The sequence below is a fragment of the Streptomyces sp. NPDC047315 genome (assembly GCF_040643215.1).
GTDB lineage: Bacteria > Actinomycetota > Actinomycetes > Streptomycetales > Streptomycetaceae > Streptomyces.
The window spans coordinates 1-50,542 of sequence record NZ_JBEYTZ010000001.1; the positions used below are offsets into that span (position 1 = coordinate 1).

The following is a 50,542-nucleotide window of genomic DNA, read 5'->3' on the forward strand; positions in this document are numbered from 1 at the left end:
CATATCTGGCGTTGACTTTTGGCACGCTGTTGAGTTCTCAAGGAACGGACGCTTCCTTCGAGTCCCTTCCAGGACCCTCCGGGCTTTTCCCTTCGGTCTTGCGTTTCCGACTCTATCAGATCCTTTCGGGCCTGATTCCCGGTCGAAACTCGGGGTTTTTGTCTTCCCGGCCTCTCGGCCCTTCCGACGAGTGAGACTTTAGCGGATTCCCGGCCCCGACGCTAATCGGGCTGCGTTCTCTCGAACGCGGATTCCTCATTCCACAAAAGCGCACCGAAAAGCAGGCGACAGAGACCATCGCTCGTTCGTAGTGTGTCTTGCGGAATGGTCGTCCGGGGACCAACCTGGGTCGGCGCTCACGTCGGACAACTCGGAGAACCTTACGGAGCCGCCCGGTGGGCTGTCAAATCCGGGTCGTGGTCCGCTAGAGTCACCTCCCATGACAACGCGTACGTGCTTCCTTCAGTGGTGGGCCGCCTGACGGCGGCCGGCACAGACGCGTACACAACGGCCGCCGCCTCGGCGGCCGTTCTCGTTTCTCCCCCTCAGGGAGTGGAACCCGCCGGGTGCGGGGGCTCCACCGGGAGAAGAGGGAGAACGAGATGCCGAGGATCTTCAGCGGGGTCAAGCCCACGGGGCATCTGACGCTGGGCAACTACCTCGGGGCGATGCGCCGCTGGGTGGAGGTCGACCAGCACAGGGCGGACGCGCTGTTCAGCGTCGTGGACCTGCACGCGCTGACGATGGAGCACGACCCGGCCCGCGTGCGGCGGCTCAGCCTTCAGGCGGCGTCGCTGCTGCTGGCCGTGGGGCTGCAACCGGAGCGGTGCACGGTCTACGTCCAGAGCCACGTGGGTGAGCACACCCGGCTGTCGTACCTGCTGGAGTGCACGGCCACGGACGGCGAGCTGCGGCGGATGATCCAGTACAAGGAGAAGGGCGCGCAGGCGCGGGCGGCCGGGCAGAGCGTACGGCTGTCGCTGCTCACGTACCCCGTACTGATGGCGGCGGACATCCTGGCCTACGGGACGGACGAGGTGCCGGTCGGGGAGGACCAGACGCAGCACGTGGAGCTGACGCGGGACCTGGCGGTGCGGTTCAACCAGCGGTACGGGCACACCTTCACCGTGCCGAAGGCGACGCATCCGGGGGTTGCGGCGCGTGTGATGGACCTCCAGGACCCGACGTCGAAGATGGGGAAGTCCCATGAGTCGGGGGCGGGGATCGTCTATCTGCTGGACGACCCGGACCAGGTGCGGCGGAAGGTGATGCGGGCCCGGACGGACAGCGGGACGGAGGTCGCGTACGACCGGGAGGGCAGCCCGGGGGTGGCGAACCTGCTGGAGGTGCTGGCCGCCTGCACCGGTGGGGAGCCCGGGGAGCTGGCCGGGGCGTACGCGTCGTACGGAGCGCTGAAGCGGGACGTGGCCGACGCGGTGGTGGAGGTGCTGCGGCCGGTGCGGGAGCGGCACGCCGAGCTGGCGGCGGACGGTGCGTACGTCGACGAGGTGCTGCGCAAGGGGGCCGATCGGGCGCGGGAGCTGGCGCGGCCGAGGGTGGACGCCGCGTACGCCGCGATCGGTCTGCTGCCCGGGTAGGGGTGGGCCCCTGTGCGGTCTTCCCGTCCCGGGAGGGCCGCACGGGGGCACGCGGGGCGGTCAGCCGTTGCCGGAGGCGAGTTCGCGGCTGCGGTCGCGGGCGGCTTCGAGCGCGGCGATCAGGGCGGCGCGCACGCCGTGGTTCTCCAGTTCGCGGATGGCGCTGATGGTGGTGCCGGCCGGGGAGGTGACGGCTTCGCGGAGCTTGACGGGGTGTTCGCCGCTGTCGCGGAGCATCACGGCGGCGCCGATGGCGGCCTGCACGATGAGGTCGTGGGCCTGGGCGCGGGGCAGGCCGAGGAGGATGCCGGCGTCCGTCATGGCTTCGACGAGGAAGTAGAAGTACGCCGGACCGGAGCCGGAGAGGGCGGTGGCGGCGTCCTGCTGGGACTCGGGGACGCGGAGCGTCTTGCCGACGCTGCCGAAGATCTCTTCGGCGTGGGCGACGTGGGCGGCGGTGGCGTGGTTGCCGGCGGAGATGACGGACATGCCCTCGTCAACGAGGACGGGCGTGTTCGGCATGACGCGGACGACGGGGGTGCCGGCGGTGAGGCGTTCCTCGATGAAGCCGGTGGGGATGCCGGCCGCGGCGCTGATGACGAGGCGGTCGGCGGGCAGGTGCGGGGCTAGTTCGTCGAGGAGCTTGCCCATGTCCTGGGGCTTGACGGCCACGATGAGGGTGTCGGCGCGCTTGGCGGCTTCGGCGTTGGTGACCGGCTCGACGCCGTAGCGGGTGCGGAGCTCTTCGGCGCGGTCGCCGCGGCGGGTGGTGACCAGGAGGTCCGCGGGGCGCCAGCCGGCGCGGATCATGCCGCTGAGCAGGGCTTCGCCGATCTTGCCCGTGCCGAGCACTGCGACTGTCTGGGTCATGGCTCTGTTCACCTCGCCGCTGGGGGTGCTGGGAGTTGCTGCGGTCATCCTCCCATCGGTGGGGATCAGGCCGTGCGGCGGCGGAGGGTGGCGGCGCCGAGGGCGAGCACGAGCACCGCGCAGCCGGCGACGACCGCGGTGTCGCGGACGAAGTCGCCGGTGACGGCGGTGTGGCGCTGGACCTCCGCCATGGCGTCGACGGCGTACGACATCGGGAGTGCGTTGGAGACGGCTTCGAGCACGGGGTGCATCGCGGGGCGCGGTGCGAACAGGCCGCAGAGCAGGAGCTGGGGGAAGATCACCGCCGGCATGAACTGGACGGCCTGGAACTCCGAGGCGGCGAAGGCGGAGACGAAGAGTCCGAGTGCGGTGCCGAGGAGGGCGTCGAGGAGCGCGACGACCAGCAGCAGCCAGGGCGGGCCGACGACGTCGAGGCCGAGGACGAAGAGGGCGAGTCCGGTGGCGAGGAGTGACTGGAGGACGGCGACGAGTCCGAAGGCGAGGGCGTAGCCGGCGATGAGGTCGCCCTTGGCGAGGGGGAGTGCGAGGAGTCGTTCGAGGGTTCCCGATGTGCGTTCGCGCAGGGTGGCGACGGACGTCACCAAGAACATGGTGATCAGGGGGAAGACGCCGAGCAGGGACGCGCCGACGGAGTCGAAGGTCTCGGGGCTGCCGTCGAAGACGTACGCCAGGAGCAGGAGCATCGCGCAGGGGACGAGCAGCATCAGGGCGACGGACCGGCGGTCGTGGCGGAGTTGGCGCAGGACGCGGGCGGCGGTGGCGAGGGTGCGGGCGCGGCTCATCGGGCCGTCTCCTCTTGTTGGTGCTCGGGTTGTTGGTGCTCGGGCGAGGTGGTGTCGGTGGCGTTGGCGGCGTCGACGAGGTGGAGGAAGGCGGATTCGACGGAGTCGGTGCCGGTGCGGTGGCGCAGGTCGGCGGGGGTGTCCTCGGCGAGGATCGCGCCGTCGCGCATGAGGAGGAGGCGGTGGCAGCGCTCTGCTTCGTCCATGACGTGGGAGGAGACGAGGAGCGTGGTGCCGTGTTCGTCGACGAGGCGGTGGAAGAGGTCCCACAGGTCACGGCGGAGGACGGGGTCGAGTCCGACGGTGGGTTCGTCGAGTACGAGGAGTTCGGGGGTGCCGAGGAGGGCGACGGCCAGGGAGACGCGTCCTTTCTGTCCGCCGGAGAGGCGGCCGGCGAGGGAGTCGGCGTGCGCGGTGAGGGCGACGTCGGCGATGGCGCGGGTGACGTGTGCGCGGCGTTCGGCGCGGCGGTGTCGGCCGGGGTGGAGGACGGCGGCGAAGTACTCCAGGTTCTGGCGGACGGTGAGGTCTTCGTAGACGGAGGGCGCTTGGGTGACGTACCCGATGCGGGAGCGCAGTGCGGGGGCGCCGGCGGGGCGGCCGAGTATCCGCAGTTCGCCGCTGACCCGGGCCTGGGTGCCGACGACGGTGCGCATGAGGGTGGTCTTGCCGCAGCCGGAGGGGCCGAGGAGGCCGGTGATGCGGCCGGTGGGGACGGTGAAGTCGAGGGAGCGCAGGACGGTGCGGGGGCGGCGATCGCCGCGGGTTCCGCGGGTGACGGTGAGGTCGCGGGCGAGGAGGGCGATGTGGGTCGGTGCGGGTGGGGATGCGGGTGCGGTGGTGCTGCGCGGTGCGTGCGGCGGGGCGCTCCGGGACGCCCCGGACCCCCCGAAGAAATTCATCATGTGATGAATAATCCTCGCGGGGGTGCGGGGCGTCAAGGCCGGGCGGTCTGCGGGCCGCCGGGGCCGCCTGCGGGCGCGGTCCCGGCGGCCCGCCCTCGGGCGCGGTAGCGCCGTGGCGCCGTGGCACTTGTGCGGTCATGCCCCCTGCGGCCTGGCGGTGGGCTTGTCGCGCAGTTCCCCGCACCCCTGCCCCAGAGGGCGTGGGGATCACCAGCGCCCGCTAAACACCTCCACCCCCAGCCCGCAGACAAACGAAAGGGGAAGCGAATCAGGGGCGCGGGGAACTGCGCGAGCAACCCACCGCCGGGCCGCAGGGGGCATGACTCCCGAAGGGAAACGACGATGGGGTTCGGGAGTTGAGGCCCCCCAGGCCCTCCGGGGGCCAGGGGGTGGACTGCGCGGGCAATCCACCACCGGGACGCGCAGGGGAGGCGTGGCTATGTCCGGGGCCTAGGTCGTGTCTGACAAATAGCGTCGTCCGCCCCTGAGGGCGGGGGCCGCGGCATCCGGTGCGTGCAATCGCAAGGCGGAGGGTCTTCCTCGTACTGGACGTACCAGGAAGATCCCGACAACGCAGCGAGTGTGCGTGCCGGGTGCCGCGACCCAGACGGGATTCGTCAGACACGGCCTAGCCCAGAAGGCGGGCTGCCAGGGCGGGGCGGCGGCGGGCCAGGTGGAGGGTGTGGACCGTGGAGCGGACGATCTGCTCCTTGACGCCCGCGGCGACCCGGCCCGTCAGGATCCGGTCGCGCGGCGAGTCGTCGGGACGTACGGACTGCACCAGCGCGTCCCGGCGCCCCAGACTGACGCACTGGAGCAGATAGCGGAACTTCAGCGGCTGCGGCTCACGACCGCGCTGCTCGGCGATGATCACCGAGGCCGCGTGGTTACCGGTGGGCAGCGCAGTGGCGCAGCCCATCCGCAGGGCGCCGGCGCGCGGCGAGTGCGCGGCGGCGGTGTCCCCCACCGCCAGGATCTCCGGGTGGGAGACGGAGCGCAGGGCGGCGTCCACGGCGACCCGGCCCGAAGCGGGCGCGATCTCCAGGCCCGCGGTGGCGGCCAGGGCGACGTTGGGGACCATCGAGCCGGCCCAGACGACGGCGTCGGCGTCGACGGCGTCCGCGTCGGGGACGGCGGCGCCCTCCTCGATGCGGACGCCGCGTGCCGTCAGCGTCTTGCGGACGTGCGCACGGCCCCGGTCGCAGTGGCCGGCGGCGATGTTGCCCGCGGTCAACAGGCGCACCGACCAGTCGGGGTAGGTCTCGGCCAGCTCGGCGGCCATTTCGATGCCGGTGAGGCCGCCGCCGACCACGGCGAGCGAACCGGGTGCGCGCCGCATCCGCCGGCGCAGCGCATCGGCGGTCTCGGCCGTGTGGACACGCCCGTCGGACTCGGCGCCGGTGCGGCTGCCGAGCGCGTACACCAGCCGGTCGTACGGGAGCGTCCCGCCGCCGTCGGTGGTGACCGTGCGGGCGGCCGGGTCGATCGCGGTGGCGCGCCGGGCCACGTGGCGTACGCCGGTGCCGCGCAGGAGCTGCGCCAGGGGGTGGCTGACGTCCGCGCGGGCCGCGGCCAGCTCGTGCAGCCGGACGCGTTCGGTGAAGCGGTCGCTGGGGTCGACGAGGGTCACCCGGGCGTGCGGGGCGAGGCGGAGGGCGGCGAGCAGCCCGGCGTACCCCGCGCCCACGACGATGACCCGGAGCGCGTTCTCGTCGTCGGCGGTGGTCTTGCGTGTGGTCGTCATGCCCGGGAGACGACGCGGGCCGGGAAAGTGTGACGGCCGGCCCGCGCCTGAGGCGTACGGGCCTCAGGGGCCCAGGGCCTCGAAGTCGAGGTGGCCGAGCTTGTCCGGGTTCAGTACGACGTCGATGCGGACGATGCGGCCGTCGTGGACGGTGAAGCCGTACACCGCCTCCCAGCCCTCCTCCGGGTCGCCGAGCACGAGCCCGGGCGAGCCGTTCACGTCGTACGGGGCGAGCCAGGTACGGCCGGGGACGAAGGAGCGCATCAGACGGTCGATGAAACGGGCGACCTCGGTACGGCCCACGATCGGGACCCGGGCCGCGAACACCTTCCCGCCGCCGTCCGAGCGCCACACGACCTCCGGGTCGAGGAGCTCCAGCAGCCCGTCCAGGTCGCCGCCGGTGACCGCGGTGAGGAACGCGTCGACCGTACGGCGGTGCTCGACGTGGTCGACCGTGTGGCGGGGCGCCTCGTCCCGCACCCGGCGGCGGGCGCGGGAGGCGAGTTGGCGCACGGACCCCGACGTGCGTCCGACGACGTCCGCGATCTCCTGGAAGGGCACTGCGAAGACGTCGTGCAGGATGAACGCGGTGCGCTCGGCCGGGGTAAGCCGCTCCAGGACGGTCAGCAGGGCGATGCCCACGGACTCGTCGAGCGTGACCCGGTCCTCGGGGCCGCAGTCGGTGACCACGGGCTCCGGCAGCCAGGGCCCGACGTACGACTCGCGCCGGGCGCGGGCGGAGGTGAGCTGGTCGTAGCAGATGCGGCTGACCACGGTCGTCAGATACGCGCCGGGGTCGTCGACCTCGTCGTCCGGCAGCCGCTGCCAGCGCAGCCAGGCGTCCTGGACGGCGTCGTCCGCGTCGGCCACGGAGCCGGTGATCCGGTACGCGATGCCCCACAGGCGGCTGCGCTGCTGTTCGAAGAGGATCAGCTCGGCCATGGTCGTTCCTCCGTGCACGGTGTCCGGTGGTCGGCGGCCGGTGCTCCGACCGCCGTCGTCACCGAGTGGACGAACCGGTGGCGGCGATTGTGACAGTCAGCTCGATCGCGTACTCCTCGCGGACCAGCCCGTCCGGGAAGACCTTCAGCAGCGCGGCCCGCTCCTGCGCGAGGACGTCCTCCGCCGCCGCGCCGAGGGTGAGGAGGAGGGAGTGGCTGGCGAGGTTGTCGAGGTGGGTCGCGAGCGGCACGGCGCGGGACCAGCGGACCGTGCGCTCCATCGGGCGCAACGGCGCGGGGAGGTCGCGGGCGGGGCCCGGGGCGCCGTGGCTCCAGGCCGGCATGGCGCGGCGCAGCCGCTCGTGCTGGGCCGCGACCCAGGGGGCGGTGGTGTCGGCGACGTTCCACCACAGGGCGAGCGCACCGCCGGGGCGCAGCACGCGCAGCGCCTCGGGGACGGAGCGGCGGGGGTCCGTCCAGTGCCACGCCTGGGCGTACGTGATGAGGTCGGCGCAGCCGTCGACGAGCGGGAGGGCGTCGCCCACGGCGCGCACCAGCGGGACGTCGGGGAGCGTGCGGCGGAATTCGTACGCCATGCCGGCGCCGGGCTCCACGGCGGTGACGCGGGCGCCGCGCTCGTGCAGCAGTCTGCTCGCTATGCCGGTGCCCGCGCCGACGTCGACGACGTGCGAGCCGCGCAGGGGGCGGCCGGTCAGCTCCTCGACCACGTCGAAGAGGGCGGGCGGGTAGCCGGGGCGGGCGGCGGCGTACCGGGCGGCGACGGTGTCGAAGGAGCGGGCGCGGTCGTACTGGGTGTGGACGGGCGTGGAGGCGTGGTTGCTCATGGTGGGGATCCTGGCCGCGGGAGGGGCGTTTCACGCCTGGGGCGGGTGATCGGGGCCCGAGCCGACGGGCCGCCTTGCGAAGCCTTTGGCGCGGCGGTTGGCGCTGCGCGCGGCTTGCGCTGCGGTTGGCTCGGCTTGCGCTCCGGCTAGCGCCGCTCGCGTGCGGCTAGGTCGTGTCCGCGGAGTCCCGCGAGGCCCGTGCGGCAGTGCCGGGCCTTGGCGGGCGCGTTGGCGCCGTGGTGCGCGTGCGGTCATGGCGTCTGCGACCCGCGCTCCCCCGGGAAACGGCGGCTACGTCCAAAGGCCCAGGAACGCGCGCGGGACCTCGCGGACACGACCTCGGGTCCGTCTTACGGATCAGGCTGGATCAGGGGGGCAATGCGGTGGAGGTACCTCCGTGCCCGCAGGGCGCAGGGGGCCATGGGCGACCGACGACAACGCGGAGTGGGGGCACCTCCCGGGCAGAAGGCCCAGGGGGAACGGCGCCAGGGACACATCCGTAAGGCAGGCCCTAGCGCTGCTTGCGCTTCGGCTTGCGCTGGCTTCCGCGGTCGCCGGCGCGGGCCGCGGGGTTGCCCGTGCGGGAGCGGCGGCGCTTGTCGTATTGGACGCGGGCCGTCTCGTACTCCTCACGGTGCAGCTTCTCCCCCGGCGCCTCCTTCAGCGTGCGGAAGAACCACGCGAGGAGGACGCCGATGAAGCCGATGGTGTTCAGGGAGCGCAGGGCGTCCGGGGTCGCGGCGCCCGTCGGGCGGCGGGTGAAGCCCTCCCAGGTCTTGCGGAAGGCGATCGCGCTGCACACCGCGAACATCACGACGACCAGGGCGTTCAGGAAGCCGCCGACCTCGGCGATCGCCAGGCCCTCGTAGCCCAGGCGCAGCGCGAAGGCGCCGACGACCGCCGCGGCGAGCGCGCCGGCGGCGACGCCCGCGCGACGCAGGCCGTAGCCCTGGTCGTGGTCGACCCAGGTCGTGCCGAAGAAGCGGATGGGTTCGGGCTGCGGGCCGGCGGCCGTGCCGCCGTCGCCGCCTACTCCCGCTCCCGTGCCCATGCTCGCGCTGGTGCCGTCGCCCGTCTGCTGCTGCTCGCTCACGGTCTCGATTATCCCCACAGGCGGGGCGGGCCCGGTCGGAGGTGGCGCGTCGTGGGCGTCAGCAGCGGATGGCCACGTAGCCGTCGCTGCCGGTCCGTACGTAGGCGTCCGAGACGAACTCGCCGTTGCCGATGTTGTCCCAGATCCGGGAGGTGCCGTACGGGCCCTTCACGGCCTGCCCCGGCTTCTGGCAGAAGATCCGCACGCTGGCGCCCACCGGCAGGGTGCGGACGTGGTCGTACTGGGTGCCGGGGCCCGAGCGGACCTTCAGCGCGACGCCCGGGGCGACCGGGTAGCGCTTCGCGGCGGCGGCGACGGCGTCGGCCGTCAGGGTCTGCGGACCGGTGGATTCGTCGGCTTCGGGCCGCACTTCGTCAAATGCCATGGAAATCCCCCCGTTGGTGGAAGTGCGTGGGTCACGGTACGCGGCTCGCCCGGCCGCGGCCACACCCGACTCGCACTGACCATCGACTAGGCTCCGTGGGATCGCGCAGGCGCACGAGCGAGGTGGGGGTGGGAGATGCCACCGCTGCGTAGCGCCGGGGGTTTCCCGGGAGGCAGTCAACCGGAACCGGAATCGGGGCCCGCGTACGCCGGTCAGTACCACCTCGAATCCTGGCTCGGGACCGGCGGGATGGGCGTGGTGCACCTGGCCACCTCCGCGTCGGGGCTACGGCTCGCGGTGAAGGTGATTCACGCCGAGCACGCCACGGACTCCGAGTTCAGAGCGCGTTTCCGACAGGAAGTCGCAGCGGCGCGGCGGGTCAGCGGAGCCTTCACCGCGCCCGTCGTGGACGCCGACCCCGATGCCCGACGGCCGTGGATGGCGACGCTGTTCATCGATGGCCCCACCCTCGCGGACCGGGTGAAGCGGAACGGTCCGTTGGACGTCGACGAGGTACGCAGGGCGGGCGCCGGGCTCGCCGAGGCGCTGCGGGACATCCATCGCGCCGGCGTGGTCCACCGCGATCTGAAGCCGAGCAACGTGCTGTTGGCCGCCGACGGCCCGAAGGTCATCGACTTCGGCATCTCCCGGCCCGTGGACAGCGATCTGCGCACGGAGACGGGGAAGCTGATCGGCACGCCGCCCTTCATGGCGCCCGAGCAGTTCCAGCGGCCGAGGGAGGTCGGGCCCGAGGCGGACGTGTTCGCGATGGGCTCGGTGCTGGTGCACGCGCTGACGGGGCGGGGGCCCTTCGACTCGGACAGCCCGTACGTCGTGGCGTACCAAGTGGTCCACGACGAGCCCGATCTGACGGGGGTTCCGCCCGCTCTCGTGCCGCTGATAAGCCGCTGCCTGGCGAAGGACCCGGTGCGGCGGCCGACGCCGAACGAGGTGATGGCGGAGCTGCGGGAGGCGGCGTCGCCGTCGGCGGCGTACGACACCCAGGCGTACGTGCCGCTGCCGCGCACGCCGGACCCGCGGGAGCGGGCGCCAGAGGTGCCAGAGGTGCCAGAGGTGCCAGAGGTGCCGGAGGCGTCGGTCGTACCGGCCCCACCGGCACCGTCGGCGCCTTCCGGCCGGCGGCGGTGGGTGGCTCTCGGGCTGGCCGCGGCCGTGGTGGCCGCGGTGGTGACCGGCGTCGTCACGCGAGGCGGGGGCGACGAGGGCGGGTCGGGGGCCGCGGCGCAGGGCACGCAGGGCGCCGGTTCGGGCACGGAGGCGCCATCGGCGTGGGACGTACGACTCGGCGACGGGCGCGGCGAGGAGCGCACGCCGGCGTGCACGTACGCGTCGAAGGGCGCCGCGCTGTACTGCGCCGCGCCGGGGGTCGCGGCGGCGCGGCTCGATCCGGCGACGGGGCGGACGACGTGGTCGCGGGACGCCGGCTCCGGGCCGACGTCGGTCGGGCCGCGGGCGCCGGTCGTCGCGGGCGGCCTGGTGCACGTGCGGTCGCCCGGCGGGCAGCGGACAGAAGCACTCGATCCGGCGAACGGGCAGGTGCGGTGGTCGGCGCCGACCACCGCGTACTCCTCCGTGCGGCACGTCGGCGACGTGGTGCTGCTGGGCAGGGCCGACGGCCGGATACGGGCGCTGGACGCGCGGACCGGCCGGGAGCTGTGGCAGGGCCGGCACGGCGGCGCGGGCGCGGGCACGGAGTGGGTGGGCGGCGGCGATCTCGGTTACGCCGTGACGGCGACGGCCGACGGGTCCGCGTCCACCGTCACCGCGGTCGACCTCGCGACGGGCGCGGCGCGCTGGGAGAAGCAGGTCGCGGGGGCGCTGCGGCCGGCGGGGGTCTCCGGCGGCGTCCTGTACCTGCACGCGGTGGACGAGGCCGGGGACACGAAGGAGGTCGTACGGCTCACCGGCCCCACTGCGCCGGCCGCGCGCACCCGCCTACCGGCGCCCGTCCCCCAGGCCCAGGCCGCGGTCGTCGGTGACGTGGTGTACCTGAGCGGTGCGGGCGGCTCGCTGCTCGCGGTGCGGGGCGCGAAGCAGTTGTGGCGGATGGAGACCGGCGCGACGCAGTTGTCCCGCCCGACGGCGGATGCGCGGGCGGTGTACGTGAGCGCGGGGGACGGGAGGCTGTTGGCGGTGGACGCGGCGAAGGGGTCGTACACCGGGCAGACCGATCCCCGCATGGACGGGGGCGAGAACACGTACACGTCCTACCTGCCGGCGCCGGTGCTGGCCGGCACCGGCGTCGTCTCCGGCGCGCCGAGCGGCGTGGTCCTCCGCGTCCCCGCGACCGCCCCCGCCACCTGGTAGCCCCCGGTCCGGGCCGCAGGCCCGGACCCACGGGCGCGAAGCGTCCCGGTTCCCGCCCGAAGGGCGGGGCGCTGGGGGCGCTGGGGGTCCCCCACGCCCCCAGGGCGTAGGGGGCGGAACTGCGCGACCAGCCGTCTACGGTCTGTGGACATCAACGCTCCCGCAGGGAAACGGCCGTGATGTCCAAGGACAGGAAGCCAGCCGTAGGAACTGCGCCCTCACGGACTCGCCGTAGCCCTGCGGGCACGTTCGTCTCTGCGGGACAACTGTGTCTGAGCGCGCAGTTCCCCGCGCCCCTGATTCGCTTCGCCCGTCATTCGTCAGCGGGCTGGGGTAGGCGTTGTAGGGGCGTGGGGTCCCCCAGCGCCCCAACCACCACGCCCTCCGGGCGGGAAACTCAGGGGCGCTTCGCGCCCCGGCAAGAGGACACCCACGCCCGAAGGGCGTGGGTGTCCGGCGCGTCACAGCAGGCGGGTCACGGCAGGCGGGTCACGTCGCGGACTGCGCCGCGGTCCGCGCTCGTGGCCATCGCCGCGTACGCCCGGAGCGCCGCGGAGACCTTGCGCTCGCGGCCCTTGGGCGCGTACACGCCGCCCAGCGCCTCGCGGCGCGCCGCGAGTTCGTCGTCGGGGACGAGGAGGTCGATCGTGCGGTTGGGGATGTCGATGCGGATGCGGTCGCCGTCCTCGACGAGCGCGATCGTGCCGCCGGACGCCGCCTCGGGGGAGGCGTGGCCGATGGACAGCCCGGACGTGCCACCGGAGAAGCGGCCGTCGGTGACCAGGGCGCACGCCTTGCCGAGGCCGCGGCCCTTGAGGAAGGACGTGGGGTAGAGCATCTCCTGCATGCCGGGGCCGCCGCGGGGGCCCTCGTAGCGGATGACGACGACGTCGCCTTCCTTGATCTGCTTGGTGAGGATCTTGTCGACGGCGGCTTCCTGGGAGTCGCAGACGACGGCGGGGCCTTCGAAGGTCCAGATCGACTCGTCGACGCCCGCGGTCTTCACGACGCAGCCGTCGACGGCGAGGTTGCCCTTGAGGACGGCGAGGCCACCGTCCTTGCTGTAGGCGTGCGCGGCGTCGCGGATGCAGCCGTCGGCCGCGTCGGTGTCGAGGGTCTCCCACCGCTCGGACTGGGAGAAGGCTTCGGCGGAGCGGACGCAGCCGGGGGCCGCGTGCCACAGCTCGACCGCTTCGGGCGACGGGGAGCCGCCGCGGACGTCCCAGGTGTCCAGCCACTGCTTGATGGACGGGGCGTGGACGGCGTGGACGTCCTCGTTCAGCATGCCGGCGCGGTACAGCTCGCCGAGGATCGCGGGGATGCCGCCGGCGCGGTGGACGTCCTCCATGTAGTACGTGCCCTGGGGGGCGACGTTGGGGGCGACCTTCGCGAGGCAGGGGACGCGGCGCGAGACGGCGTCGATGTCGGCGAGGTCGTAGTCCAGCTCGGCTTCCTGCGCGGCGGCCAGCAGATGGAGGATCGTGTTGGTGGAGCCGCCCATGGCGATGTCGAGGGCCATCGCGTTCTCGAACGCGCCGCGGGTGGCGATGGAGCGCGGCAGGACGCTCTCGTCGTCGTCCTCGTAGTACCGCTTGGTGATCTCGACGACCGTGCGGCCCGCGTCTTCGTACAGGGCGCGGCGCGCGGTGTGGGTGGCGAGGACGGTGCCGTTGCCCGGCAGGGAGAGGCCCATGGCCTCGGTCAGGCAGTTCATGGAGTTGGCCGTGAACATGCCGGAACAGGAGCCGCAGGTCGGGCAGGCGTTCTCCTCGATGCGCAGCATGTCCTCGTTGGAGACGGCCTCGTCGACGGCGTCGACGATCACGTTCACCAGGTCGAGCTTGCGGACGGTGCCGTTGACGAGGGTGGCGCGGCCGGCCTCCATGGGGCCGCCGGAGACGAAGACCGTGGGGATGTTCAGCCGCAGCGCGGCGTTCAGCATGCCCGGGGTGATCTTGTCGCAGTTGGAGATGCAGATCAGGGCGTCGGCGCAGTGCGCCTCGACCATGTACTCCACGCTGTCGGCGATCAGGTCGCGGGACGGCAGGGAGTACAGCATGCCGCCGTGGCCCATCGCGATGCCGTCGTCGACGGCGATCGTGTTGAACTCGCGGGGGATGGCGCCCGCCGCCTTGATCGCCTCGCTGACGATCCGGCCGACCGGCTGGAGGTGGGTGTGCCCGGGCACGAACTCGGTGAAGGAGTTCGCCACGGCGATGATGGGCTTGCCGATGTCCGCGCTGGCTACGCCCGAGGCGCGCATCAGGGCGCGGGCGCCCGCCATGTTGCGGCCGTGGGTGACAGTGCGGGACCTCAGCTCGGGCATCGTCGCTCGCTCCTCGGTAGGTAGGTCAGTACGTGAAAGCCTACGCCGCCGCTCCAAGATCTGGACGCGCCGTCCGGGATGCGGGACCGGACGACCTGCGCCGGGGCGGCGCACGTCCTACGCCGGGGGCGGGGCCGCGGTGAAGTAGTTCTGCAGGGTGGGGGCGACCAGCCGCACGATCTCCTGCGGATCGGCGCTCGCCAGCGGCTCCACCTCGATCACGTAGCGCAGCACGGCGATGCCGATCATCTGGGCCGCCGCGAGCTCGGCCCGTAGCCGGGGGTCCGGTACGTCGAGCTCCGCGGCGAGCCGTTCCAGCAGCCGGCGCAGGACGAAGCCGCGCAGTACGGCCGCCGCCGCTTCGTTGGTGAGCGCGGAGCGGACGATCGCCAGCAGCGGGGTGCGGGAGACGGGGTCCTCCCACACGCCGATGAAGTGGGCGGCCATCCGCTCGCCGATGCCGGCGAGGGCGTCGCCGCCGGCACCGGTCTCCTGGAGGATCGCGGTGAGGGCGAGCGCCGGCTCGAAGGAGACCTCGATCGCGGCGGCGAAGACGTCGTCCTTCGTACCGAAGTAGTGGTGGACGAGTGCGGCGTCCACGCAGGCGGCCCGGGCGATGCCGCGCATCGTCGTCTTGTCGTAGCCGCGCTCGGCGAACTCGGTGCGGGCGGCGTCCAGGATCCGGGCGCGGGTGTCGGGGCCCTGGGCGGCGGCCGTACGGGCGGGGCGTCCGCGGCGGCGGGGGGCGGTGCCGTCCGTCATGCGCCGCGCGCTCCGCGTGCCGCGTCCGCCTGCGCGGGCGGCGCGGGGTGTCCGGGGTGTCCGGGGTGCGCCGGTCCGGCGGCGGCAGCGGGCGAGGCGAGGTGCAGCCGGGTGAAGGCGAGGGCCTCGGCGAGGTCGGCCTCGCGCTCCGCGGTGGACATGGCGCGGCGGGTGTTCACCTCGATCACGACGTGGCCGTCGTAGCCACTGCGGGCGAGACGTTCCAGCAGCTCCGCGCAGGGCTGCTCGCCGCGCCCCGGGACCAGGTGCTCGTCCTTGGCGGACCCCTTGCCGTCGGCGAGGTGGACGTGGCCGAGCCGGTCGCCCATGCGGTCGACCATGGCGAGGGTGTCGGAGCGGGAGGTCGCGGTGTGGGAGAGGTCGATCGTGAAGTGGCGGTAGTCGTCCTTGGTGACGTCCCACTCGGGGGCGTACGCCAGCAGCTCCCGGTCGCGGTAGCGCCAGGGGTACATGTTCTCGACGGCGAACCGTACGTCCGTCTCGTCCGCCATCCGCCAGATGCCGCTGACGAAGTCCCGGGCGTACTGCCGCTGCCAGCGGAACGGCGGGTGCACCACGACCGCCGAGGCGCCCAGCTTCTCGGCGGCGGCCCGGGCGCGCTGGAGCTTGACCCAGGGGTCGGTGGACCAGACCCGCTGGGTGATCAGCAGGCAGGGCGCGTGGACGGCGTGCACCGGCACCTGGTGGTAGTCGGAGAGCCGGCGCAGCGCCTCGACGTCCTGGCTGACCGGGTCCGTCCAGACCATGACCTCGACGCCGTCGTAGCCGAGGCGTGCGGCGACCTCGAAGGCGGTCGCGGTGGACTCTGGGTAGACGGAGGCCGTGGACAGCAGGACCTTCGCCCGCGGGATGCGCACGGCGGCGGGCGCCGCTGTCGCGCCCGCGCCGGTGTCTGTTGCCGGTTCTGCCACGGGACACAGCGTACGGGCCGGGGCGGGGCTGCGGGCTGCCCGGGCCGGCCGGTGGAGGGGTCCCGGCGGACCGTTGCGGTGGTCGGGCGGCGACCGGGTTGCGAGCCCGGCCGCGGTCCGGTCGCGGACGTCCCGACCGACGGAACGGGCGGTTACGAGCCGACCAGCGGTCCCACCGCGGGCGCGGCCGGCAGGTGGTCCAGCCGCCGCAGGATGACGCCCTCGCGCAGCGCCCACGGGCAGATCTCCAGCTCCTGCGCGCCGAAGAGGTCCATCGCGGCCTCGGCGACGAGGGCGCCGGCGAGCAGCTGGCGGGCCCGGCCGGCGGAGACGCCGGGCAGTTCGGCGCGCTGCTCGGCGGTCATCGCGGCGAGCTTGGGCACCCAGTCCTGGAGCGCCTTGCGGCTGAGCTCCCGCTGGAGGTACAGCCCGTCGGACTCCCGGGCCGCCCCGGCGATCCGGGCGAGCTGCTTGAAGGTCTTGGAGGTGGCCACGATGTGGTCGGGCGGGCCGAAGCGGCTGAATTCGCCGACCGTACGGGCGATCTCGGCCCGGACGTGGCGGCGCAGCGCCCGCACCGCCTCGGGGTCGGGCGGGTCCCCGGGGAGCATGCCGGCGGTGAGCCGGCCCGCGCCCAGCGGCAGGGAGACGGCCGCGTCGGGCTCCTCGTCGATGCCGTACGCGATCTCCAGGGAGCCGCCGCCGATGTCGAGGACCAGCAGCTTCCCGGCCGACCAGCCGAACCAGCGGCGGGCGGCGAGGAAGGTGAGCCGGGCCTCGTCCGCCCCGGTCAGGACCTCCAGGTCGACCCCGGTGTCCGTCTTGACGCGGCCGAGGACCAGATCGGCGTTGCTGGCTTCGCGCACGGCGGAGGTGGCGAACGACAGCACCTGCTCGCAGCCCTGGTCCTCCGCCGACTCCACGGCCCGGCCGATGGTGCCGATGAGTCGCTCGACGCCCGCGGGGCTGATGGCGCCGTCGGCGTCGAGGAGTTCGGCGAGGCGCAGTTCCGCCTTGTACGAGTGGGCGGGCAGGGGGCGGGCGCCGGGGTGCGCGTCCACCACCAGCAGGTGCACTGTGTTCGAACCGACGTCGAGGACTCCGAGTCTCATGAGTACGAACGCTACTGCGGTCGCGGACATACCCTTGACCTGTGCCAAAGACGAAAAAGGCGAAGCCGGGCAAAGCAGAGCGGTCGAAGCGGCCCGAGGCGGTGGCCCCGGCCGGACGCGACGAGGTGGGCCTGGACTTCCCGCGGGCGTGGGTGGAGTTCCCCGACCCCGCCGACGACGAGCAGGTCTTCCGCTGTGACCTGACCTGGCTGACTTCCCGGTGGACGTGCATCTTCGGGAGCGGCTGTCAGGGCATCGAGGCGGGCCGGGCGGACGACGGCTGCTGCACGCTCGGTGCGCACTTCTCGGACGACGAGGACGAGCAGCGGGTGGCGGGCCATGTGGCCAGGCTCACGCCCGAGGTGTGGCAGTTCCACGACGTGGGGACGCGCACGGGTTGGACCCAGGAAGCGGAGGACGGCGATCCCGGGGACCGTCAGACGCGCCGCTGGAAGGGCTCCTGCATCTTCCAGAACCGCCCCGGCTTCGCCGGCGGCGCGGGCTGCGCGCTGCACATCCTGGCCCTGAAGGAGGGGCGGGAGCCGCTGGAGACGAAACCGGACGTGTGCTGGCAGCTGCCGGTGCGGCGCTCGTACGACTGGATCGAGCGCCCGGACGACACCAAGGTGCTCCAGATCTCGATCGGCGAGTACGACCGGCGCGGCTGGGGTCCGGGCGGGCACGACCTGCACTGGTGGTGCACCTCGGCGACGTCGGCGCACGGCGCGGGCGAGCCGGTGTACGTCACCTACCGTCCGGAGCTGACGGAGCTGATGGGCAAGAAGGCGTACGAGGTCCTGGCGGCCCTGTGCGAGGCCCGCCTGTCGTCCCAGCTCCCGCTGCTGGCCCCGCACCCCGCGGACGCCAAGAAGCACTAGGTCGTGTCTGACAAATAGCGTCGTCCGCCCCTGAGGGCGGGGGCCGCGGCATCCGGTGCGTGCAATCGCAAGGCGGAGGGTCTTCCTCGTACTGGACGTACCAGGAAGATCCCGACAACGCAGCGAGTGTGCGTGCCGGGTGCCGCGACCCAGACGGGATTTGTCAGACACGGCCTAGGCCGCGCTCCCCTGGTGCCTCTGGACGTACCGCCATGACTCGGCGGGAGCGCTGGTCTCCACCGGCCGGTGGTGGGCTGTTCGCGCGGTTCCGCCCCCATGCCCTCTGGGCATGGGGGCGGAACTGTGCGACAAGCCACAGACGGGCCGCAGACGCCGTCACCGCACACGCCACACGGCGCCACCGCGCCACCGCGCCTCCCAAGGCAGCCGCGCTGACGCCGCGGGCGCGTCCTAAGGCGCGTCGGAAGGGGGTTCCGACGGGGACGGGGAGCCCTCCGTGGGGGACGGGGTCGGTGACGGGACCGTCGGTGAGGGCGTCGGGGACGGCGAGCTGGGCGTCGGGGACGGCGTGGTCGGCGGCGTCGGCGACGGCCGCGGCGTCACCGGCCTGGTCGGACGGTGCGTCGGCGGCTTCGGCGCACCCCGACCGTCGATGCGGACCACCGCCCCGGACGGCGCCACGGCCACCCTCGCACTCCACGCCCCGGCCGGCTCGCGGTCCGGGTCGACGGTGACGTACACGGCGGTGGACTCGCCGGGGTGCAGCACGCCCGAGGCGCTGCTGAGCCGGAGCCAGCCGGCGTCGGCCCGTACGGACCAGGTGACGGGGGCGCCGCCGGAGGCGGTGAGCGTGAGTCGCGTCGCGCCCTGGTGGGGCTCCGCGGTGAGGGTGAGGCGCCCGGGGCCGGAGGCGCCGGCGCCGGGGCTGAGGACTTCCACGGAGACGTCGGGCGCGGGGGTGCCGTCGGCGGAGCCGTGACCGTCGGCGGTGTCGGCGTTGCCCGCGTTCTCGTAGCGGTCGGCGGGTCCGGCGTCGGTGTTGCCGGTGCCTTCGTCGGTGGCGGTGACGGAGGGGCCGGCCTGGCGGGACTCGCCGGTGAGCGGTGCACCGCGGTACGCCGCCCAGAGCGCGAGTACAGGTGCGGCGACGACGGCAGCGACGACGGTGGTGGTCACGGCGCGGGCGCGCAGCCGGTCGCGGCGGGCGGCCTGGTCCTTGGGGTCGAGCGGGAAGCCGGTGGGACCGAAGCGGGGCGCGGCGGGGCGGGTGCGCGGGGCGTGCGCGGCGGCCAGGCGCAGCGCGGCGCGCGGGGCCGGGACCAGGGGCAGGGTGGCGGGGGTGGGGGTGGCGCCGGGCCAGGGGCCGTGGGCGCCGGCGCGTTCGGCGGCGCGGCGGCAGCGCGGGCAGTCGTCGACGTGGCGGACGAGTTCGGTGCGGAGCGCGGCGGAGAGCAGGACGCCGTGGTCGCCGGTGAGGTGGGCGACGGAGGGGCAGGCACCGGCCTCGACGACGGCGAGCGCGGCGCGGGTGCGTTCGACCTCGCAGGCGGCGGTGGCGAGGAGGTCGCGGGCGGCGGCGTCGGGCAGGCCGAGGACGGCGGCGACTTCCCGCGGGGCGAGCCCGTGGCGTACTGCCAGTTCCAGGGCTTCGCGCTGTTCGGGGGTGGTGCCGGCGGCTTCGGGCCAGGCGAGGAGCGCGAGTTGGGCGCGGCGGTGGGCGGCGGTGCCTTCGTCCACGTCGTACGCGGCGGACGCAGCGGACACGGCGGAGGCCGCAGGGGGCGCAGAAGGGGAGGGCGCGGGCGCGGGCTTGGCGGCCGTGTGACGGGCGGCCGGTCGGCCCGAGTGGCGGCCGGTGGGCCGACCGGCGTGCCGGCCGGCCGGCGCGCCCTGCCGTGAGCTGCGGCCTTCGGCCAGCCGGCGCAGGCACGTCCAGCGGGCGATGGCGTACAGCCAGGCCGTACGACGGGAGGCGTGCTCCGGCGCGCGGCTGCGCTGGCGGTCGGCGACGGCGAGGGCGTCGGCGAGCGCGGCGGTGGCGGCGTCGTGGTCGCACAGGACGGAGAGGCAGTACGTGAAGAGGCCGTCGAGCTGCGCCTCGTACCGCTCGAACCGCGCGCTCCGCTCGGCGCGCTCGGAGCCTTCGGCGCGCTCGCCGCCCTCGGTGCGGCCGTCGGTGCGCGCGGCGCGTTCGGTCCGCTCCGGGCGTCGGGGCGAGGGCCCCGACGCGGTCGGCTGGGCCGGCGTGGTGGCGCGCGGGGCGCTTCGGTGGTGCGGGCGGTGCGCGCCGGTTCCGTGGGGCGTACGGGTCGTCTGGTTCGGCCTGCTGCTCGTCACGCCGTGACCGTAGGCTCCGGTACTGACCCCGTTCTTACCGCTTGCCCTCTTTTAATCCTTACGGGTGAACAGTTCGCTCAAAGGGGGACAGCGATCGTCCATTCCGCCGCGCCCGCGCCACCCATGAGTGGCCCCAGAAGCCCACAGGCACCCACAGGTGAACACAAACACCAACAGAGGGCCACAGACGGGTACGGCGGGCTGGATTGTCAGTGCCGGCGGCTACGGTTTCCCCATGGCTGCCCGTACCAAATCCGCGAAGGACCGGCCCTCCTACCGCTGTACCGAATGCGGCTGGACGACGGTGAAGTGGCTCGGCCGCTGCCCCGAGTGCCAGGCGTGGGGCACGGTCGAGGAGTTCGGCGCGCCCGCCGTGCGGACCACCGCCGCGGGCCGGGTGTCCTCCCCCGCGCTCCCCATCGGCCAGGTCGACGGCCGGCAGGCCACCGCCCGGTCCACCGGCGTCGACGAGCTGGACCGGGTGCTGGGCGGCGGTCTCGTGCCGGGCGCGGTGGTGCTGCTCGCCGGCGAGCCCGGCGTCGGCAAGTCCACGCTCCTGTTGGACGTGGCGGCCAAGGCCGCCAGCGACGAGCACCGCACGCTGTACGTCACGGGCGAGGAGTCCGCGAGCCAGGTGCGGCTGCGGGCCGACCGCATCGGCGCCGTCCACGACCACCTCTATCTGGCCGCCGAGACCGATCTCTCGGCGGTCCTCGGCCATTTGGACGCGGTCAGGCCGTCCCTGTTGATCATGGACTCGGTGCAGACGGTCGCCTCGCCCGAGATCGACGGCGCGCCCGGCGGCATGGCCCAGGTGCGGGAGGTCGCGGGCGCCCTGATCCGGGCCTCCAAGGATCGCGGCATGTCCACCCTCCTGGTCGGGCACGTCACCAAGGACGGCGCGATCGCCGGCCCGCGGCTGCTGGAGCACCTGGTGGACGTGGTGCTGCACTTCGAGGGAGACCGGCACGCCCGGCTGCGGCTGGTCCGCGGCATCAAGAACCGCTACGGGGCGACGGACGAGGTCGGCTGCTTCGAGCTGCACGACGAGGGCATCACCGGCCTCGCCGACCCCTCCGGCCTCTTCCTGACCCGGCGTGACGAGCCGGTGCCCGGCACCTGTCTGACGGTCACCCTGGAGGGCCGCCGACCGCTGGTGGCCGAGGTGCAGGCGCTGACGGTGGACACCCAGATCCCCTCCCCCCGGCGCACCACCTCCGGCCTGGAGACCTCGCGGGTGTCGATGATGCTCGCCGTGCTGGAGCAGCGCGGGCGGATCAGCGCGCTCGGCAAGCGGGACATCTACAGCGCCACGGTGGGCGGCGTCCGGCTGTCCGAGCCGGCCGCGGACCTGGCGATCGCGCTGGCGCTGGCCTCGGCCGCCAGCGACACCCCGCTGCCGAAGAACCTGGTCGCGATCGGCGAGGTCGGCCTCGCGGGCGAGGTGCGCCGCGTCACCGGCGTCCAGCGGCGACTCGCCGAGGCCCACCGGCTGGGCTTCACCCACGCCCTGGTGCCGGGCGACCCGGGCAAGGTCCCCGCGGGCATGAAGGTGATCGAGGTCGCCGACATGGGGGACGCCTTGCGGGTGCTGCCGCGCGGGCGGCGGCGCAGCGCGCCGGCGGCGCCCGGCGGGGGCCCGGAGACGGCGCCGTGGAGCGCCCGCGAGGGCGCGTCCGACCGCGCCCGGCGCACGGCGGGCGAGGACGGCCCGCGGGCCGCGGAGCAGCGCCGGTAGACTTTGCCCCGGTCTCGCCCATCCGTACGAGCCGGAGGAGTGCAGTGGCAGCCAACGACCGGGCACCAGCACCCGGAAAGTCCGGCGCGGGCTCGGGCACCGAAGGACGGATCCGCACCGCGCTGAGCGCGGTCGCGCCCGGCACCGGGCTCCGCGACGGCCTGGAGCGCATCCTCCGGGGCAACACCGGCGGCCTGATCGTCCTCGGCATGGACAAGACGGTCGATTCGATGTGCACCGGCGGCTTCGTGCTGGACGTCGAGTTCACCGCGACGCGCCTGCGCGAGCTGTGCAAGCTGGACGGCGCGCTGATCCTCGACAAGGACATCACCAAGATCCTGCGGGCGGGCGTGCAGCTCGTCCCGGACGCCTCCATCCCGACGGAGGAGACCGGCACCCGGCACCGCACCGCGGACCGCGTCTCCAAGCAGTGCGGCTTCCCGGTCGTCTCGGTGTCGCAGTCGATGCGGCTGATCGCGCTGTACGTGGACGGGGAGCGCCGCGTCCTGGAGGAGTCGGCCGCGATCCTGTCCCGGGCGAACCAGGCGCTGGCCACCCTGGAGCGGTACAAGCTCCGCCTCGACGAGGTCGCCGGCACCCTCTCCGCGCTGGAGATCGAGGACCTGGTCACGGTCCGGGACGTCACGGCCGTCGCACAGCGCCTGGAGATGGTGCGCCGCATCGCCACGGAGATCGCCGAGTACGTGGTCGAGCTCGGCACCGACGGGCGGCTGCTCTCGCTCCAGCTGGACGAGCTGATCGCGGGCGTCGAGCCCGAGCGCGAGCTGGTCGCCCAGGACTACGTACCGGAGCCGACGTCTCCGAGGGCCGCGCCCGGCAAGGGCGCGCAGCGGTCGCGCACGGTCGACGACGCACTCTCCGAGCTGGACGCCCTCACCCACTCCGAGCTGCTGGAACTGTCCACCGTGGCACGCGCCTTGGGCTACAGCGGCTCCCCCGAGACGCTCGACTCGGCGGTCTCGCCGCGCGGTTACCGGCTGCTGGCGAAGGTGCCGCGGCTGCCGGGCGCGATCATCGAGCGCCTGGTGGACCACTTCGGCGGGCTGCAGAAGCTGCTCGCGGCGAGCGTCGACGACCTCCAGGCCGTCGACGGCGTCGGCGAGGCGCGGGCGCGCAGTGTCCGCGAGGGCCTGTCGCGCCTCGCGGAATCGTCCATCCTGGAACGCTACGTCTGACCCTGCCGGGCGGTTCCGCGACCTCTCCCCCCGAGCGCCTTCCTACGGTGCGGGTCGCCTTCGGCAGGCGCGATATCGCCGTGCGGCGAGCTGTACTACGGCGTCTGCGGCTCGTCCGTGGCTTGTCGCGCAGTTCCCCGCGCCCCTAAAACCCCGTCCGTCTGCGGACCGTGCCAGGTTTGCCCCGTCATTCGCCTGCAGGCTGGGGGCGGAGCTGTTTGGGGGGCGCTCGGGGTCCCCCCGTGCCCGCAGGGCACAGGGGGAGGAACTGCGCGACAAGCCCACCACCGGGCCGCAGAGACCAAGCATCCCGCAGGGAAACCGTCGCTGCGTCCGGAGGCGCGGGTACGAAGGGCCTAGTCCTTCGCGAGGACGAAGGACGCCGGGGGGACCGTCTCGCCGGGGAACTGCGCTTCGACCAGGTACGTACCCGCGGCGACCGGCGCCGCCGGCGGCGTTGCGCACTGCGGCGCGCTGCGCTTGCGCTCCCAGCTCACGGAGTGGGTCACCGTCGAGTTCGCCGGGACCTTCACCCACGCGGCGGCGCCGTCACGCGGGCAGTCCTTCGACGACCACACCGCGTCGTTCCCGTCGTCGGTGACCTTCAGCACCGCCGACGCACCGCCGAGGTCCACCTTGCAGGTGGTGGCGGACGAGTTGGTGACGCTCAGTCGGAACACCGGACGCTGCCCCGGGGCGTAGGAGTCCACGGAGGTGGCGAGGCCCAACTGCATCGAGCCGGAGGGGCAGTTGGGCAGCACCGATCCCACGGGCAGGCGCTCGGCCGCCACGCCGCCACCCGAACCCGCGCCGCCGCTACCGCTGCCGCTGGCACCGTCGGAGCCGGCGCCGCCGGTGTCCGTACCGCCCGGGTCCGTACCGGTGCCGCCGTCGCCGCCCGGGCTACCGCCGCCGCCCGTCCGCCCGGGCTCGTCGCGCCCGCCGGGCTGTTGGCTGATCGCCGGCCCCGACTGGCCGGGGCCCGGGGTGATGGACGGCGCGGGCGAGGAACTTCCGTTGGCGCTGTCGCTCTTGTCCCCGTCGCCCCCGCCGGAACTGATCGCCCAGATGACCAGCACGACGAGGACGGCCACGAGTGACAGCGCGACAGCCCTCCGACGCCAATAGATGGAGGAGGGGAGCGGCCCGATCGGATTGCGCAGAGTTCCCACGGATCAAACTCTACGAGAGGACGCGCCCAACTCCCGTCCCACCCGCCGCACTCGTCCGAAGTTCTACGGATCATCATCCCGGTTCGGCTGCCCGCACGGGTGCGTAACGGGTCACCCAGGGCCGGCCGACCCTCAGCCGACCCACGGTCAGCCCGCGGTCGTACGGGCGAGGGGCCCGGCCCCTTACTTTCGTCGGGGGCGGCTGCTGCCGATCGCCCCGAGTGGCGCGGAAGGCGCGCCGGTACGTTTTCGAGCATGGACAGTTCCCTGACCCGCGGTCTCTACCGCGACATCACCGACTTCGCCCACGACACCCCCTCCTGGGTGCAGCACCTCGCCGAGCTGTGGACCGAGGCGGGGCTGCTGCTGTTCGGTGTGCTCTTCCTCGTCGCCTGGTGGCGGGCGCGCGTGGCCGACGCCCGCGCCCTGGCGGTCGCCGTCCTGGCGCCGCTCGCGACAGCGTTCGGCTACGTCGTCAGCGAGTCCCTGAAGTCCCTGTTCGACGAGGAACGGCCCTGTCGCACGGTCACGGACGCGGCCCGGTCCCTGGTGGAGTGTCCGCCGACCGGCGACTGGTCCTTCCCCAGCAACCACGCCTCCATCGCGGGCGCCGCGGCGATCGCCCTCGTGCTGGCCTGGCGGCGGATCTGGCTGCTCACGGTGCCGATGGCGCTGCTGATGGCGTTCTCCCGGGTCTTCGTCGGGGTGCACTACCCGCACGACGTGATGGTGGGCCTGGTGCTGGGCTCGGTGGTCGCGGTCGCGTTCGTCGTCGCCCTGACGCGGCCGGCGACGGCGCTGCTGACGTCGATGCGGTCGAGCCGTACGGGCGTGGTGGTCTGGTTCGCCGGCCCGGGACCCGTCGCAACCCCCGATCACACCGGCCACGGAGACCACGGCGGCGCCGGCGGGCCCGGCCGCCACGCCCGCACCACGCCGACGCGCGACCGGTGAGCGGGCGGGAGGCACTCGTACCCCCGGGGGCGTCCCCGCCCCGTCAGGGCGACGCCGCCCCGGCGTCCGCACCCTGACGAGCGGCCCGGTCCGCGCCGGGCCAACACCCCGCCGGCGCGCGGCCGGCGGGGTGCCGCGGTCTCGCTCGCCGGTGGCCGAACGGGACGCAGCGGACCGCCGCCCGCCGTGCGCCAACCGGTCGCGGACCAAGTGGTCGTAGGCGCTGCGCCCAACGGCCGGAACCCTGTGCGCCGCTTAGCCGATGGGCCGGGGCGGCTGCGGCGGCGGCCCCCGCCGGCGTGCCAGGATCGAGGGGCCATGACTGACACCACGACTGCCCCCGCCCCCGCCGGCCGCGCCGGCGACATCTCCTCTTCCGACGCCGCGTCCCTCCACAGCCCCGTGATCGCCTGGTTCGACGAGCACGCCCGCGACCTGCCGTGGCGCCGCCCCGAGGCCGGCGCGTGGGGCGTGATGGTCAGCGAGTTCATGCTGCAGCAGACCCCCGTCAACCGGGTGCTCCCGGTGTACGAGCAGTGGCTCAAGCGCTGGCCCAGGCCCGCCGACCTGGCCGCCGAACCCGCGGGCGAGGCCGTGCGCGCCTGGGGCCGGCTCGGCTACCCGCGCCGCGCCCTGCGGCTGCACGGGGCCGCCCAGGCGATAGCGGAGCGGCACGGCGGCGACGTGCCGAAGGACCACGCGCAGCTGCTCGCGCTGCCCGGCATCGGCGAGTACACCGCGGCTGCGGTGGCCTCCTTCGCGTACGGACAGCGCCACGCGGTCCTCGACACCAACGTGCGCCGGGTGTTCGCCCGCGCCTCGACCGGGATCCAGTACCCGCCGACGGCGACCACCGCCGCCGAGCGGAAGCTGGCCCGTTCCCTGCTCCCGGACGACGACGAGACCGCGGCGAAGTGGGCCGCCGCGTCCATGGAGCTGGGCGCGCTGGTGTGCACCGCGCGCAACGAGGAGTGCGGACGCTGCCCGATCGCCGCCCAGTGCACCTGGCGGCTGGCCGGGAAGCCGGCGCACCAGGGCGCCGCGCGGCGCGGTCAGACGTACGCCGGGACGGACCGTCAGGTGCGCGGCAAGCTGCTGGCGGTGCTGCGGGCCTCCGAGGCGCCGGTGTCGCAGGCGGCCCTGGACGCGGTCTGGCACGAGCCGGTCCAGCGGGCCCGGGCACTCGACGGGCTGGTCGCGGACGGGCTGGTCGAGCCGCTGTACGACGGGTCGTACCGCCTCCCCGGCTGAGCAGGCCCCGCGGCCCCACGCCCTCACGGCCCCGCGCCGACGGGCTGTACGCCCTCCCTTGCCGATCCGTCCCGCTTTGCCCCACCGCCTCCGCCCCACGCCCTCCGCCCCCTGCGCCCGGAGGGCGTGGGGGGACCCCCTGTTACACAACCGATGGGTGGCCGTGCGTCCGCCGACGGCTGCGCAGCACAGCCCCGTGACAACCGCTCCGTAATTTCTGTGACGCAAGGACGAAGCAGGAGCTGACGACGGGAAGCGCGACGGGACACCGTCTCCATCGCGCCAGCGGACGGGCCTGACACGGGGCGGAGGCGGTTGGCATGGCGCAGGGCGAGGTGCTCGCGTTCGAGGACTACGTGCGCAGTCGGCAGGACGCGCTGCTGCGCAGCGCCCGCCGGCTGGTGCCCGACCCGGTCGACGCTCAGGACCTGCTCCAGACCGCTCTGGTGCGCACCTACGGCCGCTGGGACGGCATCGCCGACAAGTCGCTCGCCGACGCCTACCTGCGCCGCGTGATGATCAACACGCGGACGGAGTGGTGGCGCGCCCGCAAGCTCGACGAGGTCCCCACCGAGCAGCTGCCGGACGCGACCGTCGACGACGGCGCCGACCAGCGGGCGGACCGCGCCCTGTTGATGGACGTGCTCAAGGTGCTGGCCCCCAAGCAGCGCAGCGTCGTCGTGCTGCGGCACTGGGAGCAGATGAGCACCGAAGAGACGGCTGCCGCCCTGGGGATGTCGACCGGTACGGTGAAGAGCACCCTGCACCGGGCGCTGGCGCGGCTGCGCCAGGAGTTGGAGAGCCGGGCCGAGGAGTGCGCGGACCTGGGGATCCGGGACCGGGCGGGGCGGCGGGGACGACACATCGACGGGCAGCAGGACGGACGGGGGCAGGAGCGGTGCGCGGCCTGACGGGCGGACGCGACGGGTCCGGTAGGACGACGGCGAGCAGAGCGGCGATGGCCGGGCTCGCCGTCTTCGGCCTGCTCGCGGCCGGTTGCTCGGCGGGCGGCACCGGGTTGCAGGACGAGGGCTCGGCGTATCCGGACTCGGCGAAGGGCGGCACCACTCCGTCCCCCGCGGGCTCCGGCAGCTCCGCGGCGCCGAACGGCCGCGCCCCGGATCCGGTGAAGCTCCTCCTGGAGGACCCGAAGGTGCACAAGCGGATCAAGGCCGACCTCAAGCCGTGCACCAAGGAGAACCGTTCGTACCCGGTCGACTCCGCCCTCGGCAATCTCACCGGCGCCTCGTCGCCGGACGTCGTCGTCAACGTCATGACCTGCGGTGACGCCGTGAACGTCGGAACGTATGTGTTCCGCCCCACCGCCACGGGCTACGAGAACGTCTTCGCGTCGGAGGAGCCGGCGGTCGTCTCGTCCATCGACCGCGGCGATCTGGTGGTCACCAAGCAGGTGTACGAGGAGGGGGCGCCGGTCGCGGCGCAGCCGACCGCGGAGGAAGTGACGACGTTCCACTGGTCGGGCAGCCGGTTCAACCAGCTGCACTGGGTGCGCAACCAGTATCCGGGCGGCGGTGACGGTGACGGGGGCGAGTACGTCTTCCCCGCCGAGCCGCCCGCGGAGGTCGGGCCGTCGACGGAGTCGCAGAAGGAGCCGGTGCCCGTGCCGTCCGGGCTGCTCCGCAGGGGCGTCACCGTACCGCTGCCGAGCGCACCGCCGAGCGAGAACTGAGGGACCCGATGGCCGAGACCCATGTCCTGTTCGTGGAGGACGACGACGTCATCCGGGAGGCGACGCAGATCGCGCTGGAGCGGCAGGGGTTCGTGGTGACCGCGATGCCCGACGGGCTCCAGGGGCTGGAGGCGTTCCGGGCGGACCGCCCCGACATCGCGCTGCTCGACGTGATGGTGCCCGGGCTCGACGGGGTGAGCCTGTGCCGGCGCATCCGCGACGAGTCGACCGTGCCCGTGATCATGCTGTCGGCGCGGGCCGACTCGATCGACGTCGTCCTGGGCCTGGAGGCGGGCGCGGACGACTACGTCACCAAGCCGTTCGACGGTGCGGTGCTGGTGGCCCGGATCCGTGCCGTGCTGCGCCGGTTCGGGCACGCGGGCGGCGGCGACGCGGCCGTGGGCGAGGGTTCGGGCGGGCAGGGCGCGCTGTTGGCCTTCGGTGACCTGGTGGTGGACACGGAGGGCATGGAGGTCCGCAAGGGCGGCGTGCCGGTGGCGCTGACGCCGACCGAGATGCGGCTGCTGCTGGAGTTCTCCACGGCGCCGGGGACCGTGCTGTCGCGCGACCGGCTGTTGGAACGGGTCTGGGATTACGGCTGGGGCGGGGACACCCGGGTCGTCGACGTCCACGTGCAGCGGCTGCGCGGCAAGATCGGCCAGGACCGGATCGAGACGGTCCGCGGCTTCGGCTACAAGCTCAAGGCATGAAGCGGAGCGGACGGCCGCCCGGGGAGCGGGCCCGGACCTGGTTCGGGCGGCGGGCGGTCGAGCGGCAGGCGGCGCAGCGGGTCGCCGCGCGCGTCGAGCAGCAGGTGGCCCGGTGGCGCGCCGAGGAACGGAACGGGCGGCGAACCCCGGGAGCCGGGCCGGTTTCCGTGTCCGATTCGCGGCCGGTTTCCGATCCCGTGTCCGGGCCCGTATCCGAGTCGTCGTCCGGATCGCCGTCGGGGGCGGGACCGGGGTCGGGAACGAGGACTGGGGCGCTGGCGTCGCGCTTCCTGTCTCGGTTCGCGTTCCGCACCGGCATCCGCTGGAAGATCAGCATCGCGATCGCGGCCGTCGGCGCGCTCATCGCGGTGACCCTGAGCCTGGTGGTGCACAACGCGGCGCGCGTCTCCATGCTCGACAACGCGCGCGACGTGCAGATGGACCGGGTGGCGCTGGCCCAGCGCCTGTACGAGACGTCGAAGAACAAGGACGCCCGCTTCGGCACCAAGCTGAACGACCCCGCGCTGCCGCGCGAACTCCAGGACCTGCTGAAGCAGGGCCGGCGCGGGACGTACGTGCGCGACGCCTCGAACGGCCCGCCGGAGATCTGGGCCGCGGTCCCCACCACCGACGGCAACGTGATCTCGCTGCGCACCACGTTCGCCGGGCGCAGCGCCACCATCCTCGGCGACCTCGACCGGGCGCTGACCATCGGCTCGGTGACGGTGGTCTTCGGCGGCTGCGCGCTGGGCGTCCTGATCGGCGGGCAGATCTCGCGCCGGCTGCGCAAGGCCGCCGCTGCCGCCGCGACCGTGGCCGCGGGCAAGACGGACGTACGGGTGCGGGAGGCCATCGGCGGCGTCGTGCGCGACGAGACCGATGACCTGGCGCGGGCGGTGGACGCGCTCACGGACGCGCTGAACGAGCGCATCGAGGCCGAGCGGCGCGTCACCGCGGACATCGCCCACGAGCTGCGCACCCCGGTCACGGGGCTGCTGACGGCGGCGGAGCTGCTGCCCCCCGGCCGCCCTTCGGAGCTGGTGCGGGACCGGGCGCAGGCCATGCGGACGCTGGTGGAGGACGTACTGGAGGTGGCCAGGCTCGACGGTGCGTCGGAGCGGGCCGAGCTCCAGGAGATCGCCCTCGGGGAGTTCGTACGGCGCCGGATCTCCCAGCTCAACCCGGACGTGACCGTGAACGTGGTGCACGAGTCGTGGGTGGCGACCGACCCCCGGCGGCTGGAACGGATCTTGCTGAACCTGCTGGCGAACGCGACGAAGCACGGGGCCGAGCCGGTGGAGGTCACGGTCGAGGGGCGGGTGGTGCGGGTGCGCGACCACGGGCCCGGCTTCCCGGAAGCGCTGCTGCGGGAGGGCCCGAGCCGGTTCCGTACGGGCGCGAGCGACCGCGCGGGCACCGGCCACGGCCTGGGGCTGACGATCGCGGCGGGGCAGGCCAGGGTCCTGGGGGCCCGGCTGACGTTCCGCAACGCCGGCGAGGAGGGGGCGGCCCCGCTGGGCGAGTCCGGCGGCGCGGTCGCCGTGCTGTGGCTGCCCGAGCACGCGCCCACGGACACGGGGAGCTTCCCGGTGCTGCCCGTGGACGCGGGCTGACTCAAGTCGGGAGGGCCGCGACCCACAGGGGGGCCTGTGCCCCCGAGTGGGCCGTGGCCCCGAGTGGGCCGTGGCCCCGAGTGGGCCGTGGCCCCGGGTGGGCCTGTGCGCCCGGTGGGATCTGTGCGCCCGGGTGAGCTCAGCCCCATTCCTTGGAGAAGTCCAGCTCGGCGCTGCGCTGCGTCAGCGAGAACCAGTTGCCGTTGTCGTCGCGGAAGATCGCTTCGATGCCGTACGGGCGCTCCTTCGGCTCCTGGACGAACTCGACGCCGCGGGCCGTGAACGTCTCGTAGTCCCCGCGGCAGTCGTCCGTACGGAACGCACCGGCGCCCAGCACCCCCTTGCTGATCATGGTCTTGAGCGCCTGCGCGGACTCCGGGTCCAGGTGGTCGGGGTTCATCAGGGCCAGCTCGACGTCGGGCTGGTCGGGCGCGCCGACGGTCACCCAGTGCATGTCGCCCATGGAGAGGTCCGAGCGGACCTCGAAGCCGAGCCTGTCCCGGAAGAACGCCTTGGTGCGCTCCTGGTCGAGCGTCCAGACGGTGGAGATCCCCAGGCCCTTGATCATCGCTGCTCCTTCGGTGGCGGATGGTCTCGCTCCGCCAACCTAGGCACCGCCCGCTGCCCCCCGCTTCTCGAAAGTTGCGCTCTGTGTCGAGGGGGCGGGCGGCGGGGTGCGCTCGGGGAAGCCGCCGGCCCACAGCAGGGCGTAGCACCCCGGTATCAGCGCGCTGCCGCGCTCGACGTGGCGCGCGCGGTAAGCGCTGGGGGTGTGGCCGGTCTGCTCCTTGAACCGGGCGGAGAAGGTGCCGAGGCTGCTGAAGCCGACCAGCAGGCAGATCTCGGTGACGGCCAGGTCCGCCGTGCGCAGCAGCTCCGCGGCGCGCTCGATGCGGCGACGCGACAGGTACTGCCCGGGGGTGAGGCCGTACTCCGCCTTGAAGGCGCGGACGAAGTGATAGCGGGAGTACCCGGCGCGGGCGGCCACCGCGTCCAGGGCGAGCGGCTGCGCCCAGTCGCGGTCCATGGCGTCCTTGGCGCGCCTGAGCTGGCGCAGCCGGGCCAGACGGGCCGACTCCGCCGCCGGGGTCCGGTGCGCGGGTGGACGTGCCATGTCTCGATGGTGCCAGCCGGCACTGACAGCGCAGGGGCGCTACGGAGCGTGGGGACGCCGCGACCCCGAGGCGGCGGTGGCCGACCTCGGGGTCGCGGCGGAATGGGGTGGTTCCCCAGTGGGGTGCGTCAGTCTCGTCAGATGGAGACGCCGACGGAGCGCAGGAAGGAGACCGGGTCGACCGCGCTGCCGTAGTTGGCGGTGTTGCGGATCTCCATGTGCAGGTGGGGACCGCTGGAGTTGCCGGTGTTGCCGGACTTGGCGATCTCCTGGCCCGCCTTCACGCTCTGGCCGACGGACACGCCGACCGAGTTGAGGTGGGCGTACTGCGAGTACATGCCGTTGTTGTGCTTGATCACGACGGCGTTGCCGTACGCGGGGCCGTCACCGGCGCCGTTGCCGCCGGCCTTCACGACCGTGCCGGCGCCGATGGACTTCACGGAGGTGCCGGTCGGGACGGCGAAGTCCTGGCCGGAGTGGTTGCTGGTCCACATGCCGCCGGCCTTGCCGTAGGTGGCGCTCAGGACGTAGGAGTCCAGCGGCTTCACCCAGGAGGGCGCGGCGACGGCCTTGGGGGCGGCCTTCGGGGCGGGGGCCGCGGGAGCGGCGGGGGCTGCGGCCGGCTTGGTCTCGACCTTGGCCTCGGGCTTCGCGGCGGCGGGCTTCGCCTCCGGCGCCTTGGCCTCGGCGGCCTGGGCCGGAGTGGAGGTGGTGGCCTCTACGGCGAACGCAGCGCCCGTTCCGAGCACGGCGGTCGCTCCGAAGCCTGCGGCCAGGATGCCGGCGCGGGTACGAAGAACGGCCGGGCGGGGGATACGGGAAGTGATGCGCGTCATAGGGATGAATGCCTCCGGGCAGAAAGGGACCCGACGCGGGAAATGCGCCGGGCGGGTTGGCCATCCCTTGGTAACCGACCCCGGCACTTCACCTCAAACCCCCCAACTACGACATTCCGTCGTAGCGAGAAGGGAGTGATTCATCCCCTTGACACCTTTTGGGAGCGGCCGGTCGAGCCGCGACTCCACACCTCGCCCCTCGACGCGGAAACCGGTCCCGCCGCACGTGCGGGCGGTGGTCCGAAGCGGACGACCCCTCGCCGACACCGCCCCACCTCGCGCGAACCCATCGAGGGGCCACCATCCCGACATCGATCAACACCCCATATGGGACATAACGCCATAAAAAGCTCCTAAAGCGGCTAGTAGGGCTGATCGGGCCTGTGTGCCTTGTCACGGGTTCGCCCGCGGATTTGTGGCCCGCGCCACTAACCTCGGGCGTCAGCGGGCGTTGTCGGGGGCGCGGAAGAAGGGCGGATAACGTGTCGGGGGCCACACAAAACGGGAGCGAATACAGCGATCCGTCACCGCTCTTACGCAGAAGAGGGCCAGGCAGCACGTCCGGAGCCGTACGCAGCGGCCCGTCCCTGCGAGTGGTCGCGGTGCACGGCGCCCAGCAGGGCACCGGCGTCCTCATCGACCCCAGACACGTCCTGACCTGCGCACACGTCCTCGGCGAGGACCAGGACGACGACCACGGCGACGGCGATTTCGGTGGCGTTTCCGGTGGCGGCTTGGCCCTCTCCCACCTCGCCCTCACCCGCCGCGTCCCCTGCGAGGTGCTGTGGCACGGCCGCGATCAGGGCCTTGACGTCGCACTGCTGCGCGCCACCGCGGACGTCCTGCCCGCAGCCCGCCTCCCCCGCCTCCGTACAGCCGCTCTGACCAGGGACGATCCGCTCCCGGGCGCCCAGACCGTGGGCTTCTCCGGCCAGCAGAGGTACGGGGGCAACAAGCTCGACTTCGGCCAGTACCCGGGCACGGTCCTCCCGGTCGCGGGCCAGGTCCGCGGCGCCCTCACCTTCTGGCTGGACCACTCCCCCGGCCGCCCGCTCCCCGGCGGCGCCTCCCCGCTCGCCGGCCTCTCCGGAGCCCCCGTCTTCGCCGGCCCCCTGCTGCTCGGCGTCGTGTCCCGGGTCCGCGGCCACCACGCCCAGCAGCTCGAAGCGACCCCGATCGCCGCCGTGCACGACCTGATCCGGAGGTTCACGCACTCCCCCGGGCCGAGGCTGGAGAACCTCACGGCGTACGACCCCGCCGACGCCGTCTTCGAAGAGGGGTACGCGCAGGCGATCAAGGCCCAGTACGGCAGGACGGAGATCTTCGGCATCGACGAGCTGGGCGTCAGCGAGTCGAGCTGGGACCTGGACACCGCGTACCTGAGCCTGGAGGCCACCGCGCTCAGGGACGTCGACACCGGCCGCGACCAGCCTTTGGGCGGCGCCCCGTACCAACCCTTTCCGTCGCGCGACACCCACCCGCGGCGCGTGGAGGAGTTGCTCGGCCGCAGCGAGCGCACCCTGTTGCGCGGCGAGGCCGGCGCGGGCAAGACGACCCTGGTGTGGTGGCTCGCGGCGCACGCCGCCTGCGACACCCTCCCGCCCGAGCTGGACCGGCTCGGCGGCCTCGTCCCGCTGGTCGTACCGCTGCGCAGCGTACGGGCGGCCGGCGCCGGCTTCCCCACCCCCGACCGGCTCGCACACGCCGCCGGGCTCCCCGTCGGCCCCTCCCCGGCCGGCTGGGCGGAGCGCGTCCTGGAAGCCGGCCGCGCCCTCCTCCTCGTCGACGGCCTCGACGAACTCCCGCAGACCGAACGCGGCCGGGCCCGCTCCTGGCTCACCGGCCTGCTGGCCCGCTTCCCCGGCACCCGCTGCCTGGCCACCGTCCGCCCCGGCGCGGTCGAAACGGCCTGGCTGACCCGCGAGGGCTTCGCCGACCTGCTGCTCCTGCCGATGAGCGACACGGACATCGCGGTGTTCGTCGCCGCCTGGCACCGGGCCGCCCGCAAGGGCCACACCACCGCCGAGTGCGCCCGCCTGGACGGCCTGGAGCAACGCCTGCTCCGCGAGTTCGACGGCAACCGCGTCCTGCGCGACCTGGCCCGTACGCCGCTGCTGTGCGCGGTCATCTGCGCCCTGCACCGCAAACGCCACGGCCGGCTCCCGCACACCCGCTGGGAGCTGTACCGCGCCACCTTGGACATGCTGCTGGGCAAACGCGACCACGAACGCGGCATCGACGCGCCCGAGGGCCTGACCATCGGCGTCGAGGAACACAAACTGCTGCTCCAGCACATCGCGGTCTGGCTGGTGCGCTGCGGCCAGACCCAGTTCACCGCGGACGACGCCGTACGCCAGATCGAACGGGCCACCGCGTACATGCCGCAGGTACGGGACCAGGGCAGCGCCCGCCGCATCCTCGCCCACCTGGTCAACCGCAGCGGACTGCTCCAGCAGCGCACCGGCGACACCATCCAGTTCATCCACCGCACCTTCCAGGACTACCTGGCCGCGAAGGAACTCGCCGAGAACGACAGCATCGGCGAACTGGTCAACCGCGCCGAGGACGAGCAGTGGCGCGACGTCATCCTGCTGTCGGTGGGCCACCTCGACCGCCGCGTGAGCCGCCTGATCGACGGCCTGGTCGACAAGGCGAACAGCCTCCCCGACCCCCAGCACCGCCCCTTACGCATCCTGGCCGGCCACTGCGCGTCCCACGCGGTCTTCCTGGCCCCGGCCACCCGCACCCGCGCGGAGGACGCGGTCCGCGGCGTGATGCCACCGCGCCCCGGGGAGGCGCTCCGCATGGCGGAGCTGGGCGAGTGGGTCCTGCCGCTACTGCCAGGGCCCTTGGACAACCCGATGACGAACAGACGGGTCGTCAACATCCTCGCGCGGGTGGGCACCGCACCAGGCATCCCCCTGCTCCGGGAGTTCACAACAGCTCTTGAACCCTTCGTCACATGGGAGCTGGCCCAGGCATGGCGCCACTTCCCCAACGAGGAGTTCATCGAGCAGGTGCTTTCCCAGATCCCACTGGACGACGTGTCTGTTCCCGCCCCCACGCCGTGGCATCTCCAACGATTGGGTGGGCTCACCGGCGTCACTGGCGTGCACCTGGCTGGAGACCATCTGTCGGCAGCGTTGTCGCAAGCCCTGCCGAAGACCGGACTTACCCGAATCGAAGTGGCCGACAACACCGCCATGACAGTGTTGGACTTCGTGGCCGAGCGTCCCTCCGTCACCAGGCTCATGCTGCAAGGATGCCCGGCGCTGACCTCCTTGGAGAGCCTGGCGGGCCGACAGTTGGACTGGCTGTCGTTGGACACCTGCATGCTGTCTCTGCCTGGTGCGCCGGTGACGACCGCTAGGCTGCGCCTTACTGGCGACACCGAGGTCCCCTACCAGCAGTTGGCGGCCTGGACATCCGTTGAGCGCTTCATCGTCTTCGCGCCCGCTCGGCTGTCCACCCTGATCGATGCCACCAGACAGCTACCCAGGCAGTCCGCATTGACCTTGTCCCCAGACGTCACCATCGACGCCAGCGCCCCCGCCCCACGCGTCACCGAACTCTCCCTGAGTTGGCGGACCACCCCCCTGGACACCGCAGCCGTCTCCGGCGCCTTCCCGGCACTGACCTCTTTTGATCTGCGTGTGGACTACGTTCCTTCGTACGAACTCGATCTGACGCCCTTCAGCGACAGCTCCGAAACCCTCCGGGTCGAGATCAACGTCAGGCCAGGGACGAACTTGACGGTCGAAGGGGGCGAAGTCTTCGCTAGCCGCCTCCGTATCAACCGACTCGAAGGATGACGCTCTTGCCCCGCACCGACCCACCCACCCCCGACCCCCTCCCCATCGACCTCGCCGACGCCGTCGAAGCCGTCCGGGCGCAGCTCGTCGAGGCCGCCACGCGGGCCAGTGGGCAGGCCGTGCAGTTCGAGACCGGCGACATCGAGATGGAGTTCACCGTCGAGCTGCGGCGGGACACCACCGGCACCGGGCGGGTGCGGGCCTGGGTCGTCGAGGCGGGGGCGGACACCGTCCGCGGCGCCACCCGCACCCACCGCGTCGCCTTCACCCTCAAGCCCCGCGACGCCCGCACCGGTGACGCCTGGCTCGTCGGCAACGACGACGTCGCCGACACCGGGGACTTCGGCCGCGCGTCCACCCATCCCTGAAGCCCCGCAAGCGAAAACGCGGCTGCCCCGGCCCGTACGTCTCCGTACGAGTCCGGGGCAGCCGCGTTACCGACTAGCGCACCCGCTGCGCGGGGTCACGCCTCCTTCGACAGGTTCGGCCCGGCTCCGCCGGCCGCCTGCTCGATCGGCGGGACGTCCGGCAGCGCCGACTTCTCCTCGCCGCGGAAGACGAACTTCTTCTCCTCGCCTTCGCCCTCGGTGTCCACGACCACGATGTGACCGGGGCGCAGCTCGCCGAAGAGGATCTTCTCCGACAGGATGTCCTCGATCTCGCGCTGGATGGTCCGGCGCAGCGGCCGGGCGCCCAGCACGGGGTCGTAGCCCTTCTTGGCGAGGAGCGACTTGGCCGTGGCGCTGAGCTCCAGGCCCATGTCGCGGTCCTTCAGCCGCTCGTCCACCTTGGCGATCATCAGGTCGACGATCTGGATGATGTCGTCCTCGGTGAGCTGGTGGAAGACCACGGTGTCGTCGACACGGTTCAGGAACTCGGGCCGGAAGTGCTGCTTCAGCTCTTCGTTGACCTTGGCCTTCATCCGCTCGTAGCCGGTCTTGACGTCGCCCTGGGCGGCGAAGCCCAGGTTGAATCCCTTGGAGATGTCCCGGGTCCCGAGGTTGGTCGTCATGATGATGACCGTGTTCTTGAAGTCCACGACGCGGCCCTGGGAGTCGGTCAGCCGACCGTCCTCCAGGATCTGCAGAAGGGAATTGAAGATATCGGGGTGGGCCTTCTCGACCTCGTCGAACAGGACGACGGAGAACGGCTTGCGGCGCACCTTCTCGGTGAGCTGGCCGCCCTCTTCGTATCCGACGTAGCCGGGCGGGGAGCCGAAGAGGCGGGAAACCGTGTGCTTCTCGCTGAACTCCGACATGTCGAGGGAGATCAGTGCGTCCTCGTCGCCGAAGAGGAATTCGGCGAGCGTCTTGGACAGCTCGGTCTTACCGACGCCGGACGGGCCGGCGAAGATGAACGAGCCACCGGGACGCTTCGGGTCCTTCAGACCGGCACGCGTACGGCGAATGGCCTGGGAGAGCGCCTTGATGGCGTCCTTCTGGCCGATGACGCGCTTGTGGAGTTCGTCTTCCATGCGCAGCAGTCGGGAGGACTCCTCCTCCGTCAGCTTGAAGACGGGAATGCCGGTCGCCGTGGCGAGGACTTCGGCGATCAGCTCGCCGTCGACCTCGGCGACGACGTCCATGTCGCCGGCCTTCCATTCCTTCTCGCGCTTGGCCTTGGCCGCCAGGAGCTGCTTCTCCTTGTCCCGCAGGGAAGCGGCCTTCTCGAAGTCCTGCGAGTCGATCGCGGACTCCTTGTCGCGGCGGACGCCGGCGATCTTCTCGTCGAACTCGCGCAGGTCCGGCGGCGCGGTCATCCGGCGGATGCGCATCCGGGAGCCGGCCTCGTCGATCAGGTCGATCGCCTTGTCCGGGAGGAAGCGGTCCGAGATGTACCGGTCGGCCAGGGTGGCGGCCTGGACCAGGGCCTCGTCCGTGATGGAGACCCGGTGGTGGGCCTCGTAGCGGTCGCGCAGGCCCTTCAGGATCTCGATGGTGTGCGGCAGCGACGGCTCGGCGACCTGGATGGGCTGGAAGCGGCGCTCCAGGGCGGCGTCCTTCTCCAGGTGCTTGCGGTACTCGTCGAGGGTGGTGGCGCCGATGGTCTGCAGCTCGCCCCGGGCCAGCATGGGCTTGAGGATCGAGGCCGCGTCGATCGCGCCTTCGGCGGCGCCCGCACCGACGAGGGTGTGCAGCTCGTCGATGAACAGGATGATGTCGCCGCGGGTGCGGATCTCCTTGAGGACCTTCTTCAGGCGCTCCTCGAAGTCACCGCGGTAGCGGGAGCCGGCGACCAGCGCGCCCAGGTCGAGGGTGTAGAGGTGCTTGTCCTTGAGGGTCTCGGGCACCTCGCCCTTGACGATGGCCTGCGCCAGGCCCTCGACGACGGCGGTCTTACCGACGCCGGGCTCGCCGATGAGCACGGGGTTGTTCTTGGTGCGGCGGGACAGCACCTGCATGACCCGCTCGATCTCCTTCTCGCGCCCGATGACCGGGTCGAGCTTGGATTCGCGGGCGGCCTGGGTGAGGTTCCGGCCGAACTGGTCCAGGACGAGCGAGGTCGAGGGGGTGCCCTCGGCCGGGCCGCCGGCGGTGGCGGCCTCCTTGCCCTGGTATCCGGAGAGCAGCTGGATGACCTGCTGCCGCACCCGGTTCAGATCGGCGCCCAGCTTCACGAGGACCTGGGCGGCGACGCCCTCGCCCTCGCGGATCAGGCCGAGCAGGATGTGCTCCGTACCGATGTAGTTGTGCCCCAGCTGGAGGGCCTCGCGGAGCGACAGCTCCAGGACCTTCTTGGCACGGGGCGTGAAGGGGATGTGCCCGGACGGGGCCTGCTGGCCCTGGCCGATGATCTCCTCCACCTGCTGGCGGACCGCCTCGAGCGAAATCCCGAGGCTCTCCAGGGCCTTAGCGGCGACACCCTCACCCTCGTGGATCAGGCCCAGGAGGATGTGCTCGGTGCCGATGTAGTTGTGGTTGAGCATCCGGGCTTCTTCCTGAGCCAGGACGACAACCCGCCGCGCGCGGTCGGTGAACCTCTCGAACATCGTTAATCGCTCCTCAGAGCGGTCAGGCAGTAAGGGGTCGGTCCCCTCCCTGTCCTTCCGCAGCTTAGTCCCGCAAGCGGGGACCGCTCATTCCAACTGCCGACACCCGTCTGTGGCCTCCTGAGCCCTGAACGCCGACAAATGCTCCAACCCGATGGTGCGAGACGATGTTCCCGCAGGCCAGGCAGTTACTCGCGCCATCTGTACGCCGATGGCGAACGCACGGCCGCCGTACGAGCGTGTCGCCCCTCCTCACTAGGAATGTCTTACCCGTTGGGACTGACACTCCATGCGGCGCGCCCAGGTTCCCTCAGCTAAGGGCGAACATCGCCGCGGGATCGAACGGACGCGAAGACCCCCCTTTCGGACACCGTGTGCAACTCGCCGCCCACCCTGCGTAACTACTGGGGGCGGCCGGGAGTTCCCGGGGGTATGACGATCGCGCTGCCCTTCCCGCGCAAGCCCCCCGAGGCGCGCGTCGCCACCACGGCGTCCGTGGCGCACTGGTACGCGACCGCGCTGGGATGGGCGGTCACCGCGCCTGCGCCGTCCCCCCGACCTCCGCGGGCGCCGTGCGCGGCGCCCCGCGTGGACCTGCTGACGGGGCTGCGCTTCGACGTGCTGGACGTGCCGGCGGACGCCGGTGCGGCCGTACTGCGCCAGGCGGGCCCGACGGGGCCCCTCGGTCCGCTCGGCCCGGTGGCCCTGCACGGGGACCGGATGCGGCTGCTGGTGGCGGCCGGTAGCGCCGACGAGGTGCCGGGGCTGCTTCAGTGGCTGGAATGGGGCGGTGTCACCCTCGATCTGTGCGCCGTGGGCGCGGGTGGCCGGACGGCCGCACCGGTGCCACCCGGGTGGTCCGGCGCACAGGGGGTCGCGGTGTGGTTGCGACCCCCCGTGCCGGGGCGCGAGGTGGAGCCGACCCTTCCGGCACTGGCGCCGTTCGGGCGCGGTGCCGGAGCGGACGGGGACCCCGGGTCGGTGCGGGGCCCCGATCTCGTACGACTCCTGGACACGCTGGCCACCGAATGCCACCGCGCCCGATTGCTGCGTGCGAATGCCCGTGCCGCGCCTGGGGGCACGTACGAATACGCAGCGGGCGAATACCCGTCCGATTAGGAGCGCGCCGGACGCGCACGTCGGCCGGGATCAGCCGTTGGCCTTCTCGTACGCCTCGCGGACCGTGGCGGGGACTCGACCGCGGTCGTTGACCTCGTAACCGTTCGCCTTGGCCCAGGCGCGCACTTCCGCGGTGTTCTTGTTGTCGCTCGCGGCACGCCCCTTGCCCCGGCCGGTGGCGGCGCGGCCACCGGTGCGCCGGCCGTTCTTGGCGTACGGCTCCAGGAGCGAGCGGAGCTTGTCCGCATTGGAGGTGGTGAGGTCGATCTCGTAGGTCTTGCCGTCCAGCGCGAACGTCACGGTCTCGTCCGCCTCGCCGCCGTCGAGGTCGTCAACAAGAAGGACCTGAACCTTCTGTGCCACCGGATTTCCTTTCATCGAAAATGCAGTACGCGGAAAGGAAACCGCTTTTCTCTGGAAAACACAAACCCTTGAGAGAGGTTCAGAACCCTGAGAACGCGGGAAACATGCGCGATTCGGACATAGGGATCCGGTCACACGATGACTAGGGGGAGCCGCGAAGGCTGTCAAGCCTGTCGGCACTGTCAGCGTTGTCGGCACTGACCGGGGTTCTCAGTGGAGGGTTCTCAGTCGGGGGTTCTCACAGTTGCAGCAGCATCCGACTGTTGCCGAGGGTGTTGGGCTTCACGCGTTCGAGTCCGAGGAACTCGGCTACGCCCTCGTCATAGGAACGCAGCAGCTCCGCGTAGACATCTCCGTCGACCGGCGTCTCACCGATCTCGACGAAGCCGTGCTTGCCGAAGAAGGCGACTTCGAAGGTGAGGCAGAAAACCTTGCGCACGCCGAGCCAGCGCGCGGTGTGCAACAGCTTGTCGAGCAGGTGATGGCCGATGCCGGCGCCCTTGTGGACCGGATCGACGGCGAGAGTGCGCACTTCCGCCAGGTCTTCCCACATCACGTGCAGCGCACCGCATCCGACGACCGTACCGTCTTCGTCGCGTTCGGCGACCCAGAACTCCTGGATGTCTTCGTAAAGAGTGACAGTCGCTTTGTCGAGCAGGATGCCATCGCGTACGTACGGATCGAGGAGGCGGCGGACCGCCGGCACATCGCTGGTCCTGGCGCGGCGTACGGTGATGGCATTTGCGGCGGGATATGGCATGCGCCGACGCTATCGCCCCGGGCCTTCCGGGACGTCGTCGCCCTCTGCGCCCCCGGACGCCTCGCGCGAAGGTGCGTCGGAAGGTTCCTCCAGGGGTTCGCCGGAGGGCTCCGGGTTCGTGCCGGGGTTCGGTTCCGGGGCTTCCTGCGGGGCGTCGGCCTGCACGATGCGGACGGCGGCCTGGAGCGCTTCCCGCTGCTCCGGCGACATCATCCCGAAGAAGGCGACCAGCGCGGCGGCGGGGTTGTCGCTCTGCGCCCACGCTTCGTTCATCAGCGCCGCGGAGTAGGCGGCCCGCGTGGAGACCGCCGTGTATCGATAGGCGCGGCCTTCGACTTCCCTGCGGACCCAGCCCTTCTGATGGAGATTGTCCATGACGGTCATGACCGTCGTGTAGGCGATGGAACGCTCCTGTTGGAGGTCTTCCAGAACTTCCCGCACGGTGACGGGACGGTTCCATTGCCAGACGCGGGTCATGACGGCGTCTTCGAGTTCTCCCAATGGGCGGGGCACAAATACACCATAGTGGGATGACTCAGAATTATTGGTAGCGGCGTAACAAAAAGGACGTACGGGTGACAAATAGCGTCATCCATACGTCCACCTGCGCAGCGCCGCCCGATGTCGGGCGGGGCGCGTGCACAGGTCAGCCGCGAACGGGTGTCCGGGCGTCAGGTTCTTCGCGCTTTCGCGTCGGGCTCAGTCGCCCTGGGCGGCGCTGCCGGCCGGGGTCGGGGCGCCGGGCTGCCCCGCCGCCTTCGCGCGGGCGAGGGCGGCGTCCACGTACGCGTCTTCCTTGGCCTTGTTCGGACCGCCCTGGCTCTTGACGATCGTCACGATCAGGGTCGTGAAGAAGACGGCCATCACCACGGGAGGCACGAGCGCGGATACGTAGTCCATGGAGCCAGCGTAGCCGGGGGCCGCGTCGGGAGCCCGGACGGGGTCCGGGCTCCCGAACAGGGGGTCGGCTGCGGGTCACGCCGTGGCGCGTTGCTCCGCCGGCGGCGTGGGGCGGCGGCGCGGCGGGAAGACCTCCGACGGCTTGGGCACCGGGCGCTCGCCGGGCGCCGGCGTCGCGGGCCGCGGCTTGGCCGGCTCCGGCTTGGGTCGGGGCTTGGGGCGCGGCTTGGGGGTCTCGTCAGAGCCACCGGAGCCGCTGGACCTGCCGGAGCCACTGGAGTGGCCGGACCTGCCGGGGTCGTTGGCGCCGCCCGAGTCGTTGGTTGCGTAGGGGCTGGCGGCCACGGCCGCCAGTTCGGGCGGCGCCTCCGTACGGCCGCCGGGGAGCGCGAGGAGCCGGGTGCGGGGGGCCGGCGCGGCTGCCTGACGGCCCGCGAGCCTGGCCCGTACGGACCGCTCGGCCAGCACCTGGCACCGCTCCAGGACGGCCTCGGCGACCGCGTGGCCGCGCAGCGTCCGTAGGGCGGCCAGGTCGTCCGGGCGCGGGTCGTACCCGGCCGCGAGGGCGTCCTGGAGCAGTTCCAGATACCCCGCGGCGGCGCCGGGGAGCGCGGCGCGGTAACGGGCGAGATCGGCGAGCAGGAACGCGCGCAACCGGCCCGCCTCGTGCGTCGCCTCGTCCACGGACTCGGCCAGCCTCAGACAGTCCTGGACGTCTTCGTCGGCGAGGGGGGCGGGATGCAGGGTGACGGCGAGGGCGCGTCGGAGCACACGCAGCTCGTCTGCGCTGAAGGCCATTCCGCCGCGGGATCCGTATGGCGTGGGCATGGCCCGACGATACGTGCGACTTGGACAATATCGGGTTAATTGCCCCTTTCCGGGCGTGCCGGTGGGGCGACCGGAACGGAGCGTCGGCGCACCCGGCCGGCCGAACCCGCCCACCCGACCGGATCACAGCGCGAGGCGACGGAGCGCCCCGCGCCACGCCGGGTCACATCCGCGAGACGTTCCGCTCGTACACCAGGCGCAGGCCGATCAGGGTGAGCCAGGGCTCGTGCTCGTCGATCTCGGAGGACTCCCCGAGCACCATCGGCGCCAGCCCGCCCGTCGCGATCACCGTCACCTCGTCCGGCTCCTCGGGGGCCAGCTCCTGCTTCATCCGCCGTACGACGCCGTCGACCTGGCCGGCGAAGCCGTAGACGATGCCGGACTGCATCGCCTCGACCGTGTTCTTCCCGATCACGCTGCGCGGGCGGGCCAGCTCGATCTTGCGCAGCTGCGCGCCCTTCACGCCGAGCGCGTCGACGGAGATCTCGATGCCGGGGGCGATGACCCCGCCCACGTACTCGCCGCGCGCGCTGACCGCGTCGAACGTCGTCGCCGTGCCGAAGTCCACGACGATCGCCGGGCCGCCGTAGAGGTCGACGGCGGCGACCGCGTTGATGATGCGGTCCGCGCCGACCTCCTTGGGGTGGTCCGTGAGGACCGGGACGCCGGTCTTCACGCCGGGCTCGACGAGGACGGCCGGCACGTCGCCGTAGTACCGGCGGGTGACCTCGCGCAGCTCGTGGAGGACGGCGGGGACGGTGGAGCAGATGGAGATGCCCTCGATGCCGTCGCCGAGCTCCACGCCCAGCAGCGGGTGCATGCCCATCAGGCCCTGGAGCAGCACGGCGAGCTCGTCGGCGGTGCGCCGGGCGTCCGTGGAGATGCGCCAGTGCTCGACGATCTCCTCGCCGTCGAAGAGGCCGAGCACCATGTGGGTGTTGCCGACGTCGATCGTGAGCAGCATCAGGCGCCCGCCTCCCCCGCGGAAGCTTCGGCGGAGCCGTCGGTGGCGCCTGCGGGGCCGTCGGCGGGCTCGCGCAGGTCCAGGCCGATGTCGAGGATGCGGGACGAGTGCGTGAGGGCGCCGACGGCGAGGTAGTCGACGCCGGTCTCCGCGTACGCGCGCGCGTTGTCCAGCGTGAGGCGGCCGGAGGACTCCAGGGTGGCGCGGCCGGCGACGAGGGCGACGGCCTCCGCCGTCGCGGCCGGGGTGAAGTTGTCCAGGAGGATCAGGTCGGCGCCGGCGTCCAGGACCTCCCGGACCTGGTCCATGGTGTCCACCTCGACCTCGACGGGCAGGCCGGGGAAGGTCTCCCGGACGGCCTTGAAGGCGGCGACGACGCCGCCCGCGGCCACCACGTGGTTGTCCTTGACGAGCGCGGCGTCCGACAGGGACATCCGGTGGTTCACCCCGCCGCCGCAGCGCACCGCGTACTTCTCCAGGGCGCGCAGCCCGGGGGTGGTCTTGCGGGTGTCGCGGACCTGCGCGGACGTGCCCTGGAGGGCGTCCGCCCACGCGCGCGTGGCGGTGGCGATGCCGGAGAGGCGGCACATGATGTTCAGCGCGCTGCGCTCGCCGGTCAGCAGGTCGCGGGTGCGGGCGGTGACCGACAGCAGCTTCTGGCCCGCCTCGACGCGGTCGCCGTCCGCGACGTGCCGTTCGACCTCGAACTCGGCGGAGACCACGATGGAGAGCACCGCTTCGGCGATCTGGATGCCGGCGACCGTGCCGGCCTCGCGGGCGGTGAAGTCGCCGGTGGCCACCGCGTCCTCGGGGACGGTCGCCACGCTGGTCACGTCCACGCCGCCGTCCAGGTCCTCGCTGAGGGCGAGGTGGGCGATGTCCTCGACCTGCACGGGGTCGAGGCCGGCCGCGGCGAGGAGGGCGGCCAGCGCGGGGTCGAGCCCGCACTCGTACACCTCGCCGTCGGCGCCGTGGCCGCAGCCGCAGGCGTCCCCGCAGCCGCCGGAGGCACCGGCGGGACCAGCGGTGGCCGAGGGGTCGGCCCCGATCTGGATCAGGGGGACGTCCACGGGGACGGGACGTTCTTCGGGCGTGCTCACGGCTGGGGCTCCCTGGGGCGTGTCGGCGGGAAGGTGGTGCTCTCGGTGCGGTGGACGCGGTGGGCGACGCGGTACGGATCGGCCGCGGGGCCGGGGGCCAGGCGGAACACCAGGTGGCGGCGCCAGGTCCGGTCGTCGCGGTCGGGGCGGTCCTCGCGCCAGTGGCAGCCCCTGGTCTCCGCGCGCTCCAGCGCCGCCGCGGTCAGGACTCGGGCGACGCACAGGAGGTTGGTGGTCTCCCAGGACTCGACGCCGGGGACGGCGGGCTTGGCTGCGGCGCCTTCGCCGGGGGGCCCTGCGGGGGCCGCGGCGGCGCGGTGGACCTCGTCGAGAGCGCTGGCCGCGGCGCGCAGGCTCTCGGCGGAGCGCAGGACGCCGGCGCCGCGCGACATGATGCGCTGGACGTCGGCGCGGACGCCGGGGTCAATGAGCGGGAGGACGGTGACGGCGGCGGGGGCGGGGGCGGCCTCAGGTGCGGAACCAGCCTCGGGGACGGGGCCGGGCTCGGGGACGGGGCCAGCCTCAGGTGCGGAACCAGCCTCGGGGACGGGGCCGGGCTCGGGGACGGGGCCAGCCCCCCGCGCGCGGGACCCGTCAGCCGCGTCAGTCACGTCGGCGACCTTCGCGATGTCCGCAATGTCTGCGGCGATGCGCTCGGCGAAGACCAGGCCCTCCAGGAGCGAGTTCGACGCGAGGCGGTTCGCGCCGTGGACCCCGGTGCAGGCGACCTCGCCGCACGCGTACAGCCCGGGGACCGTCGTACGGCCGTCGAGGTCGGTGCGCACGCCGCCGGAGGCGTAGTGGGCGGCCGGGGCCACCGGGATCGGTTCGGTCACCGGGTCGATGCCGTGGGACCGGCAGGCGGCCAGGATGGTGGGGAAGCGGTGCTCCCACATCGCGGCGCCGAAGTGCCGGGCGTCCAGGAACATGTGGTCGGCGTCCTGCTCCTGCATGCGCCGCATGATCCCCTTGGCGACGATGTCACGGGGCGCCAGCTCCGCCAACTCGTGCTGCCCGACCATGAAGCGGGTGCCGGCCGCGTCCACGAGGTGGGCGCCCTCGCCCCGTACCGCCTCGGACACCAGCGGCTGCTGGCCCTCCGAGTCGGCGCCCAGATAGAGCACGGTGGGGTGGAACTGGACGAATTCGAGGTCGGAGACCTCGGCGCCGGCGCGCAGTGCCAGGGCCACGCCGTCGCCGGTGGAGACGGCGGGGTTGGTGGTGGCCGCGAACACCTGGCCCATCCCGCCGGTGGCGAGGACGACGGCCGGGGCGTGGACCGCGCCCACGCCGTCGTGCTGGCCCTCGCCCATGACGTGCAGGGTGACGCCGGCGGTACGGCCTTCGGCGTCCGTGAGCAGGTCCAGGACCAGGGCGTTCTCGATCGTGCGCAGCCCGGCGGTGCGGACCGCTTCGACCAGGGCGCGGGAGATCTCGGCGCCGGTGGCGTCCCCGCCGGCGTGGGCGATGCGCCGGCGGTGGTGGCCGCCCTCGCGGGTCAGCTCTATCTCGCCGGTCGCGTCGGAGGTGTCGAAGCGCGCACCGGCGGCGATCAGTCGGCGTACGGCGTCGGGGCCCTCGGTGACCAGGAGCCGTACGGCCTCCTCGTCGCACAGGCCCGCGCCGGCGACGAGCGTGTCCGTGAGGTGCTGCTCGGGGGTGTCGCCCTCGCCGAGGGCGGCGGCTATGCCGCCCTGGGCCCAGCGGGTGGAGCCGTCGTCGAGACGGGCCTTGGTGACCACGACGGTGGTCAGCCCGGCGGCGGCGCAGCGCAGGGCGGCGGTGAGGCCGGCGACGCCGGAGCCGACCACGACGACGTCGGCGGCGATGGCCCAGCCGGGCGGAGGCGCGTCCAGGCGTATGCCCCGGGCGGTCGGTCTTCCCTGCGGGTGGCGGTGGTCGGTCACGGGGCGGCTCCGAACCTCAACGTGATGTTGTCGATCAGTCGGGTCGTACCGATCTTGGCGGCGACCGCGAGGATCGCTTCGCCCTGGTGGTCGTCGGGGACCTCGGTGAAGTCGGCGGGGTCCACGAGGGCCAGGTAGTCGAGCGTCAGCGGTGGGGCGGCGCGGGTGGCCTCGTCGAGCACGGCGTGGGCGGCGGCCCGGACCGCGGCGGCGGTGCCCGGGCCGGCGTGCGCCACTGCGGCGACGTCGGCGGCGGCGCGCGCCTCGCCCATCTTGGACAGGGCTTCGGCGCGGGCGGCGGTGTTCGTGCTGGTCTCGGCCCTGGCGAGCAGTGCTTGCTGGGCGGCGAGCCGGTCGCGGGCGGCGAAGAGGGCGCCGGACAGGGCGAGGCCGGTGCGGCGCTCGGCGGGCGAAAGGTAGCGGTTGCGGCTGGAGAGGGCGAGGCCGTCGTCCTCCCGGACGGTGGCCACTCCCACGATCTCCACCGGGAAGTCCAGGTCGCGGACCATGCGGCGGATCAGCGCGAGCTGCTGGGCGTCCTTCTCGCCGAAGAAGGCCGTGTCGGGGCGGGTGAGCTGGAGGAGCTTGGCCACGACGGTGAGCATGCCGTCGAAGTGGCCGGGGCGGCTGGCGCCTTCGAGGCGTTCGCCCATGGGGCCCGCGGTGATGCGGACCTGGGGCTGGCCGCCGGGGTAGACCTCGGCGGCGGCGGGGGCGAAGACGAGGTCGGCGCCGGCCGCGGCGGCGGTGGCCAGGTCGGCATCCAGGGTGCGCGGGTAGCGGTCCAGGTCTTCGCCGGCGCCGAACTGGAGGGGGTTGACGAAGACGGTGACGACGACCCGGCCTTCGGGGCCGACGTGGGCCCGGGCGGTGCGCACGAGGGTGGCGTGACCGTCGTGGAGGGCGCCCATCGTCATCACGACGGCGGTGGGCGCGGTGGGCCGGCCGGGGGTGGGGGCGCCGGTCAGGGCGTGGTGCAGCTCGGCTTTCGTACGGACCAGGGTGACGGCGGGCGCGGGCGGCGTGGCCGCTGCCGGTGCGGCGGGAGTCTCCGCCGGGTTCGTCGCACCCGCCGGGGTCGCATCGGGGTGGCCGGAGCCGTCTGCCAGCGTCATCGGGGCTCGCCCTCCTTGCTGTCGGCGAGGACTCCGAGCAGGTCCTCGGCCAGCTCCGGCTTGAGCAGGCCGTGCGCGAGGGCGCGGTCGGCGGTGGTGCGGGCCATGGCGAGGTAGCCGGCGACCGTGCCCGGTGCGTGCTTGCGCAACTCGGCCACGTGCGCCGCGACCGTGCCGGCGTCACCGCGGGCGACGGGGCCGGTCAGCGCGGCGTCGCCGGAGCGCAGGGCGTTGTCCAGCGCGGCGCCGAGGAGGGGGCCGAGCATCCGGTCGGGAGTGGTGACGCCGGCGGTGCGCAGCAGCTCCATGGCCTGGGCGACCAGGGTGACCAGGTGGTTCGCCCCCAGGGCGAGGGCCGCGTGGTACAGCGGGCGGGCTTCCTCCTCGATCCACTCGGGCTCCCCTCCCATCTCGATGACCAGGGCTTCGGCGGCCAGCCGCAGCTCTTCGGGCGCGGTCACGCCGAACGAGCACCCGGCCAGCCGCTGGACGTCCACGCTGGTGCCGGTGAAGGTCATCGCCGGGTGGAGGGCGAGGGGGAGCCCACCGGCGCGGGTGGCCGGGGCGAGCACGCCCGTGCCGTACCGACCGGAGGTGTGCACCAGGAGCTGACCGGGGCGTACGGCTCCGGTGTCGACGAGTCCTTCGACGAGCGCGGGCAGCGCGTCGTCCGGGACGGTCAGGAACACCAGCTCAGCACGGGCCAGCACCTCGGCGGGCGTGACCAGGGGCACGTCCGGGAGGAGCGCCTCGGCCCTACGCCGGGAGGCGTCGGAGACCCCGGAAACCGCGACCGGGCGGTGGCCGGCGAGCTGGAGCGAGGCAGCGAGCGCGGGCCCGACGCGGCCGGCGCCGACGACGCCGACGGTCAGCCGGGCGGGGCGGTCCCGGGGGTCGGGCGATTCGTGCAGGGGTGCTGATGCATTCACGCGGTGGGGCCTTCCGTTCCAGTCCGCGGCGGGTACCGGACGATGTTCCGTCATGCTACGCCAGCGTCGCGGACGCCCCTCCGGTTATCCACAGGCAGGTTATCCACAGGCGTGGACGGCGGATTCGACAGCGGGAAAGATCGAGAGTGTTCCGACGGGCGGCCGATCGACGGCGGGCGTTCAGCGGCCGGACGGCGGACGGTGGGCGGTGGGCGCCCGTGTGCGCGGAAGGCACAGCGGGCGGCACAGCGGAAAAGCACATGCGCGGGACGTGCGGGCGGACGAGAGTTGCGGCGAAAGCTGCGTGGCTGCGGGAGAAGACGGAAAAACGGAAAGACGACGAGAAAAGGGGGACGGACCATGTCCGAAGACGAATTGCACCTGCGGAAGCAGGCGGCCTGGCGGGCCTCGGAGCGAAAGTTGTGGCAGGGCCCGGCCGACCGACGGATGGGCGAGCGCCTGGCCGCCATAGCGGAGGGTGCAGGTGAGGTCTTCGACCTGTCCGAGGCCCCCGACATGTACGGGGACGGGGTGGTGGAGGCGCTGGAGCGGAAGGTGGCCGCCCTGCTGGGCTTCCCCGCCGCGGTGTACTTCCCCACGGGCACCATGGCGCAGCAGGTCGCCCTGCGCTGCTGGGCGGGGCGCACGGGCAATGCGACGGTGGCCCTGCACCCCACGGCGCATCCCGAGAAGCACGAGCGCGGTGCGTTCGGCGCGCTCAGCGGGCTGCGCACGGTGCACCCCACCACGGCGCCCCGGCTGCCCACGGCCGAGGAGGTCCGGGGCTTCGAGGAGCCGTTCGGCGCGCTGATGCTGGAGCTGCCGCTGCGGTCCGCGGGGTGCGTGCTGCCCTCCTGGGACGAGTTGGTCGAGGTCGTCGAGGCCGCCCGCGAGCGGGACGCGGTGGTGCACTTCGACGGCGCCCGGCTGTGGGAGTCCACCGTGCACTTCGACCGCCCGCTCGACGAGATCGCCCCGCTCGCCGACAGCGTTTACGTGTCCTTCTACAAGTCGCTCGGCGGCCTCTCGGGCGCGGCGCTGGTGGGCCCCGAGGACGTCATGGCGGAGGTCCGCACCTGGCGCCACCGGTACGGCGGCCAGCTCTTCCACCAGTTCCCGACGGTGCTGTCCGCGCTCATGGGGCTGGACCGGGAGCTGCCGCGCCTGCCGTCGTACGTGCGACAGGCGCGGGTCGTGGCCGAGGCGCTGGCCGATGCGCTGAGGGACTCCCCCGCTCCCTGGTTCCGCGTCCATCCGGAGGTCCCGCACACCCACCAGTTCCCGCTGTGGCTCCCCTATCCGACCGAGGTGCTGGATGCCGCGGGGCTCGCTCAGGCCGAGGAGACCGGGACGACGCTCTTCCGGAGTTGGTACGCCGAGGGCTGCCCGCCCGGAGTGTCGGTCACCGAGCTGACGGTCGACGCCGCGGGGCTGGAGTGGACGCCCGAGGACGTACGGGAGGCGACCGCCGAGTTCATGCGGAGGGTGGTGGACCAGCTGGCTTAGACGACGCGGGCAGACGCTCGACAGCGCGGCCGGTCAGTGGGCACAGAGCGGGCCCGTGCCCGTGGGACACAGGTCGGCCCCGTGCCCTACAGGACACAGGCTGGGGCCGTGCCCGCAAGGTGCAAGCTGGGGCCCGTGCCCGCAGGCACAGGGGTG

General features: G+C 73.0%; 43 protein-coding genes and 1 pseudogene. 16 read left to right on the forward strand and 28 right to left on the reverse strand.

Features of this window, described 5'->3' with window-relative positions:
• Positions 1–194: hypothetical protein (locus ABZ842_RS00005; RefSeq protein ID WP_361528911.1), on the forward strand; the 194-nt coding region annotated here is incomplete at its 5' end.
• 408 nt (positions 195–602) lie between these two features.
• Positions 603–1,598: a tryptophan--tRNA ligase gene (gene trpS, locus ABZ842_RS00010; protein WP_361528914.1), complete on the forward strand. Its 996-nt coding sequence runs from the start codon at positions 603–605 to the stop codon at positions 1,596–1,598.
• Between the two features lie 60 nt (positions 1,599–1,658).
• On the opposite strand, the gene proC is transcribed toward trpS, so the two are convergent.
• The 8 genes from proC to ABZ842_RS00050 form a co-directional block, all read right to left on the reverse strand.
• Positions 1,659–2,468: a pyrroline-5-carboxylate reductase gene (proC, locus tag ABZ842_RS00015; RefSeq protein ID WP_361528917.1), complete on the reverse strand. Its 810-nt coding sequence runs from the start codon at positions 2,466–2,468 to the stop codon at positions 1,659–1,661.
• Between the two features lie 65 nt (positions 2,469–2,533).
• Positions 2,534–3,271, reverse strand: a complete 738-nt coding sequence (locus ABZ842_RS00020) for an ABC transporter permease (protein WP_361528920.1) — start codon at positions 3,269–3,271, stop codon at positions 2,534–2,536.
• Complete coding sequence (locus ABZ842_RS00025) at positions 3,268–4,176, reverse strand: ABC transporter ATP-binding protein (RefSeq protein WP_361528923.1); 909 nt, start codon at positions 4,174–4,176, stop codon at positions 3,268–3,270. Before ABZ842_RS00025 ends, ABZ842_RS00020 begins: the two co-directional genes overlap by 4 nt.
• A 628-nt stretch (positions 4,177–4,804) precedes the next feature.
• Entirely contained in the window at positions 4,805–5,920 is a 1,116-nt protein-coding gene (locus ABZ842_RS00030; RefSeq protein WP_361528926.1) for an FAD-dependent oxidoreductase, read from the reverse strand.
• Between the two features lie 63 nt (positions 5,921–5,983).
• Positions 5,984–6,862: an RNA polymerase sigma factor SigJ gene (gene sigJ, locus ABZ842_RS00035; protein ID WP_361528929.1), complete on the reverse strand. Its 879-nt coding sequence runs from the start codon at positions 6,860–6,862 to the stop codon at positions 5,984–5,986.
• A 58-nt stretch (positions 6,863–6,920) separates the two neighbouring features.
• Entirely contained in the window at positions 6,921–7,706 is a 786-nt protein-coding gene (locus tag ABZ842_RS00040) for a class I SAM-dependent methyltransferase (RefSeq protein ID WP_361528932.1), read from the reverse strand.
• 511 nt (positions 7,707–8,217) lie between these two features.
• Positions 8,218–8,757, reverse strand: a complete 540-nt coding sequence (locus ABZ842_RS00045; RefSeq protein ID WP_361529927.1) for a hypothetical protein — start codon at positions 8,755–8,757, stop codon at positions 8,218–8,220.
• A gap of 100 nt (positions 8,758–8,857) precedes the next feature.
• Positions 8,858–9,184, reverse strand: coding sequence for a peptidase (locus tag ABZ842_RS00050; RefSeq protein ID WP_361528935.1), 327 nt, complete (start codon positions 9,182–9,184; stop codon positions 8,858–8,860).
• 135 nt (positions 9,185–9,319) lie between these two features.
• Between ABZ842_RS00050 and ABZ842_RS00055 the strand changes: the two genes are divergently transcribed.
• Positions 9,320–11,512, forward strand: a complete 2,193-nt coding sequence (locus ABZ842_RS00055; RefSeq protein WP_361528938.1) for a serine/threonine-protein kinase — start codon at positions 9,320–9,322, stop codon at positions 11,510–11,512.
• 475 nt (positions 11,513–11,987) lie between these two features.
• On the opposite strand, the gene ilvD is transcribed toward ABZ842_RS00055, so the two are convergent.
• From ilvD to ABZ842_RS00075, 4 genes are all read right to left on the reverse strand, one after another.
• On the reverse strand, positions 11,988–13,838 hold the full coding sequence (ilvD, locus tag ABZ842_RS00060; protein WP_361528941.1) for a dihydroxy-acid dehydratase: 1,851 nt from the start codon (positions 13,836–13,838) through the stop codon (positions 11,988–11,990).
• A gap of 117 nt (positions 13,839–13,955) precedes the next feature.
• Positions 13,956–14,600, reverse strand: coding sequence for a TetR family transcriptional regulator (locus ABZ842_RS00065; protein WP_361528944.1), 645 nt, complete (start codon positions 14,598–14,600; stop codon positions 13,956–13,958).
• Complete coding sequence (locus tag ABZ842_RS00070) at positions 14,597–15,478, reverse strand: sugar phosphate isomerase/epimerase (protein WP_361529930.1); 882 nt, start codon at positions 15,476–15,478, stop codon at positions 14,597–14,599. The genes ABZ842_RS00065 and ABZ842_RS00070 overlap by 4 nt, the downstream gene beginning before the upstream one ends.
• A 206-nt stretch (positions 15,479–15,684) precedes the next feature.
• Positions 15,685–16,644, reverse strand: coding sequence for a Ppx/GppA phosphatase family protein (locus tag ABZ842_RS00075; protein WP_361528947.1), 960 nt, complete (start codon positions 16,642–16,644; stop codon positions 15,685–15,687).
• A 41-nt stretch (positions 16,645–16,685) separates the two neighbouring features.
• On the opposite strand from ABZ842_RS00075, the gene ABZ842_RS00080 reads away from it, so the two are divergent.
• A complete protein-coding gene (locus ABZ842_RS00080; protein WP_361528950.1) occupies positions 16,686–17,522 on the forward strand; it encodes a hypothetical protein in 837 nt (278 codons plus the stop codon).
• Between the two features lie 411 nt (positions 17,523–17,933).
• Here the strand turns inward: ABZ842_RS00080 and ABZ842_RS00085 are convergent, their stop codons facing one another.
• Positions 17,934–19,820 (reverse strand): hypothetical protein, encoded by a 1,887-nt coding sequence (locus tag ABZ842_RS00085; protein WP_361528953.1) that lies wholly within the window; start codon positions 19,818–19,820, stop codon positions 17,934–17,936.
• A 235-nt stretch (positions 19,821–20,055) separates the two neighbouring features.
• Here ABZ842_RS00085 and radA point away from each other — a divergent pair, with 235 nt between their 5' ends.
• Complete coding sequence (gene radA / locus ABZ842_RS00090; RefSeq protein ID WP_361528956.1) at positions 20,056–21,558, forward strand: DNA repair protein RadA; 1,503 nt, start codon at positions 20,056–20,058, stop codon at positions 21,556–21,558.
• 44 nt (positions 21,559–21,602) lie between these two features.
• Entirely contained in the window at positions 21,603–22,754 is a 1,152-nt protein-coding gene (gene disA, locus ABZ842_RS00095) for a DNA integrity scanning diadenylate cyclase DisA (RefSeq protein WP_361528959.1), read from the forward strand.
• A gap of 356 nt (positions 22,755–23,110) precedes the next feature.
• Here disA and ABZ842_RS00100 read toward each other — a convergent pair whose 3' ends face one another.
• Complete coding sequence (locus tag ABZ842_RS00100) at positions 23,111–23,926, reverse strand: hypothetical protein (RefSeq protein WP_361528962.1); 816 nt, start codon at positions 23,924–23,926, stop codon at positions 23,111–23,113.
• Positions 23,927–24,181: 255 nt separating this feature from the next.
• On the opposite strand from ABZ842_RS00100, the gene ABZ842_RS00105 reads away from it, so the two are divergent.
• From ABZ842_RS00105 to cseC, 6 genes are all read left to right on the forward strand, one after another.
• Positions 24,182–24,880 (forward strand): phosphatase PAP2 family protein, encoded by a 699-nt coding sequence (locus tag ABZ842_RS00105; protein ID WP_361528965.1) that lies wholly within the window; start codon positions 24,182–24,184, stop codon positions 24,878–24,880.
• Positions 24,881–25,198: 318 nt separating this feature from the next.
• Positions 25,199–26,131, forward strand: coding sequence for an A/G-specific adenine glycosylase (locus ABZ842_RS00110; RefSeq protein WP_361528968.1), 933 nt, complete (start codon positions 25,199–25,201; stop codon positions 26,129–26,131).
• Between the two features lie 320 nt (positions 26,132–26,451).
• Positions 26,452–27,042 (forward strand): SigE family RNA polymerase sigma factor, encoded by a 591-nt coding sequence (locus tag ABZ842_RS00115; RefSeq protein WP_361528971.1) that lies wholly within the window; start codon positions 26,452–26,454, stop codon positions 27,040–27,042.
• A 47-nt stretch (positions 27,043–27,089) separates the two neighbouring features.
• Positions 27,090–27,821 (forward strand): hypothetical protein, encoded by a 732-nt coding sequence (locus tag ABZ842_RS00120; protein WP_361528975.1) that lies wholly within the window; start codon positions 27,090–27,092, stop codon positions 27,819–27,821.
• A gap of 8 nt (positions 27,822–27,829) precedes the next feature.
• On the forward strand, positions 27,830–28,531 hold the full coding sequence (cseB, locus tag ABZ842_RS00125; protein ID WP_361528978.1) for a two-component system response regulator CseB: 702 nt from the start codon (positions 27,830–27,832) through the stop codon (positions 28,529–28,531).
• Between the two features lie 290 nt (positions 28,532–28,821).
• Positions 28,822–30,144 carry a two-component system sensor histidine kinase CseC gene (cseC, locus tag ABZ842_RS00130; protein ID WP_361529933.1) on the forward strand — a complete coding sequence of 441 codons (1,323 nt, stop codon included), beginning with the start codon at positions 28,822–28,824 and terminating at the stop codon, positions 30,142–30,144.
• Positions 30,145–30,283: 139 nt separating this feature from the next.
• Here cseC and ABZ842_RS00135 read toward each other — a convergent pair whose 3' ends face one another.
• The 3 genes from ABZ842_RS00135 to ABZ842_RS00145 all read right to left on the reverse strand — a co-directional run bounded on the left by ABZ842_RS00135 (position 30,284) and on the right by ABZ842_RS00145 (position 32,094).
• Positions 30,284–30,712 (reverse strand): VOC family protein, encoded by a 429-nt coding sequence (locus ABZ842_RS00135; protein ID WP_361528981.1) that lies wholly within the window; start codon positions 30,710–30,712, stop codon positions 30,284–30,286.
• A 39-nt stretch (positions 30,713–30,751) separates the two neighbouring features.
• The gene (locus tag ABZ842_RS00140) at positions 30,752–31,258 is read right to left on the reverse strand and encodes a helix-turn-helix transcriptional regulator (RefSeq protein ID WP_361528984.1); all 507 of its coding nucleotides are present in this window, start codon (positions 31,256–31,258) and stop codon (positions 30,752–30,754) included.
• Positions 31,259–31,395: 137 nt separating this feature from the next.
• Positions 31,396–32,094, reverse strand: a complete 699-nt coding sequence (locus ABZ842_RS00145) for a M23 family metallopeptidase (RefSeq protein WP_361528987.1) — start codon at positions 32,092–32,094, stop codon at positions 31,396–31,398.
• Between the two features lie 593 nt (positions 32,095–32,687).
• Here ABZ842_RS00145 and ABZ842_RS00150 point away from each other — a divergent pair.
• Together ABZ842_RS00150 and ABZ842_RS00155 are read left to right on the forward strand one after the other, a co-directional pair.
• A complete protein-coding gene (locus ABZ842_RS00150; protein ID WP_361528990.1) occupies positions 32,688–35,906 on the forward strand; it encodes an NACHT domain-containing protein in 3,219 nt (1,072 codons plus the stop codon).
• The gene (locus tag ABZ842_RS00155; RefSeq protein ID WP_361528993.1) at positions 35,903–36,274 is read left to right on the forward strand and encodes a trypco2 family protein; all 372 of its coding nucleotides are present in this window, start codon (positions 35,903–35,905) and stop codon (positions 36,272–36,274) included. The genes ABZ842_RS00150 and ABZ842_RS00155 overlap by 4 nt, the downstream gene beginning before the upstream one ends.
• A gap of 95 nt (positions 36,275–36,369) precedes the next feature.
• Here ABZ842_RS00155 and ABZ842_RS00160 read toward each other — a convergent pair whose 3' ends face one another.
• Positions 36,370–38,895 (reverse strand): ATP-dependent Clp protease ATP-binding subunit, encoded by a 2,526-nt coding sequence (locus ABZ842_RS00160; RefSeq protein ID WP_361528996.1) that lies wholly within the window; start codon positions 38,893–38,895, stop codon positions 36,370–36,372.
• 432 nt (positions 38,896–39,327) lie between these two features.
• Between ABZ842_RS00160 and ABZ842_RS00165 the strand changes: the two genes are divergently transcribed.
• A complete protein-coding gene (locus ABZ842_RS00165) occupies positions 39,328–40,014 on the forward strand; it encodes an SCO3374 family protein (protein ID WP_361528999.1) in 687 nt (228 codons plus the stop codon).
• A gap of 30 nt (positions 40,015–40,044) precedes the next feature.
• Here the strand turns inward: ABZ842_RS00165 and ABZ842_RS00170 are convergent, their stop codons facing one another.
• From ABZ842_RS00170 to ABZ842_RS00215, 10 genes and pseudogenes are all read right to left on the reverse strand, one after another.
• Positions 40,045–40,377 carry an Lsr2 family protein gene (locus ABZ842_RS00170; protein WP_361529002.1) on the reverse strand — a complete coding sequence of 111 codons (333 nt, stop codon included), beginning with the start codon at positions 40,375–40,377 and terminating at the stop codon, positions 40,045–40,047.
• Between the two features lie 238 nt (positions 40,378–40,615).
• Positions 40,616–41,137: an amino-acid N-acetyltransferase gene (locus ABZ842_RS00175; protein ID WP_361529005.1), complete on the reverse strand. Its 522-nt coding sequence runs from the start codon at positions 41,135–41,137 to the stop codon at positions 40,616–40,618.
• 9 nt (positions 41,138–41,146) lie between these two features.
• The gene (locus ABZ842_RS00180; protein ID WP_361529008.1) at positions 41,147–41,650 is read right to left on the reverse strand and encodes a BlaI/MecI/CopY family transcriptional regulator; all 504 of its coding nucleotides are present in this window, start codon (positions 41,648–41,650) and stop codon (positions 41,147–41,149) included.
• A 186-nt stretch (positions 41,651–41,836) separates the two neighbouring features.
• The gene (locus ABZ842_RS00185; RefSeq protein WP_361529011.1) at positions 41,837–42,037 is read right to left on the reverse strand and encodes a hypothetical protein; all 201 of its coding nucleotides are present in this window, start codon (positions 42,035–42,037) and stop codon (positions 41,837–41,839) included.
• A 375-nt stretch (positions 42,038–42,412) separates the two neighbouring features.
• Positions 42,413–42,835 (reverse strand): annotated as a pseudogene (locus ABZ842_RS00190) (hypothetical protein); the annotation flags it as partial.
• Positions 42,836–43,028: 193 nt separating this feature from the next.
• On the reverse strand, positions 43,029–43,829 hold the full coding sequence (locus tag ABZ842_RS00195) for a type III pantothenate kinase (RefSeq protein ID WP_361529014.1): 801 nt from the start codon (positions 43,827–43,829) through the stop codon (positions 43,029–43,031).
• On the reverse strand, positions 43,829–44,929 hold the full coding sequence (gene nadC / locus ABZ842_RS00200) for a carboxylating nicotinate-nucleotide diphosphorylase (RefSeq protein ID WP_361529017.1): 1,101 nt from the start codon (positions 44,927–44,929) through the stop codon (positions 43,829–43,831). The genes ABZ842_RS00195 and nadC overlap by 1 nt, the downstream gene beginning before the upstream one ends.
• Positions 44,926–46,836, reverse strand: a complete 1,911-nt coding sequence (locus ABZ842_RS00205; protein ID WP_361529020.1) for an L-aspartate oxidase — start codon at positions 46,834–46,836, stop codon at positions 44,926–44,928. The genes nadC and ABZ842_RS00205 overlap by 4 nt, the downstream gene beginning before the upstream one ends.
• Positions 46,833–47,951, reverse strand: coding sequence for a pantoate--beta-alanine ligase (gene panC, locus ABZ842_RS00210; protein WP_361529023.1), 1,119 nt, complete (start codon positions 47,949–47,951; stop codon positions 46,833–46,835). Before panC ends, ABZ842_RS00205 begins: the two co-directional genes overlap by 4 nt.
• Positions 47,948–48,880, reverse strand: coding sequence for a DUF2520 domain-containing protein (locus ABZ842_RS00215; RefSeq protein ID WP_361529026.1), 933 nt, complete (start codon positions 48,878–48,880; stop codon positions 47,948–47,950). The genes panC and ABZ842_RS00215 overlap by 4 nt, the downstream gene beginning before the upstream one ends.
• Positions 48,881–49,240: 360 nt before the next feature.
• Between ABZ842_RS00215 and ABZ842_RS00220 the strand changes: the two genes are divergently transcribed.
• On the forward strand, positions 49,241–50,386 hold the full coding sequence (locus ABZ842_RS00220; protein WP_361529029.1) for a beta-eliminating lyase-related protein: 1,146 nt from the start codon (positions 49,241–49,243) through the stop codon (positions 50,384–50,386).
• The last annotated feature ends 156 nt before the right edge of the window (positions 50,387–50,542 follow it).

What these genes read in the sequence shown, in the direction of transcription:
- trpS (WP_361528914.1), top strand. Translation starts at nt 603, where the DNA reads ATGCCGAGGATCTTCAGCGGGGTCAAGCCCACGGGGCATCTGACGCTG.
- proC (WP_361528917.1), bottom strand. Translation starts at nt 2,468, where the DNA reads ATGACCCAGACAGTCGCAGTGCTCGGCACGGGCAAGATCGGCGAAGCC.
- ABZ842_RS00020 (WP_361528920.1), bottom strand. Translation starts at nt 3,271, where the DNA reads ATGAGCCGCGCCCGCACCCTCGCCACCGCCGCCCGCGTCCTGCGCCAA.
- ABZ842_RS00025 (WP_361528923.1), bottom strand. Translation starts at nt 4,176, where the DNA reads ATGATGAATTTCTTCGGGGGGTCCGGGGCGTCCCGGAGCGCCCCGCCG.
- ABZ842_RS00030 (WP_361528926.1), bottom strand. Translation starts at nt 5,920, where the DNA reads ATGACGACCACACGCAAGACCACCGCCGACGACGAGAACGCGCTCCGG.
- sigJ (WP_361528929.1), bottom strand. Translation starts at nt 6,862, where the DNA reads ATGGCCGAGCTGATCCTCTTCGAACAGCAGCGCAGCCGCCTGTGGGGC.
- ABZ842_RS00040 (WP_361528932.1), bottom strand. Translation starts at nt 7,706, where the DNA reads ATGAGCAACCACGCCTCCACGCCCGTCCACACCCAGTACGACCGCGCC.
- ABZ842_RS00045 (WP_361529927.1), bottom strand. Translation starts at nt 8,757, where the DNA reads ATGGGCACGGGAGCGGGAGTAGGCGGCGACGGCGGCACGGCCGCCGGC.
- ABZ842_RS00050 (WP_361528935.1), bottom strand. Translation starts at nt 9,184, where the DNA reads ATGGCATTTGACGAAGTGCGGCCCGAAGCCGACGAATCCACCGGTCCG.
- ABZ842_RS00055 (WP_361528938.1), top strand. Translation starts at nt 9,320, where the DNA reads ATGCCACCGCTGCGTAGCGCCGGGGGTTTCCCGGGAGGCAGTCAACCG.
- ilvD (WP_361528941.1), bottom strand. Translation starts at nt 13,838, where the DNA reads ATGCCCGAGCTGAGGTCCCGCACTGTCACCCACGGCCGCAACATGGCG.
- ABZ842_RS00065 (WP_361528944.1), bottom strand. Translation starts at nt 14,600, where the DNA reads ATGACGGACGGCACCGCCCCCCGCCGCCGCGGACGCCCCGCCCGTACG.
- ABZ842_RS00075 (WP_361528947.1), bottom strand. Translation starts at nt 16,644, where the DNA reads ATGAGACTCGGAGTCCTCGACGTCGGTTCGAACACAGTGCACCTGCTG.
- radA (WP_361528956.1), top strand. Translation starts at nt 20,056, where the DNA reads ATGGCTGCCCGTACCAAATCCGCGAAGGACCGGCCCTCCTACCGCTGT.
- ABZ842_RS00105 (WP_361528965.1), top strand. Translation starts at nt 24,182, where the DNA reads ATGGACAGTTCCCTGACCCGCGGTCTCTACCGCGACATCACCGACTTC.
- ABZ842_RS00110 (WP_361528968.1), top strand. Translation starts at nt 25,199, where the DNA reads ATGACTGACACCACGACTGCCCCCGCCCCCGCCGGCCGCGCCGGCGAC.
- ABZ842_RS00115 (WP_361528971.1), top strand. Translation starts at nt 26,452, where the DNA reads ATGGCGCAGGGCGAGGTGCTCGCGTTCGAGGACTACGTGCGCAGTCGG.
- ABZ842_RS00120 (WP_361528975.1), top strand. Translation starts at nt 27,090, where the DNA reads ATGGCCGGGCTCGCCGTCTTCGGCCTGCTCGCGGCCGGTTGCTCGGCG.
- cseB (WP_361528978.1), top strand. Translation starts at nt 27,830, where the DNA reads ATGGCCGAGACCCATGTCCTGTTCGTGGAGGACGACGACGTCATCCGG.
- ABZ842_RS00135 (WP_361528981.1), bottom strand. Translation starts at nt 30,712, where the DNA reads ATGATCAAGGGCCTGGGGATCTCCACCGTCTGGACGCTCGACCAGGAG.
- ABZ842_RS00140 (WP_361528984.1), bottom strand. Translation starts at nt 31,258, where the DNA reads ATGGCACGTCCACCCGCGCACCGGACCCCGGCGGCGGAGTCGGCCCGT.
- ABZ842_RS00145 (WP_361528987.1), bottom strand. Translation starts at nt 32,094, where the DNA reads ATGACGCGCATCACTTCCCGTATCCCCCGCCCGGCCGTTCTTCGTACC.
- ABZ842_RS00155 (WP_361528993.1), top strand. Translation starts at nt 35,903, where the DNA reads ATGACGCTCTTGCCCCGCACCGACCCACCCACCCCCGACCCCCTCCCC.
- ABZ842_RS00160 (WP_361528996.1), bottom strand. Translation starts at nt 38,895, where the DNA reads ATGTTCGAGAGGTTCACCGACCGCGCGCGGCGGGTTGTCGTCCTGGCT.
- ABZ842_RS00165 (WP_361528999.1), top strand. Translation starts at nt 39,328, where the DNA reads ATGACGATCGCGCTGCCCTTCCCGCGCAAGCCCCCCGAGGCGCGCGTC.
- ABZ842_RS00175 (WP_361529005.1), bottom strand. Translation starts at nt 41,137, where the DNA reads ATGCCATATCCCGCCGCAAATGCCATCACCGTACGCCGCGCCAGGACC.
- ABZ842_RS00185 (WP_361529011.1), bottom strand. Translation starts at nt 42,037, where the DNA reads ATGGACTACGTATCCGCGCTCGTGCCTCCCGTGGTGATGGCCGTCTTC.
- ABZ842_RS00195 (WP_361529014.1), bottom strand. Translation starts at nt 43,829, where the DNA reads ATGCTGCTCACGATCGACGTCGGCAACACCCACATGGTGCTCGGCCTC.
- panC (WP_361529023.1), bottom strand. Translation starts at nt 47,951, where the DNA reads ATGACGCTGGCAGACGGCTCCGGCCACCCCGATGCGACCCCGGCGGGT.
- ABZ842_RS00220 (WP_361529029.1), top strand. Translation starts at nt 49,241, where the DNA reads ATGTCCGAAGACGAATTGCACCTGCGGAAGCAGGCGGCCTGGCGGGCC.